The 51,860-nt window shown below is 50.4% G+C and carries 42 protein-coding genes and 3 tRNA genes; 29 read left to right on the top strand and 16 right to left on the bottom strand.

All coding sequences use genetic code 11. The features are described 5' to 3' along the window. Positions 1 to 179 precede the first annotated feature (179 nt). From AACU19_RS11715 to recD, 8 genes are all read left to right on the top strand, one after another. On the top strand, positions 180 to 650 hold the full coding sequence (locus AACU19_RS11715; RefSeq protein ID WP_105278897.1) for a prepilin peptidase-dependent protein: 471 nt from the start codon (positions 180 to 182) through the stop codon (positions 648 to 650). Beyond that, on the top strand, positions 641 to 1,204 hold the full coding sequence (locus AACU19_RS11710; protein ID WP_105278896.1) for a prepilin peptidase-dependent protein: 564 nt from the start codon (positions 641 to 643) through the stop codon (positions 1,202 to 1,204). Before AACU19_RS11715 ends, AACU19_RS11710 begins: the two co-directional genes overlap by 10 nt. After that, entirely contained in the window at positions 1,201 to 1,608 is a 408-nt protein-coding gene (locus tag AACU19_RS11705; RefSeq protein WP_105278895.1) for a DUF2509 family protein, read from the top strand. The genes AACU19_RS11710 and AACU19_RS11705 overlap by 4 nt, the downstream gene beginning before the upstream one ends. Then, positions 1,593 to 1,916 carry a prepilin-type N-terminal cleavage/methylation domain-containing protein gene (locus AACU19_RS11700; protein WP_105278894.1) on the top strand — a complete coding sequence of 108 codons (324 nt, stop codon included), beginning with the start codon at positions 1,593 to 1,595 and terminating at the stop codon, positions 1,914 to 1,916. Before AACU19_RS11705 ends, AACU19_RS11700 begins: the two co-directional genes overlap by 16 nt. Positions 1,917 to 1,928: 12 nt before the next feature. Beyond that, complete coding sequence (gene recC / locus AACU19_RS11695; RefSeq protein WP_105278893.1) at positions 1,929 to 5,297, top strand: exodeoxyribonuclease V subunit gamma; 3,369 nt, start codon at positions 1,929 to 1,931, stop codon at positions 5,295 to 5,297. Positions 5,298 to 5,472: 175 nt separating this feature from the next. Next, positions 5,473 to 8,361: a pitrilysin gene (gene ptrA / locus AACU19_RS11690; RefSeq protein ID WP_105278892.1), complete on the top strand. Its 2,889-nt coding sequence runs from the start codon at positions 5,473 to 5,475 to the stop codon at positions 8,359 to 8,361. Then, positions 8,354 to 11,896 carry an exodeoxyribonuclease V subunit beta gene (gene recB, locus AACU19_RS11685; RefSeq protein WP_105278891.1) on the top strand — a complete coding sequence of 1,181 codons (3,543 nt, stop codon included), beginning with the start codon at positions 8,354 to 8,356 and terminating at the stop codon, positions 11,894 to 11,896. The genes ptrA and recB overlap by 8 nt, the downstream gene beginning before the upstream one ends. Beyond that, positions 11,896 to 13,722, top strand: coding sequence for an exodeoxyribonuclease V subunit alpha (recD, locus tag AACU19_RS11680; RefSeq protein ID WP_000775992.1), 1,827 nt, complete (start codon positions 11,896 to 11,898; stop codon positions 13,720 to 13,722). The genes recB and recD overlap by 1 nt, the downstream gene beginning before the upstream one ends. 237 nt (positions 13,723 to 13,959) lie before the next feature. Here the strand turns inward: recD and argA are convergent, their stop codons facing one another. Beyond that, complete coding sequence (argA, locus tag AACU19_RS11675) at positions 13,960 to 15,291, bottom strand: amino-acid N-acetyltransferase (protein ID WP_000237940.1); 1,332 nt, start codon at positions 15,289 to 15,291, stop codon at positions 13,960 to 13,962. Between the two features lie 230 nt (positions 15,292 to 15,521). Here argA and amiC point away from each other — a divergent pair, with 230 nt between their 5' ends. From amiC to AACU19_RS11645, 6 genes are all read left to right on the top strand, one after another. Further along, positions 15,522 to 16,775, top strand: coding sequence for an N-acetylmuramoyl-L-alanine amidase AmiC (gene amiC / locus AACU19_RS11670; RefSeq protein ID WP_000016907.1), 1,254 nt, complete (start codon positions 15,522 to 15,524; stop codon positions 16,773 to 16,775). 257 nt (positions 16,776 to 17,032) lie between these two features. Next, positions 17,033 to 17,857 (top strand): PRD domain-containing protein, encoded by an 825-nt coding sequence (locus AACU19_RS11665; RefSeq protein ID WP_105278898.1) that lies wholly within the window; start codon positions 17,033 to 17,035, stop codon positions 17,855 to 17,857. A gap of 31 nt (positions 17,858 to 17,888) precedes the next feature. Continuing rightward, positions 17,889 to 19,469: a PTS transporter subunit EIIC gene (locus tag AACU19_RS11660; RefSeq protein WP_000810571.1), complete on the top strand. Its 1,581-nt coding sequence runs from the start codon at positions 17,889 to 17,891 to the stop codon at positions 19,467 to 19,469. Further along, positions 19,469 to 20,644, top strand: a complete 1,176-nt coding sequence (locus tag AACU19_RS11655) for a MalY/PatB family protein (protein WP_105278890.1) — start codon at positions 19,469 to 19,471, stop codon at positions 20,642 to 20,644. The genes AACU19_RS11660 and AACU19_RS11655 overlap by 1 nt, the downstream gene beginning before the upstream one ends. Before the next feature lie 2 nt (positions 20,645 to 20,646). Next, entirely contained in the window at positions 20,647 to 21,243 is a 597-nt protein-coding gene (locus tag AACU19_RS11650) for a KpsF/GutQ family sugar-phosphate isomerase (protein ID WP_105278889.1), read from the top strand. 70 nt (positions 21,244 to 21,313) lie between these two features. Next, the gene (locus tag AACU19_RS11645; protein ID WP_105278888.1) at positions 21,314 to 22,261 is read left to right on the top strand and encodes a phosphoglycerate dehydrogenase; all 948 of its coding nucleotides are present in this window, start codon (positions 21,314 to 21,316) and stop codon (positions 22,259 to 22,261) included. 78 nt (positions 22,262 to 22,339) lie between these two features. Here the strand turns inward: AACU19_RS11645 and AACU19_RS11640 are convergent. The 3 genes from AACU19_RS11640 to AACU19_RS11630 form a co-directional block, all read right to left on the bottom strand. Beyond that, a tRNA-Met gene (locus AACU19_RS11640) sits at positions 22,340 to 22,416 on the bottom strand. 33 nt (positions 22,417 to 22,449) lie between these two features. Next, positions 22,450 to 22,526, bottom strand: a tRNA-Met gene (locus tag AACU19_RS11635). Between the two features lie 33 nt (positions 22,527 to 22,559). Continuing rightward, positions 22,560 to 22,636: transfer RNA gene (locus AACU19_RS11630), tRNA-Met, on the bottom strand. 208 nt (positions 22,637 to 22,844) lie between these two features. Here AACU19_RS11630 and mltA point away from each other — a divergent pair. Both mltA and tcdA read left to right on the top strand, forming a co-directional pair. After that, positions 22,845 to 23,942 carry a murein transglycosylase A gene (gene mltA / locus AACU19_RS11625; RefSeq protein ID WP_105278887.1) on the top strand — a complete coding sequence of 366 codons (1,098 nt, stop codon included), beginning with the start codon at positions 22,845 to 22,847 and terminating at the stop codon, positions 23,940 to 23,942. A 76-nt stretch (positions 23,943 to 24,018) separates the two neighbouring features. Then, positions 24,019 to 24,825: a tRNA cyclic N6-threonylcarbamoyladenosine(37) synthase TcdA gene (gene tcdA, locus AACU19_RS11620; RefSeq protein WP_000117724.1), complete on the top strand. Its 807-nt coding sequence runs from the start codon at positions 24,019 to 24,021 to the stop codon at positions 24,823 to 24,825. Between the two features lie 50 nt (positions 24,826 to 24,875). Here the strand turns inward: tcdA and csdE are convergent, their stop codons facing one another. Next, entirely contained in the window at positions 24,876 to 25,319 is a 444-nt protein-coding gene (gene csdE / locus AACU19_RS11615; protein ID WP_105271798.1) for a cysteine desulfurase sulfur acceptor subunit CsdE, read from the bottom strand. Further along, a complete protein-coding gene (gene csdA, locus AACU19_RS11610) occupies positions 25,319 to 26,524 on the bottom strand; it encodes a cysteine desulfurase CsdA (protein ID WP_105278886.1) in 1,206 nt (401 codons plus the stop codon). The genes csdE and csdA overlap by 1 nt, the downstream gene beginning before the upstream one ends. A gap of 191 nt (positions 26,525 to 26,715) precedes the next feature. On the opposite strand from csdA, the gene AACU19_RS11605 reads away from it, so the two are divergent. The 4 genes from AACU19_RS11605 to rlmM all read left to right on the top strand — a co-directional run bounded on the left by AACU19_RS11605 (position 26,716) and on the right by rlmM (position 29,718). Beyond that, complete coding sequence (locus tag AACU19_RS11605; protein ID WP_000750398.1) at positions 26,716 to 26,943, top strand: YgdI/YgdR family lipoprotein; 228 nt, start codon at positions 26,716 to 26,718, stop codon at positions 26,941 to 26,943. A 350-nt stretch (positions 26,944 to 27,293) separates the two neighbouring features. Continuing rightward, positions 27,294 to 28,211, top strand: coding sequence for a glycine cleavage system transcriptional regulator GcvA (gene gcvA, locus AACU19_RS11600; protein ID WP_000044394.1), 918 nt, complete (start codon positions 27,294 to 27,296; stop codon positions 28,209 to 28,211). 18 nt (positions 28,212 to 28,229) lie between these two features. Continuing rightward, positions 28,230 to 28,625 (top strand): DUF423 domain-containing protein, encoded by a 396-nt coding sequence (locus AACU19_RS11595; protein WP_000203905.1) that lies wholly within the window; start codon positions 28,230 to 28,232, stop codon positions 28,623 to 28,625. Then, positions 28,618 to 29,718 (top strand): 23S rRNA (cytidine(2498)-2'-O)-methyltransferase RlmM, encoded by a 1,101-nt coding sequence (gene rlmM / locus AACU19_RS11590; protein WP_001045520.1) that lies wholly within the window; start codon positions 28,618 to 28,620, stop codon positions 29,716 to 29,718. The genes AACU19_RS11595 and rlmM overlap by 8 nt, the downstream gene beginning before the upstream one ends. Before the next feature lie 43 nt (positions 29,719 to 29,761). On the opposite strand, the gene fucR is transcribed toward rlmM, so the two are convergent. The 5 genes from fucR to fucP all read right to left on the bottom strand — a co-directional run bounded on the left by fucR (position 29,762) and on the right by fucP (position 35,626). After that, positions 29,762 to 30,493: an L-fucose operon activator gene (fucR, locus tag AACU19_RS11585; protein WP_001308912.1), complete on the bottom strand. Its 732-nt coding sequence runs from the start codon at positions 30,491 to 30,493 to the stop codon at positions 29,762 to 29,764. Positions 30,494 to 30,550: 57 nt separating this feature from the next. Then, positions 30,551 to 30,973 carry an L-fucose mutarotase gene (fucU, locus tag AACU19_RS11580; RefSeq protein WP_000920840.1) on the bottom strand — a complete coding sequence of 141 codons (423 nt, stop codon included), beginning with the start codon at positions 30,971 to 30,973 and terminating at the stop codon, positions 30,551 to 30,553. Position 30,974: 1 nt separating this feature from the next. After that, complete coding sequence (gene fucK / locus AACU19_RS11575; protein ID WP_105278885.1) at positions 30,975 to 32,393, bottom strand: L-fuculokinase; 1,419 nt, start codon at positions 32,391 to 32,393, stop codon at positions 30,975 to 30,977. Positions 32,394 to 32,501: 108 nt separating this feature from the next. After that, complete coding sequence (fucI, locus tag AACU19_RS11570; protein WP_000724148.1) at positions 32,502 to 34,277, bottom strand: L-fucose isomerase; 1,776 nt, start codon at positions 34,275 to 34,277, stop codon at positions 32,502 to 32,504. A gap of 32 nt (positions 34,278 to 34,309) precedes the next feature. Next, positions 34,310 to 35,626, bottom strand: a complete 1,317-nt coding sequence (gene fucP, locus AACU19_RS11565; protein ID WP_000528603.1) for an L-fucose:H+ symporter permease — start codon at positions 35,624 to 35,626, stop codon at positions 34,310 to 34,312. A gap of 546 nt (positions 35,627 to 36,172) precedes the next feature. On the opposite strand from fucP, the gene fucA reads away from it, so the two are divergent. Beyond that, positions 36,173 to 36,820: an L-fuculose-phosphate aldolase gene (gene fucA, locus AACU19_RS11560; RefSeq protein ID WP_000440775.1), complete on the top strand. Its 648-nt coding sequence runs from the start codon at positions 36,173 to 36,175 to the stop codon at positions 36,818 to 36,820. A 27-nt stretch (positions 36,821 to 36,847) separates the two neighbouring features. Then, on the top strand, positions 36,848 to 37,996 hold the full coding sequence (gene fucO / locus AACU19_RS11555; RefSeq protein WP_039021093.1) for a lactaldehyde reductase: 1,149 nt from the start codon (positions 36,848 to 36,850) through the stop codon (positions 37,994 to 37,996). Between the two features lie 54 nt (positions 37,997 to 38,050). On the opposite strand, the gene xni is transcribed toward fucO, so the two are convergent. From xni to queF, 5 genes are all read right to left on the bottom strand, one after another. Next, complete coding sequence (gene xni / locus AACU19_RS11550) at positions 38,051 to 38,806, bottom strand: flap endonuclease Xni (protein WP_039021094.1); 756 nt, start codon at positions 38,804 to 38,806, stop codon at positions 38,051 to 38,053. Positions 38,807 to 38,917: 111 nt separating this feature from the next. Next, a complete protein-coding gene (gene sdaB / locus AACU19_RS11545; protein ID WP_000626401.1) occupies positions 38,918 to 40,285 on the bottom strand; it encodes an L-serine ammonia-lyase II in 1,368 nt (455 codons plus the stop codon). A 57-nt stretch (positions 40,286 to 40,342) separates the two neighbouring features. Further along, the gene (gene sdaC, locus AACU19_RS11540; protein ID WP_000450486.1) at positions 40,343 to 41,632 is read right to left on the bottom strand and encodes an HAAAP family serine/threonine permease SdaC; all 1,290 of its coding nucleotides are present in this window, start codon (positions 41,630 to 41,632) and stop codon (positions 40,343 to 40,345) included. Positions 41,633 to 42,187: 555 nt separating this feature from the next. Continuing rightward, a complete protein-coding gene (gene ppnN, locus AACU19_RS11535) occupies positions 42,188 to 43,552 on the bottom strand; it encodes a nucleotide 5'-monophosphate nucleosidase PpnN (RefSeq protein WP_000627995.1) in 1,365 nt (454 codons plus the stop codon). A 111-nt stretch (positions 43,553 to 43,663) separates the two neighbouring features. Next, positions 43,664 to 44,512 (bottom strand): NADPH-dependent 7-cyano-7-deazaguanine reductase QueF, encoded by an 849-nt coding sequence (gene queF, locus AACU19_RS11530; RefSeq protein WP_039021096.1) that lies wholly within the window; start codon positions 44,510 to 44,512, stop codon positions 43,664 to 43,666. Between the two features lie 67 nt (positions 44,513 to 44,579). On the opposite strand from queF, the gene syd reads away from it, so the two are divergent. The 7 genes from syd (at position 44,580) to gudD (ending at position 51,815) form a co-directional block, all read left to right on the top strand. Next, positions 44,580 to 45,125, top strand: coding sequence for a SecY-interacting protein (gene syd / locus AACU19_RS11525; protein ID WP_000342437.1), 546 nt, complete (start codon positions 44,580 to 44,582; stop codon positions 45,123 to 45,125). Between the two features lie 621 nt (positions 45,126 to 45,746). Continuing rightward, positions 45,747 to 46,076 carry a YqcC family protein gene (locus AACU19_RS11520; protein ID WP_000206991.1) on the top strand — a complete coding sequence of 110 codons (330 nt, stop codon included), beginning with the start codon at positions 45,747 to 45,749 and terminating at the stop codon, positions 46,074 to 46,076. Beyond that, positions 46,076 to 46,858, top strand: coding sequence for a tRNA pseudouridine(65) synthase TruC (gene truC / locus AACU19_RS11515; protein WP_000889771.1), 783 nt, complete (start codon positions 46,076 to 46,078; stop codon positions 46,856 to 46,858). Before AACU19_RS11520 ends, truC begins: the two co-directional genes overlap by 1 nt. Before the next feature lie 17 nt (positions 46,859 to 46,875). Then, positions 46,876 to 47,325 (top strand): flavodoxin, encoded by a 450-nt coding sequence (locus AACU19_RS11510; RefSeq protein ID WP_105278884.1) that lies wholly within the window; start codon positions 46,876 to 46,878, stop codon positions 47,323 to 47,325. Between the two features lie 434 nt (positions 47,326 to 47,759). Further along, the gene (gudP, locus tag AACU19_RS11505) at positions 47,760 to 49,112 is read left to right on the top strand and encodes a galactarate/glucarate/glycerate transporter GudP (protein WP_000097090.1); all 1,353 of its coding nucleotides are present in this window, start codon (positions 47,760 to 47,762) and stop codon (positions 49,110 to 49,112) included. Position 49,113: 1 nt separating this feature from the next. Then, entirely contained in the window at positions 49,114 to 50,454 is a 1,341-nt protein-coding gene (locus AACU19_RS11500; protein WP_000235392.1) for an enolase C-terminal domain-like protein, read from the top strand. Positions 50,455 to 50,474: 20 nt separating this feature from the next. Then, positions 50,475 to 51,815, top strand: a complete 1,341-nt coding sequence (gene gudD, locus AACU19_RS11495) for a glucarate dehydratase (RefSeq protein ID WP_105278883.1) — start codon at positions 50,475 to 50,477, stop codon at positions 51,813 to 51,815. The last annotated feature ends 45 nt before the right edge of the window (positions 51,816 to 51,860 follow it).

Below are 51,860 nucleotides of genomic sequence, written 5' to 3'. Positions count from 1 at the left end.
GGCGCATTTGAAAAACCTCCGGCTATGCCGGAGGATATTTATTTACCCTCCGTTAAATTCTTCGAGACGCCTTCCCGAAATTTTGCAACCTCCTGCAACGGCGTAAATAGTCCGGAAGATGCGCCGAAGAAATAGAAACTGGCCCTCGTCTTTTTTTCTCCTCGCTCCATACTGCCGGCATGAAAACACAACGTGGTTATACGCTGATTGAAACGCTGGTCGCGATGCTGATTCTGGTCATGCTAAGCGCAAGTGGACTCTATGGCTGGCAATACTGGCAGCAGTCGCAACGGTTATGGCAAACCGCCAGCCAGGCGCGGGACTATTTGCTCTATTTACGTGAAGATGCCAACTGGCATAACCGCGACCACAGTATCAGTGTCATCAGGGAGGGGACGTTATGGTGCCTTGCGAGTTCCGCTGCTGGGGCGAATACCTGTCATGGCAGTTCACCGTTGGTCTTTGTGCCTCGCTGGCCCGAAGTCGAAATGAGCGACCTGACACCTTCGCTCACTTTCTTTGGCCTGCGCAATACCGCTTGGGCCGGACATATTCGCTTCAAAAACTCAACGGGAGAGTGGTGGCTGGTGGTTTCGCCGTGGGGAAGACTCCGGCTTTGTCAGCAAGGAGAAACAGAAGGATGCCTGTAAAAGAGCAAGGTTTTTCTTTGCTGGAAGTGTTGATTGCTATGGCGATCAGTAGCGTATTGTTGCTGGGGGCTGCACGCTTTCTGCCCGCGTTACAGCATGAAAGTTTAACGAGCACCCGTAAGCTGGCGCTGGAAGATGAAATCTGGCTGCGGGTCTTTACTGTCGCGAAGCATCTCCAGAGGGCGGGTTATTGTCATGGCAACTGTACTGGCGAAGGGCTGGAAATTGTCGGACAGGGTGACTGTATCATTGTGCAGTGGGATGCGAACAGTAACGGTATCTGGGATCGCGATCCGGTAAAAGAGTCTGACCAGATTGCATTTCGTGTGAAGGAGCATGTGCTGGAAACGCTACGCGGTGCGACATCTTGTGAAGGTAAGGGCTGGGATAAAGTGACCAACCCAGATGCCGTCGTTATCGACACTTTTCAGGTTACCCGACAGGATAACAGCGGTTTCGCGCCGGTGCTGACGGTTAATATGCACGCTGCCAGCAAGGCTGATCCACAAACCGTGGTGGATGCCAGCTATAGCGTGACAGGATTCAACCTGTGAACCGCGAAAAGGGTGTTTCGTCACTGGCTCTGGTCCTTATGCTGCTGGTTTTGGGTAGCTTGCTATTGCAAGGAATGAGTCAGCAGGATCGCAGTTTTGCCTCTCGCGTGAGCATGGAAAGTCAGTCATTGCGCCGCCAGGCCATCGTTCAGTCGACGCTAGAGTGGGGAAAAATGCACGCCTGGCAGACGCAGCCCGCAGTTCAGTGCTTACTGTACGCTGCCACCGGTGCCCGGGTTTGTCTGCGTTTAATGGCAGATAATGAAGCCTTATTGATTGCCGGTTATGAAGGCGTTTCGTTGTGGCGAACAGGCGAAGTCATCGATGGAAACATTGTTTTTTCGCCACGCGGCTGGAGCGATTTTTGTCCGCTGAAAGAGAGGGCGTTATGTCAGCTTCCCTGAAGAATCAACAAGGCTTTAGCCTGCCGGAGGTAATGTTGGCGATGGTGTTGATGGTGATGATTGTCACTGCGTTATCGGGTTTCCAGCGAACATTAATGAACAGTCTTGCCAGCAGAAACCAGTACCAACAGCTCTGGCGGCATGGCTGGCAGCAAACGCAACTGCGTGCGATTTCGCCACCTGCCCACTGGCAGGTCAACCGAATGCAGACATCGCAGGCGGGATGTGTCAGCATCAGCGTTACGCTAGTTTCACCCGAGGGCAGAGAAGGCGAGATGACCCGCCTGCATTGCCCGAATCGTCAGTAGTCAGGAGCCGCTATGTTAAGGGTCTACCATTCCAATCGTCTGGACGTGCTGGAAGCGTTGATGGAGTTTATTGTCGAACGCGAACGGCTGGACGATCCTTTCGAACCAGAGATGATTCTGGTGCAAAGTACCGGTATGGCGCAGTGGCTGCAAATGACCCTGTCGCAAAAGTTTGGTATTGCGGCAAACATTGATTTTCCGCTGCCAGCGAGCTTTATCTGGGATATGTTCGTCCGGGTGTTACCGGAGATCCCCAAAGAGAGCGCCTTTAACAAACAGAGCATGAGCTGGAAACTGATGACTCTGCTGCCGCAATTGTTGGAGCGCGAAGACTTTACCCTGTTGCGGCATTATCTGACTGACGATAGCGACAAGCGAAAACTGTTCCAGCTTTCTTCAAAAGCGGCGGACCTGTTTGACCAGTATCTGGTCTATCGTCCGGACTGGCTGGCACAGTGGGAAATAGGACATTTGGTTGAAGGGCTGGGAGAAGCACAGGCCTGGCAAGCGCCGTTGTGGAAGGCGTTGGTGGAATATACCCATCAACTCGGGCAACCGCGCTGGCACCGCGCCAATCTCTATCAGCGCTTTATCGAAACGCTGGAGTCCGCGACGACCTGCCCGCCGGGGCTACCTTCGCGCGTCTTTATATGCGGTATTTCCGCGTTACCGCCTGTTTATCTCCAGGCGCTACAGGCGCTGGGTAAACATATTGAAATCCATCTCCTGTTTACCAACCCTTGCCGTTATTACTGGGGCGACATTAAAGATCCTGCTTATCTGGCGAAACTACTGACTCGTCAGCGCCGACACAGTTTTGAAGATCGCGAATTACCGCTATTTCGCGACAGCGAAAATGCCGGACAGCTCTTTAACAGCGATGGTGAACAGGATGTCGGCAACCCGCTGTTGGCCTCATGGGGCAAGTTGGGGCGCGACTACATTTATCTCCTTTCTGACCTGGAGGGCAGCCAGGAGCTGGACGCCTTTGTCGATGTGACGCCAGATAACCTGCTGCATAACATTCAGTCTGACATTCTGGAACTTGAAAACTGCGCTGTTGCGGGTGTGAATATCGAAGAGTTTTCCCGTAGCGATAACAAACGCCTGCTTGATCCACTGGATAACAGTATCACCTTCCACGTTTGCCATAGCCCGCAGCGCGAAGTTGAAGTTTTACACGATCGCCTGCTGGCAATGCTGGAGGAAGACCCGACACTGACTCCGCGCGACATCATCGTGATGGTGGCCGACATCGACAGCTACAGTCCGTTTATTCAGGCAGTGTTTGGTAGCGCACCTGCGGATCGTTACCTGCCATACGCCATTTCCGATCGTCGGGCGCGGCAGTCGCATCCGGTACTTGAAGCGTTTATCAGCCTGTTATCGTTGCCAGACAGCCGATTTGTGTCGGAAGACGTGCTGGCATTACTGGATGTGCCGGTGCTGGCGGCGCGGTTTGACATCACCGAAGAAGGGCTGCGTTATTTACGTCAGTGGGTCAACGAGTCCGGAATTCGTTGGGGGATAGATGACGATAACGTTCGCGAGCTGGAACTCCCCGCCACCGGTCAACACACCTGGCGGTTTGGCCTGACGCGCATGTTGCTGGGCTACGCGATGGAAAGCGCGCAGGGCGAGTGGCAATCGGTTCTACCTTATGATGAATCGAGCGGCTTAATTGCAGAACTGGTGGGGCATCTGGCTTCACTGCTAATGCAGCTAAACATCTGGCGTCGCGGGCTGGCGCAGGAGCGTCCGCTGGAAGAGTGGTTGCCGGTTTGTCGCGATATGCTCAACGCCTTCTTCCTGCCGGATGCGGAAACCGAAGCGGCGATGACGCTGATCGAACAACAATGGCAGGCGATTATCGCCGAAGGTTTAGGTGCGCAGTATGGCGACGCGATGCCGTTGTCACTATTGCGTGATGAACTGGCACAACGTCTGGATCAGGAACGTATCAGCCAGCGTTTTCTCGCCGGGCCGGTTAACATTTGTACTCTGATGCCAATGCGTTCCATCCCATTCAGAGTGGTGTGCCTGCTGGGAATGAACGACGGCGTTTACCCACGCCAGCTTGCGCCATTGGGCTTTGACCTGATGAGTCAGAAACCGAAGCGTGGCGACCGTAGCCGTCGCGATGACGACCGCTATCTGTTCCTGGAAGCGTTAATTTCCGCGCAGCAAAAACTCTATATCAGCTATATCGGGCGTTCCATTCAGGATAACAGTGAACGTTTCCCGTCGGTACTGGTGCAGGAACTGATCGACTACATCGGGCAAAGCCATTATCTACCGGGCGATGAAGCGCTCAACTGTGATGAAAGCGAGGCAAGGGTAAAAGCGCATCTTACTTGCCTCCATACCCGAATGCCGTTTGATCCGCAAAACTACCAGCCAGGCGAACGACAAAGTTATGCTCGTGAATGGCTACCTGCGGCCAGCCAGGCTGGTAAAGCACATTCTGAATTTGTTCAGCCGCTGCCGTTTACCTTACCGGAAACCGTGCCGCTGGAAACGCTACAACGATTCTGGGCACATCCGGTGCGGGCATTTTTCCAGATGCGTTTGCAGGTGAACTTCCGTACCGAAGACAGCGAAATCCCCGACACCGAGCCATTTATTCTTGAAGGGCTTAGTCGTTATCAAATCAACCAGCAGTTATTGAATGCTCTGGTCGAGCAAGATGATGCCGATCGCTTGTTCCGTCGCTTCCGGGCGGCAGGGGATTTACCGTATGGCGCTTTTGGTGAAATTTTCTGGGAAACACAGTGTCAGGAGATGCAGCAGCTTGCCGACAGAGTCATTGCCTGTCGCCAACCGGGGCAAAGTATGGAAATTGATCTCGCCTGCAACGGTGTGCAAATAACGGGTTGGTTGCCGCAGGTGCAGCCGGATGGCCTGTTACGCTGGCGTCCCTCTTTATTAAGTGTGGCGCAGGGAATGCAACTTTGGCTGGAACACCTTGTCTACTGTGCCAGCGGTGGTAATGGTGAAAGTCGCCTTTTTCTACGCAAAGACGGCGAGTGGCGTTTTCCGCCGCTTGCAGCCGAACAGGCTTTACATTACCTCTCAGAACTGATTGAGGGGTATCGTGAAGGGATGTCCACGCCGCTGCTGGTGTTACCTGAAAGTGGCGGCGCGTGGCTAAAAACCTGTTATGACGCGCAAAACGATGCCATGCTGGATGACGATTCCACGTTGCAGAAAGCCCGTACGAAATTCCTTCAGGCTTACGAAGGCAACATGATGGTGCGTGGAGAAGGTGATGATATCTGGTATCAACGGCTCTGGCGACAATTAACACCAGAGACAATGGAAGCCATCGTTGAACAGTCGCAACGTTTCCTGTTACCGCTGTTTCGCTTTAATCAGTCATGAGTGCTGTATAAAAATTGCGCAATTCATCTGCTTACTTTATGATGCGCACCAGTCACGGACTGATGGTTATATAGACATAGGCTGACTCGTGCAGCACAAGATTAAATTCTGCCGGATAATTTTCGTTAACGTATTGAATCTGGTTAGAAAATAAAGTTGATAATGAGGTCCGTGAATGCCCCGCAGCACCTGGTTCAAAGCATTATTGTTGTTTGTTGCCCTTTGGGCACCCTTAAGTCAGGCAGAAACGGGATGGCAGCCGATTCAGGAAACCATCCGTAAAAGTGATAAAGATAACCGCCAGTATCAGGCTATACGTCTGGATAACGGTATGGTGGTTTTGCTGGTTTCTGACCCGCAGGCGGTTAAATCGCTCTCGGCGCTGGTGGTGCCCGTTGGGTCGCTGGAAGATCCCAAGGCGTACCAAGGGCTGGCACATTACCTTGAACATATGAGTCTGATGGGTTCGAAAAAGTACCCGCAGGCTGACAGCCTGGCTGAATACCTCAAAATGCACGGCGGTAGCCACAATGCCAGCACGGCACCGTATCGCACGGCTTTCTATCTGGAAGTTGAGAACGACGCCTTACCCGGTGCTGTAGACCGCCTGGCCGATGCTATTGCAGAACCTTTGCTCGACAAGAGATATGCCGAACGTGAGCGTAATGCGGTGAACGCTGAATTAACCATGGCGCGTACGCGTGACGGTATGCGCATGGCACAGGTCAGCGCAGAAACCATTAACCCGGCACACCCAGGTTCAAAGTTTTCTGGTGGTAACCTCGAAACTTTAAGCGACAAACCCGGCAATCCGGTACAGCAGGCGCTGAAAGATTTCCACGAGAAATATTACTCTGCCAATCTGATGAAGGCGGTTATTTACAGCAATAAACCGTTGTCGGAGTTGGCAAAAATGGCGGCGGACACTTTTGGTCGCGTGCCGAACAAAGAGAGCAAAAAACCGGAAATCACCGTGCCGGTAGTCACCGACGCGCAAAAGGGCATTATCATTCATTACGTCCCGGCGCTGCCGCGTAAAGTTCTGCGCGTTGAGTTTCGCATCGATAACAATTCAGCGAAGTTCCGTAGTAAAACGGATGAATTGATTACCTATCTGATTGGTAATCGCAGCCCAGGTACACTTTCTGACTGGCTGCAAAAGCAGGGATTAGTTGAGGGCATTAGCGCCAATTCCGATCCTATCGTCAACGGCAACAGCGGCGTATTAGCGATCTCTGCGTCTTTAACCGATAAAGGTCTGGCGAATCGCGATCAGGTTGTGGCGGCCATTTTTAGCTACCTCAATCTGTTACGCGAAAAAGGGATTGATAAACAATACTTCGATGAACTGGCGAATGTACTGGATATCGACTTCCGTTATCCGTCGATCACTCGCGATATGGATTATGTTGAATGGCTGGCGGATACCATGATTCGCGTTCCTGTTGAGCATACGCTGGACGCGGTAAATATTGCCGATCAGTACGACGCTAAAGCGGTAAAAGAACGTCTGGCGATGATGACGCCGCAGAATGCGCGTATCTGGTATATCAGCCCGAAAGAGCCGCATAACAAAACGGCTTATTTTGTCGATGCTCCGTATCAGGTCGATAAAATCAGCCCACAAACTTTCGCTGACTGGCAGAAAAAAGCCGCCAATATTGCGCTCTCCTTACCGGAGCTTAACCCTTATATTCCTGACGATTTCTCGCTGATGAAGTCAGAAAAGAAATACGACCATCCAGAGTTGATTGTGGATGAGGCGAATCTGCGTGTGGTGTATGCGCCGAGCCGGTATTTTGCCAGCGAGCCTAAAGCCGATGTCAGCCTGATTTTGCGTAACCCGAAAGCCATGGACAGCGCCCGCAATCAGGTGATGTTTGCGCTCAATGATTATCTTGCCGGACTGGCGCTTGATCAGTTAAGCAACCAGGCGTCGGTTGGTGGCATAAGTTTTTCCACCAATGCTAACAACGGCCTTATGGTTAATGCCAATGGTTACACCCAGCGCCTGCCGCAGCTGTTCCAGGCTCTGCTGGAGGGCTACTTTAGCTATACCGCTACGGAAGATCAGCTTGAGCAGGCGAAGTCCTGGTATAAACAGATGATGGATTCCGCAGAAAAGGGCAAAGCGTTCGAGCAGGCGATTATGCCCGCGCAGATGCTCTCGCAAGTGCCGTACTTCTCGCGAGATGAACGGCGCAAAATTTTGCCTTCAATCACTTTGAAAGAGGTGCTGGCCTATCGCGACGCCTTAAAATCAGGGGCTCGACCAGAGTTTATGGTTATTGGCAACATGACCGAAGCCCAGGCAACAACGCTGGCACGCGATGTGCAAAAACAGTTGGGCGCTGATGGTTCGGAGTGGTGTCGTAACAAAGATGTCGTGGTCGATAAAAAACAATCCGTCATCTTTGAAAAAGCCGGTAACAGCACCGACTCCGCACTGGCAGCGGTATTTGTACCGACTGGCTACGATGAATACACCAGCTCAGCCTATAGCTCTCTGCTGGGGCAGATCGTACAGCCGTGGTTCTACAATCAGTTGCGTACCGAAGAACAGTTGGGCTATGCCGTGTTTGCGTTTCCAATGAGCGTGGGACGTCAGTGGGGCATGGGCTTCCTGTTGCAAAGCAATGATAAACAGCCTTCATTCTTGTGGGAGCGTTACAAGGCGTTTTTCCCAACCGCAGAGGCAAAATTGCGGACGATGAAGCCAGAAGAGTTTGCGCAAATCCAGCAGGCGGTAATAACCCAGATGCTGCAGGCACCGCAAACGCTCGGCGAAGAAGCATCGAAGTTAAGTAAAGATTTCGATCGCGGCAATATGCGCTTCGATTCGCGTGATAAAATCGTGGCCCAGATAAAACTGCTGACGCCGCAAAAACTTGCTGATTTCTTCCATCAGGCGGTGGTCGAGCCGCAAGGCATGGCTATTCTGTCGCAGATTTCCGGCAGCCAGAACGGGAAAGCCGAATATGTGCATCCTGAAGGTTGGAAAGTGTGGGAGAACGTCAGCGCGTTGCAGCAAACAATGCCCCTGATGAGTGAAAAGAATGAGTGATGTCGCCGAGACACTAGATCCTTTGCGCTTGCCCTTACAGGGCGAGCGCCTGATTGAAGCCTCTGCCGGCACAGGCAAAACCTTTACGATTGCGGCGCTCTATTTGCGCCTGTTACTTGGACTAGGCGGTTCTGCCGCCTTTCCCCGCCCGCTGACCGTTGAAGAACTGCTGGTGGTGACCTTTACCGAGGCTGCCACGGCAGAATTGCGCGGTCGTATTCGTAGCAATATCCACGAGTTGCGCATCGCCTGTCTGCGTGAAACCACCGACAATCCACTGTACGAACGCCTGCTGGAAGAGATCGACGATAAAGCGCAAGCCGCGCAGTGGTTGTTGTTAGCCGAACGGCAGATGGATGAAGCGGCAGTCTTTACTATTCACGGTTTTTGCCAGCGCATGCTCAACTTGAATGCCTTTGAATCCGGCATGCTGTTTGAGCAGCAGCTGATTGAAGATGAGTCTCTGCTACGCTACCAGGCCTGCGCCGATTTCTGGCGTCGCCACTGCTACCCGCTGCCGCGTGAAATTGCCCAGGTGGTCTTTGAAACCTGGAAAGGGCCGCAGGCGTTGCTGCGCGATATTAATCGTTATCTGCAAGGCGAAGCACCGGTTATCAAAGCACCGCCGCCCGATGATGAAACGCTGGCTTCCCGCCACGCGCAAATTGTGGCGCGTATTGATACGGTAAAACAGCAGTGGCGCGACGCAGTGGGTGAACTGGATGCGCTGATCGAATCTTCTGGTATTGATCGACGCAAGTTTAACCGTAGCAATCAGGCTAAATGGATCGAGAAGATCAGTGCCTGGGCAGAAGAAGAGACCAACAGTTATCAGTTACCGGAGTCGCTGGAAAAATTCTCTCAGCGTTTCTTAGAAGATCGCACGAAAGCCGGGGGGGAAACCCCGCGACATCCACTGTTTGAGGCGATCGATCAACTGCTTGCAGAACCATTGTCGATTCGTGATCTGGTGATCACCCGCGCATTGGCTGAGATCCGCGAAACAGTAACGCGAGAAAAACGCCGCCGTGGCGAATTGGGTTTTGATGACATGTTAAGTCGGCTCGATTCCGCGCTGCGTAGCGAAAGCGGCGAGGTGTTGGCAGCGGCGATCCGTACGCGATTCCCGGTGGCAATGATTGATGAATTTCAGGATACCGACCCCCAGCAGTACCGAATTTTTCGCCGTATCTGGCACTATCAGCCGGAAACCGCTTTGTTGCTGATTGGCGACCCGAAACAGGCCATATATGCATTCCGGGGTGCGGATATCTTCACTTATATGAAGGCGCGTAGCGAAGTTCACGCCCACTACACCTTAGATACCAACTGGCGCTCCGCACCAGGAATGGTGAACAGCGTGAATAAGCTTTTCAGTCAGACTGATGACGCGTTCATGTTTCGCGAAATACCGTTTATTCCAGTGAAATCAGCCGGGAAAAATCAGGCGTTACGTTTTGTGTTTAAAGGTGAAACGCAGCCTGCGATGAAAATGTGGCTGATGGAAGGCGAAAGCTGCGGCGTTGGCGACTATCAAAGTACCATGGCGCAGGTATGTGCTGCGCAAATCCGCGACTGGCTACAAGCCGGACAGCGGGGCGAAGCGTTGCTGATGAACGGCGACGACGCGCGTCCGGTGCGTGCTTCGGACATCAGTGTGCTGGTGCGCAGCCGCCAGGAGGCCGCTCAGGTGCGCGATGCCTTAACGCTGCTGGAAATCCCTTCCGTTTACCTTTCGAACCGCGACAGTGTTTTTGAAACTCTGGAAGCGCAGGAGATGCTTTGGCTGTTGCAGGCGGTGATGACACCACAACGTGAGAACACCCTGCGCAGTGCGCTGGCAACGTCAATGATGGGGCTGAATGCGCTGGATATTGAAACGCTGAATAATGACGAACATGCGTGGGATGCGGTAGTCGAAGAGTTCGATGGTTATCGGCAAATCTGGCGCAAACGTGGCGTTATGCCGATGCTGCGGGCGCTGATGTCGGCGCGTAACATTGCAGAAAACTTGCTGGCAACAGCAGGCGGTGAGCGGCGTCTTACCGATATCTTGCATATCAGCGAATTGCTACAAGAAGCCGGAACGCAGCTGGAAAGTGAACATGCGCTGGTACGCTGGTTATCGCAACATATCCTCGAGCCAGACAGTAATGCCTCCAGCCAACAAATGCGTCTCGAAAGTGATAAACATCTGGTGCAGATTGTCACGATCCACAAATCGAAAGGGCTGGAATATCCATTGGTCTGGCTGCCGTTTATCACCAATTTCCGCGTCCAGGATCAGGCGTTTTATCACGATCGCCACTCGTTTGAGGCTGTTCTGGATCTTAATGCTGCGCCAGAAAGCGTCGACCTCGCGGAGGCCGAACGTCTGGCGGAAGATCTGCGTTTGCTTTACGTGGCGCTGACGCGTTCGGTTTGGCATTGCAGTCTCGGCGTCGCACCGCTGGTGCGCCGTCGTGGCGATAAAAAAGGTGACACCGACGTCCACCAAAGTGCGCTCGGGCGTTTGCTGCAAAAAGGGGAACCGCAAGATGCGGCAGGGCTTCGCACCTGTATTGAAGCGTTGTGCGATGAGGATATTGCCTGGCAAACGGCACAAACGGGTGATAACCAGCCCTGGCAGTTTAATGATGTTTTTACAGCAGAACTGAATGCGAGGACGCTACAACGATTGCCCGGCGATAACTGGCGTGTCACCAGCTACTCCGGTTTGCAGCAGCGTGATCACGGTATCGCTCAGGATCTGATGCCACGGCTGGATGTTGATGCCGCAGGCGTGGTCAGCGTCGTTGAAGAACCGACGTTAACACCGCATCAGTTCCCGCGCGGTGCGTCACCAGGGACATTCTTGCACAGTTTGTTTGAAGACCTCGATTTTACCCAGCCGGTTGACCCGAACTGGGTACAGGAAAAACTGGAACTCGGCGGCTTTGAATCGCAGTGGGAACCAGTGTTGACCGAGTGGATCACGGCTGTCCTCCAGGCACCTCTCAATGAAACGGGTGTTAGCCTGAATCAGCTTTCCGACCGCGATAAACAGGTGGAGATGGAGTTTTACCTGCCGATTAGTGAACCGCTCATCGCCAGCCAGCTTGATGCACTAATTCGCCAGTTTGATCCGCTATCCGCTGGCTGCCCGCCGCTGGAGTTCATGCAGGTACGCGGCATGTTAAAAGGCTTTATCGACCTGGTATTCCGCCATGAAGGGCGTTATTACCTGCTCGACTATAAATCCAACTGGCTGGGTGAAGACAGTTCGGCTTATACCCAACAGGCTATGGCAGCGGCGATGCAGGCACACCGCTATGATCTGCAATATCAGCTTTATACCCTGGCGCTGCATCGTTATCTGCGCCATCGCATTGCTGATTACGACTATGATCGTCACTTTGGCGGCGTTATCTATCTTTTCCTGCGTGGCGTTGATAAAGAACATCCGCAACAAGGGATTTACACAACCCGACCCAACGCCGGGTTGATTGACCTGATGGATGAGATGTTTGCCGGTATGACCCTGGAGGAGGCGTAATGAAATTGCAAAAGCAATTACTGGAAGCTGTGGAGCACAAACAGCTACGCCCGCTGGATGTGCAATTTGCCCTGACCGTGGCGGGAGATGAACATCCTGCCGTCACCCTCGCGGCAGCCCTGTTAAGCCACGACGCCGGGGAAGGGCATGTCTGTTTACCGCTCTCACGACTGGAAAATAACGAGGAGTCACATCCGCTGTTAGCAACCTGCGTCAGCGAAATTGGTGAGTTACAAAATTGGGAAGAATGCTTGCTGGCTTCACAAGCGGTCAGCCGGGGAGATGAACCAACGCCGATGATCCTCTGTGGTGATCGTCTTTATTTGAATCGCATGTGGTGTAACGAGCGCACAGTGGCACGCTTTTTCAACGAAGTGAATCATGCCATTGAGGTTGATGAAGCTCTACTGGCGCAAACCCTGGACAAACTTTTTCCAGTAAGCGATGAAATTAACTGGCAAAAAGTGGCGGCGGCAGTGGCGCTGACGCGGCGGATCTCGGTGATTTCCGGCGGCCCTGGCACCGGTAAAACGACCACCGTAGCGAAGTTGCTGGCAGCGTTAATTCAAATGGCAGACGGCGAACGCTGCCGTATCCGTCTGGCTGCACCAACGGGTAAAGCTGCCGCGCGCTTAACCGAATCTCTCGGCAAGGCTTTGCGCCAGTTACCGCTGACCGATGAACAAAAGAAACGCATTCCGGAAGATGCCAGCACTTTGCACCGATTGCTGGGTGCGCAGCCGGGTAGCCAGCGTTTACGTCATCATGCCGGTAACCCGCTGCATCTTGATGTGCTGGTGGTAGATGAAGCGTCAATGATCGATCTGCCTATGATGTCGAGACTGATCGACGCCTTGCCCGATCATGCCAGAGTGATCTTTCTCGGCGATCGTGATCAACTGGCCTCGGTTGAGGCTGGGGCTGTGCTGGGCGATATCTGCGCTTATGCCAACGCGGGCTTTACCGCCGAGCGTGCCGGGCAGTTGAGCCGCCTGACGGGAACTCACGTTCCGTCAGGAACTGGCACAGAAGCGGCATCTTTGCGCGACAGTCTCTGCCTGCTGCAAAAAAGCTATCGTTTCGGCAGCGATTCTGGCATTGGTCAGTTAGCTGCGGCGATCAACCGTGGTGATAAAACGGCAGTGAAAACCGTTTTTCAGCAGGATTTTACTGATATCGAAAAACGGCTTTTACAGAGCGGCGAAGACTATATTGCGATGCTTGAGGAGGCTCTTGCGGGTTACGGGCGTTATCTGGATCTGCTGCAAGCGCGTGCCGAGCCGGATTTAATCATTCAGGCGTTCAATGAATACCAGCTTTTGTGCGCCCTGCGGGAAGGACCGTTTGGCGTGGCTGGATTGAATGAGCGAATTGAGCAGTTTATGCAACAGAAGCGCAAAATTCATCGTCATCCGCACTCACGCTGGTACGAAGGCCGGCCGGTAATGATTGCCCGCAATGACAGCGCGCTTGGGTTGTTTAATGGTGATATCGGCATTGCGCTGGATCGTGGGCAGGGGACGCGCGTCTGGTTTGCGATGCCGGATGGCAATATTAAGTCTGTGCAACCGAGCCGCCTGCCAGAACACGAAACCACGTGGGCGATGACGGTACATAAATCTCAGGGATCGGAGTTTGACCATGCGGCGTTGATTTTACCGAGCCAACGCACGCCAGTTGTAACGCGAGAGCTGGTTTACACTGCGGTGACCCGCGCGCGTCGCCGTCTGTCGTTGTATGCCGATGAGCGCATATTAAGTGCGGCAATCGCCACTCGTACTGAGCGGCGCAGTGGTCTGGCGGCGTTGTTTAGTTCGCGGGAATAAACGTGATTGCCTGATGCGACGCATGCGCGTCCTGTCATGCCTCCGGGCATTGCGCATATGCGCATCTGGCGATTTCCGTCGCTTACCCTAAATCCGCCATCAACACCTTTGATTTGATGTAGGTCGGATAAGGCGTTCACGCCGCATCCGACGATGAGCGTCAATACCTGATGCGATGCTAGCGTGTTTATCATGCCTCCAGGCATTGCGCATGTCGCATCTGGCGATTTCCACCACTTACCCCAAATCCGCCATCAACACTTTGGATTTACGCTGGTAGTTGTACAACTGCTTTTTGCTCTCGGGCAGTAAATCAATATCCACCGGGGTAAATCCACGTTCCTGGAACCAGTGAATACTGCGCGTGGTCAGTACAAACAATTTGCTTAATCCGCTTTGCTTCGCCTGAGCGGCAATGCGCTCCAGCAAAACCTCGCCCCTTGATGAGCTGCGGTAATCCGGGTGAACGGCCACACAGGCCATTTCCCCAATCTTCTCTTCCGGGAACGGATAGAGTGCTGCGCAGGCAATAGTCGTGTTATCGCGCTGAATAATAGTGAATTTGTCGATTTCCATCTCCAGTTGCTCGCGAGAACGGCGTACCAGAATACCTTGCTGCTCCAGTGGGCGAATCAACTCCAGAATGCCGCCAATATCGTTGATGGTTGCGCGACGAATTTGCTCGGCGCTTTCCATCACAATCTGCGTACCGATACCGTCACGTGAGAACAACTCTTGCAACAGCGCGCCATCTTCCTGGTAACTAATTAAATGACAGCGACGTACGCCGCTGCGGCAGGCTTTCACCGCACCACGCAAAAAGCGCACCGTACCGGAGTTGTAATCGCCTTTCTCTTCCTGAGCTTCTACCCGCGCTTGTGCTTCGTTAGGGAAAAGCTCGGAGACAATATCGCCGTCGTCATTAGTGACGCCCTGTGAAGAGCAAAAACCAATCATCTTTTCAGCTTTCAGTTTGATGGCCAGTTGAGTGGCGATCTCTTCCGAGGTCAGATTAAAGCTCTCGCCAGTGACTGAAACCGCGACCGGCCCCAGCAGCACTATCGCACCGCTGTCCAGTTGACGATGAATCGCATCTTCGTCAATCCGCCGGATACGCCCGCTATGGCAGTAATCCACACCGTCATCCACGCCCAGCGGCTGGGCAATAATAAAATTGCCACTGACGACGTTGATATGCGCGCCCTGCAGCGGCGTGTTATTGAGACTCATCGACAGGCGAGCAGTAATGTCCAGTTGCAATGTTCCCGCAGCCTGCTTCACCAGTTCTAGTGTTTTGGCGTCGGTCACGCGTATATTTTTGTGATATAGCGGTTCGTGGTGATGCGCTGCCAGATTCGCATCGATCTGCGGGCGCGCTCCATAGACCACGACCAGACGGATGCCGAGGCTGTGCAGCAACCCGATATCATTAACGATACTGGAGAAATTCTCATGCTCAATGGCTTCACCGCCGAGCATGATGACAAACGTTTTTCCCCGGTGGGTATTGATATAAGGAACCGAATGGCGGAATCCCTCGACCAACTCGGTTTTACGTTCCTTCACCACGGCACACCTCTTTGCATGATTATTCGTAATTATTGTATTTTTATTCTGTTTTTTCACTGGGTGCAAGTGCAAATTTTACGCATGAGCAACTTTTTTATCAGTAATGCCGTGAATATAAAAAGAATGTTTACCGTTTATTAGATGACAGATTATGCGTCTTTCGCTAAAGTTTCCGGTCAAATTAGTCGTTTATTTGTTACACAGCTTAGGTTTTTTTGCTCGGGAGATGCATGTCGGGATCCAACACAGCAATCAGCCGTCGTCGTTTACTGCAAGGCGCGGGTGCCATGTGGCTATTGAGCGTAAGTCAGGTCAGTCTGGCTGCGGTCAGCCAGGTCGTGGCGGTGCGCGTCTGGCCTGCGTCCAGCTACACCCGTGTGACGGTAGAATCTAATCGTCAGCTGAAATATAAGCAGTTCGCGTTGAGTAACCCTGAACGCGTGGTGGTGGATATCGAAGATGTAAACCTGAACTCAGTGCTCAAGGGGATGGCGGCACAAATTCGTGCTGATGACCCGTTCATCAAGTCGGCGCGCGTCGGGCAGTTTGACCCGCAAACCGTGCGGATGGTTTTTGAGTTAAAGCAAAACGTAAAACCGCAGCTGTTTGCCCTTGCTCCGGTCGCCGGGTTTAAAGAGCGTCTGGTGATGGATCTCTATCCTGCCAATGCTCAGGACATGCAGGACCCGCTGCTGGCGCTGCTGGAGGATTACAATAAAGGCGATCTCGAAAAGCAGGTGCCGCCTGCGCAGAGTGGCCCGCAGCCAGGCAAAGCAGGGCGCGATCGTCCGATTGTCATTATGCTTGACCCTGGCCATGGCGGCGAAGACTCCGGTGCGGTGGGGAAATACAAAACGCGTGAAAAAGACGTGGTATTGCAAATTGCCCGCCGTTTGCGCTCTCTGATTGAGAAAGAGGGCAATATGAAAGTTTACATGACCCGTAATGAAGACATCTTCATTCCGTTGCAAGTGCGCGTAGCAAAAGCACAGAAACAGCGTGCTGACTTGTTTGTCTCTATTCATGCCGATGCCTTTACCAGTCGCCAGCCGAGCGGTTCCTCTGTGTTTGCGCTCTCTACCAAAGGTGCAACCAGTACCGCGGCAAAATATCTGGCGCAAACTCAGAACGCCTCGGACTTGATTGGTGGCGTGAGTAAGAGCGGCGACCGTTATGTCGACCATACTATGTTCGATATGGTGCAGTCGCTGACCATTGCCGACAGTCTGAAGTTTGGTAAAGCTGTGTTGAATAAGCTCGGTAAAATCAACAAGCTGCATAAAAATCAGGTTGAACAAGCCGGGTTTGCCGTGCTGAAAGCGCCTGATATACCCTCCATTTTGGTCGAAACGGCGTTTATCAGTAACGTTGAGGAAGAACGTAAACTGAAAACGGCAACCTTCCAGCAGGAAGTTGCGGAATCAATCCTCGCAGGGATAAAAGCGTATTTTGCCGATGGGGCGACGCTGGCGAGAAGGGGATAATGTTTTTATTTATTCAATGAATTTATATTTCGTTGAATAGATAATATTTACCTGAATATTAGACGTTGGTTTTGTGACTGATGTCGAATATTTGAATGTCGGCTTGAAAAATAAGCCGGCCATCTCTTTAATTAAGCACAATTCCGTGTAATGTATATGCATTAGTTAATCATCTTGTAACTGTTAAATCAGGCAAGGCAATGTTTGAAGTAATTATTACTTCTGACGTGCCTTGCCTTTTTTTTTGGAGCTATGGAATGATCATCGAAAAAGTCATGAACAATAATTGTGTACAGGCATCGATGAATGGACAGGAGGTTATCATTTCTGGGCCTGGCGTCGGTTACAACAAAAAATATGGAATGTCGGTCCCTGAGCATCCGGCTAACCGGATTTTTTATGTCAGAAATGAACAAAAAAATAAACTCTACAAATTGATTGAGCATGTGGATATTGAGTATGTTTTTGTTGCCGAAAAAATAGTGCAATATGCGGAGAACAATCTCGAAAAAAATCTCAATCCATCGCTACTATTGATTCTTGCTGATCATATTTCGAATGCAATATCCCGAGTCGCTTCAGGCATACAAATTAATAATGTTTTCCTTGATGAAATCAAAGCGTTGTACAAAGCAGAGTATGCGATAAGTCGCGATGCATTAACTATCATTAATGAGCAATTCAGCGTTAAACTTCCTGATGATGAGATTGGTTTTATAGCATTGCATATTTTAAATAATTATGAAAATTCAGTTGATTATGAATCAGTACGGATTATTGAGTTGTCGCAAATAATCACGGGGCTTATTGAAGTTGTTTATAACAGAAAGGTGGACAGAAGTTCATTTAATTATTCCAGGTTCATGATACACCTTAAATATTTTTCAAGTCGTGTATTATGCAATGAAAAAATAAAACAGAAAGATATTGGTGATCTCTATGAACAGTTTCTTGAGAAAGATATTCTGTTACAGCGCGCAATTCATGAAATTGAAAGGTATTTGTACACCACTTTTAAATATGAATTGATTTTGGAAGAAAAACTATATCTCTCTATTCGCACCAAAGTATTAATGGACTAATTATATATAACATTTATATGAGATAACCCGCATGAAACAAAAGAAAGCCTGGAGTTTTTTTCAGAGCCTGGGAAAGGCATTTATGTATCCCATCGCTCTGCTAAGTGTATGTGGCATGATGTTAGGGCTAGGAAGTGGTTTAGCCAGCGATGATATGGCAAAATTAATTCCACTACTGGCTATTCCCGTAATTAAAACCATTCTTGATTTTATTGTTAGCCTTGGTTTGTTTGCCTTTGTCAATTTACCTGTATTGTTTGCGATAGCTATACCTCTGGGGTTATTAAAAGAGAAAGAGGATAAAGCCTATGGCGCTTTTTCTGGCTTAATTGGTTTCATGGCGATGCATCTGGGAACGAACTTTTATCTTAAACAACATGACTTATTGGTCGCTGCTGATCAAATGTCGACACATGGGCAAACCATTATTCTGGGAATCCAGTCCTACAATACCAGTGTGTTGGGTGGGATTATAGCAGGATTATTAGTCGCCAGTATGTATAAAAAGATCGTTAACTTACGTATTCCTGAATCATTAGGATTTTATAGTGGCCCACGCCTGGTGCCTATTATTACACTGATTGTGATGAGCGGATTTGGTCTGATCATCCCTTTTATCTGGCCACCATTTTTCAATCTTTTCATGCTCATTGGCCACTGGATTTCAACTTCCGGTCCTGTTGGCTATTTTTTCTATGCAGTCGCCGAACGCGTGACGATACCTTTTGGTTTAAATCACCTGGTGACGTCAGTTTTCCGCTTTACCCCCATCGGCGGATCGGCAGTGATCGGCGGCGAAGAGTATTATGGCACCCTGAACATGTTTATGGCGTACGTCAAAGAGAATGCGGTCATTCCGCTGGATTTGGCGGGGAAAATGGAACAGGGCAAACTGATGATTCAGTATGGTCTGGCTGGTGCCGCGCTGGCGATGTATCGCACTGCTCATGCTCAAAACAGAAAAGCTATCAAAGCATTGCTTATTTCCGGGGTGCTTACAGTCATTATTGGCGGCGTCAGCGAACCGATTGAGTTTCTGTTCTTATTTGTCAGTCCACTGCTGTTTGTCTTCCATGCTTTTATGAATGGATTCGCCAACATGGTCTTGCCATATATGGGCGTGAAGATGGGATTTACTGGCGATCTGATTCAATTTATTAGCTTTGGCGTATTGCGTGGCACAAGAACAGGTTGGCCAATAGCGGTGTGTGTCGAAGTGGCCTATTTCTTTATTTATTACTTTGTGTTCCGTTGGACTATTCTCAAATTTAACCTGATGACGGTAGGCCGTGAAGAGTCCAGTCCTGTCACGCTGAATGCTCATGAGGATACGGCTATAGCGGATATCCCAACGCTTGATAAATCAGAGCTGCAAGCAGCGGAGCAGATGGTTAAGGCACTTGGTGGTAAAGAGAATATTAAATCCCTGGATAATTGCGTAACTCGTTTACGTTTAACAATCGCAGATATGGGATTGATTGACGAGGCAGCAATAAAAAGAGCTGGCGGAATTGCGGTTGTTAAACTTGATCAAAATACCCTACAAGTCATTATCGGTACTAAAGTCATCGCCTTGCGTCGGGATATGGATAACTACATGGGGATATGCTGATGGATGTTTTTAATACTCCTATTTCCCGCAAAGGAACATATTGTACCCAATGGGACTTTTGCGAGGACAGATTTGGTGTAAAAGATGTATTACCATTCTCTATTTCAGATATGGATCTTCCGATACCGGAAGCTATCATCAGGGCATTAAAAAAACGTCTGGAACACCCGATTTTAGGGTACAGCCGTTGGCAGCATGATGACTATCTGAATGCGATAGTCAATTGGTATCATCAACAATATAAAACTGAAATCAAACCAGAATGGATCACCTATAGCCCAAGCGTGATGTACTCCATTGCTAAAGCAATAGAGTTATTGACATCGCATGGTGATAATATTCTCGTTTTTACACCTGTCTATAATGCATTTTTTGATATAATTAAACATAGCGAGAGAAATATTCTGACAGCCTCTTTGATTATAAAAAATGAGGGGGGCTACGCTATCAATTGGCAAGATTTTGATCTTAAGATTCAAAGCGCAAAGATGGTGTTATTATGTAATCCTCATAACCCGACAGGAACCGTCTGGTCGGAAGAAGATCTGCATAAAATCGCTGCAAGCTGTGCAAGACATAATGTCTGGTTATGTTCAGATGAAATTCACAGTGATTTTGTTTTTAATCGTAGCTTTACATCTGCGCTTAAAATAAAAAAAGAAAAAGTAGTGGTGTTTAATTCGATATCGAAGACATTTAATGTTCCTGCGCTAACAGGATCGTATATGATTTCAACTGACGATAATTTTAATCATAAGTTCAGAACGATATCAAGATATCGCGATTTTGTAAACTCCCCATCCGTACTGAATATAATTGCAACTATTATTGCCTATAACGAATGTGAGGGATGGTTAACGTCATTAAAGGCACATATTGCCTCTAACATTCAATTCACCCAGCAGTATCTGAACGAAAATACTCCAGAATTGATCGTAAGGCCTGCTGATGGTTGCTATTTTTCGTGGATAAATTGCTCTGCTATTGGTTATCCCTTTGATGAATTCTACAGTCGATTAATTCATGAAGGCAAAGTGGGCATTATGGCGGGGAATGTCTATGGAACGGAGGGGGAGGGCTACCTTCGTCTGAACCAGGCCTGCGGTCGAGAAAAATTATATATGGGGCTTACGCGTCTTGCGAGTGTAATTAAAAATATTAATCAAGGAAAATAAAAATGGACAGCACGGATCTTATCCATCTCATTAAACATTTTATGCGTAACGAACATAAAGCAGTTGAAGAAGTTATTGATTCCCCCCTTTCGGAGGTCGCAAATTTAATTAAAGTATTACAGTCTTGTCAGGGGAAAGTTGTTTTTATTGGTGTCGGTAAGTCCGGTATTATTGCCCGAAAACTCGCCGCAACATTTGCCAGCACTGGAACTCCCTCGTTTTTTGTTCACGGTACTGAAGCCATACACGGCGATCTTGGGATGGTGGCGAAAGATGATGTTGTTATTCTTATTTCAAACAGTGGTGAGACGACAGAAATCCTGGCAACACTACCTAGTCTGAAAAAAATGGGTAATTATTTGATCTCCTTTACCCGCAGTCATCGCTCATCGCTTGCGATAAGTTGTGATTTATCCGTTGAAATTCCCGTAAAAAGTGAGGCGGATAATTTAGGTTTAGCGCCGTCATGCTCATCAACAGTCGTTCTGGTTGTTGGTGATGCGGTGGCGCTTGCGCTCTCCGAATTGAAAAAGTTTACTCGTGCTGATTTCGGCTTATATCATCCAGGAGGTGCGCTCGGTATTAAAGCAAACTCATAATTTTAGAATATAAAACAGTAACCGGTCACGCCATCTTTTGGGGGGGCGTTCATTGATGTGAGTGTCAGCTATGAAAAACGTTCTGGTCACCGTTCCCAGCTTTTCAGCGCGTTGTGTTTCTGCCAGCAAGCTGCTAAGAGAAAATCATTTTAACCTTATTATCAAGAATAATGTGGAGCATCTGGTTAAATCAGAATCCGCAGTATTACGAGAATCTATTTGCGCAGTCATTGCCGGAAAAGATTGTTATCAAGCGGATACGTTATCGCGACTACCAGGAGTGAAAATAATATCGAGATTCGGGACAGGGATTGATAATGTTGATCTTCATACGGCTCGACAATCAGGTATTGTGGTCAATAATGCTGTTGGGATTAATTCAAATGCAGTCGCGGAATTTATCATTGGTCTTATTTTTGCGAGCATGAGAAATATCCCCGGTAGCTATCATGCGATGCAAAATGGTTATTGGGGCGAGTCGCATGGCTGCGAGTTACAAGGTAAACGTATTGGCCTGCTTGGCTACGGCAATATTGGCAAAACACTGGCGAAAAGGTTATCTGGTTTTGATGTTGAGCTTTTAGCTTTTGACAAACAACCCGATTTCCAGGCCGCAGGCAAAGATGGAGTTCAGTTCGTATCAATTGAAGATATCTTTATGCAGTCTCATGTCATCATCGTTCTTTTGCCATTTTCTCCGGAGCTGGAGAACTTCATTAGTCATAAATATTTGTCGATGATGCGCAATGGTGCTCTTATCATCAACGCCGCAAGGGGAAAGTTGCTGGATGAGAGTGCTTTACTTCAGGTAATTGAAGAACGAAATGTTTTTGCAGCACTGGATGTGTTTAGCTCTGAACCGCTAGCGCAATTTAGCCCATTGCTACATGCCAGGAATATCATTACAACGCCGCATATTGCGGCCGCCACCGTTGAGTCATACCAGCAAACCGGGATATACGTTGCCAGGTCGATAATAGATTTCTTTGCAGGAAGGGAGATAAAAAACGTGCTGTGAGTTCAGCTAAGGAAGATTTCAGGTACAAAAAAACCGCAATCTGTGAAACACATTGCGGTTTATCAGCATCATAAGTGTTGGTTGCGGGGGCCGGATTTGAACCGACGACCTTCGGGTTATGAGCCCGACGAGCTACCAGGCTGCTCCACCCCGCGTCACCGTACTGCTTTACTTCATCAAATTTTGATTGGTTGCGGGGGCCGGATTTGAACCGACGACCTTCGGGTTATGAGCCCGACGAGCTACCAGGCTGCTCCACCCCGCGTCACCGTACTGCTTTACTTCATCAAATTTTAATTGGTTGCGGGGGCCGGATTTGAACCGACGACCTTCGGGTTATGAGCCCGACGAGCTACCAGGCTGCTCCACCCCGCGTCCGTGGATGCGCACTATACTCCGCTCGCGTTTTCATGCAACCTTTTTTTTACCCAGATCACGGATTTGGTATGATTTTGAGCAAAAACAAATCACTAAAGCCTGTTTTTTGTGCAAAATTTGCGTCAGGGAGAGGCTGCTCATTTCATTAAACGCGGCGGTTTGTTATCTTCATTGCGCCTTATTTTTTAAACTGAAGAAGAGAACAATGAAAGGACGTTGGGTAAAGTACCTTCTTATGGGCACGGTTGTGGCAATGCTTGCCGCCTGCTCTTCCAAACCAACCGATCGCGGACAGCAATATAAAGACGGGAAATTTACCCAGCCTTTCTCTCTGGTAAACCAGCCAGATGCCGTTGGCGCGCCAATTAACGCCGGTGATTTTGCCGAGCAAATTAACCATATCCGTACTTCGTCACCGCGTCTGTATGGCAACCAGAGTAATGTTTATAATGCGGTGCAGGAGTGGCTACGCGCAGGCGGTGATACCCGCAATATGCGTCAGTTCGGCATTGACGCCTGGCAGATGGAAGGTGCCGACAACTATGGCAACGTGCAGTTTACGGGCTATTACACGCCTGTCATTCAGGCGCGCCATACCCGTCAGGGCGAGTTCCAGTATCCTATTTACCGTATGCCGCCAAAACGTGGTCGTCTGCCGTCTCGTGCGGAGATCTACGCGGGAGCATTGAGCGATAAATACATCCTCGCTTACAGCAACTCTCTGATGGATAACTTCATTATGGATGTGCAGGGTAGCGGGTATATCGATTTTGGTGATGGCAGTCCGCTTAACTTCTTCAGCTATGCCGGAAAGAATGGTCATGCCTATCGCAGTATTGGTAAGGTGCTGATTGACCGTGGCGAAGTGAAAAAAGAAGATATGTCGATGCAGGCGATTCGTCACTGGGGTGAAACACACAGTGAAGCCGAGGTTCGCGAGCTGCTGGAACAGAACCCGTCTTTCGTCTTCTTTAAACCGCAATCTTTTGCTCCGGTGAAAGGGGCAAGTGGGGTGCCGCTGGTTGGTCGCGCTTCAGTTGCGTCCGATCGTTCCATTATCCCACCTGGTACAACCTTACTGGCAGAAGTGCCGCTGCTGGATAATAACGGCAAATTTAACGGTCAGTACGAACTACGGCTGATGGTGGCGCTGGATGTCGGTGGTGCAATCAAAGGCCAACACTTCGATATTTATCAAGGTATCGGGCCGGAAGCCGGACACCGCGCAGGTTGGTACAACCACTATGGACGTGTTTGGGTGCTGAAAACCGCCCCGGGCGCAGGTAACGTCTTTAGCGGCTGATGTGTTATTCTGTATACCGTTTTGACGGATACGACAGGGTGAGGGATAACCTCGCCCTTTTTAATTCTGAGGTGCTATGTCTGTGGTAATTAGTGATGCATGGCGTCAGCGTTTTGGTGGCACTGCGCGTCTGTATGGTGAAAAAGCGTTGCAACTGTTTGCTGATGCGCATATTTGTGTGGTCGGTATCGGTGGCGTTGGTTCCTGGGCGGCGGAAGCGTTGGCGCGTACGGGGATTGGCGCAATCACGCTTATCGATATGGATGATGTGTGCGTCACCAATACCAATCGGCAAATTCACGCGCTGCGAGATAACGTCGGGCTGGCCAAAGCGGAAGTCATGGCCGAACGTATTCGCCAGATTAACCCGGAGTGCCGTGTAACGGTGGTGGATGACTTCGTGACGCCGGATAACGTAGCGCAATATATGAGTGCCGGTTATTCGTACGTGATTGATGCCATTGATAGTGTGCGACCCAAAGCGGCGCTGATTGCTTATTGTCGGCGCAACAAAATCCCTCTGGTCACGACTGGTGGTGCTGGTGGGCAGATTGATCCGACGCAGATTCAGGTTACCGATCTGGCTAAAACGATTCAGGACCCGCTGGCGGCGAAGTTGCGCGAGCGCCTGAAAAGCGATTTTGGCGTAGTGAAAAACAGCAAAGGTAAGCTCGGCGTGGATTGCGTGTTCTCTACCGAAGCGCTGGTGTACCCGCAGTCAGACGGTACGGTTTGTGCAATGAAAGCCACGGCAGAAGGGCCGAAGCGGATGGATTGTGCATCTGGATTTGGTGCGGCGACGATGGTGACCGCCACCTTTGGTTTTGTTGCGGTTTCTCATGCGCTGAAGAAGATGATGGCGAAAGCGGCGCGTCAGGGGTAAACAATCAGGTCGGATGCGACGTGAACGTCTTATCCGACCTGGTTTTGTGCTTAACCCTGCTTCGCCGCCGCGATAATCGCCTCACTTAACGCATTCAACCCCTGGCTGCGTGAGGCGCTAAGCTGCCCACGCAATCCCAGCTCATCAAACAATGCCAGCGGCGACTGTGCCTGCAATTCGGCGGCGGTTTTCCCCTCAACGGCAGTCAACAACACTGCCAGTAGGCCGCGCACAATGCGTCCTTCGCTGTCGCCAAAGAAATGCATCGTGCCGTTTTCAGCCACGGTATACCCCAGCCAGACGCGGTTTTCGCATCCGGCGATCTCTTTAGCCTGCGCTTTTAACTCGTCTGGCAAAGCTGGAAGCTGTTTCCCCAACATAATTAGCTGACGATATTTGTCTTCCCATTGAGTCAACGGCGCGAAAGTTTCGTGTAACGTCTTTACGGTAACGGTTGTGCCGAACGGATGTCCGGCGTATTGCGGGTTCGTCATTAATCCACCAATAATTCCAGCGCACGGTCAACGGCATTCACCAGCGCATCTACATCACTCTTTGTATTATATGGCGCAAAAGAGGCGCGCAGTGTGCCGGTTACGCCTAATTCTGCCAATAGCGGCTGAGCGCAATGCTGCCCGGCCCGCAGGGCAATGCCGTACTCCGCCAGCAGCGTCACCATATCGCTGTGATGAACGCCAGCAAAATCAAAGGCTAGCAGGCTGGAATCCTGGCTGCGGAATGAACGAAAGCCTGGACGTTTCGTCAGCGCATCTTCCGCCAGCGTTGCTAAGCTACGGCTCCAGCTTTCGGCCTGGTTGATATCGTAATCTGCCAGCCATTCCAGCGCCGCGCTTAATCCTATGACACCAGCGACATTTGGCGTTCCTGCTTCCAGTTTCCACGGCGCAGATTGAGTGATGAAGCCGTCAAAACTCACTTCGTGAACCATTTTGCCGCCGCCCAGCCAGGGCGACATTGCTTCCAGCAGTTCTGGTTTGCCGTAAAGTACGCCTATCCCTGTCGGGCCATACAGTTTGTGACCAGAGAAAGCGTAAAAATCAATATCCAGTTGCTGAACATCTGCGGGGAAATGCACCGCACCCTGAGCACCATCAACCATCACCACCATCCCGGCTGAATGAGCAAAGGTAATCGCTCGTGCCAGATCCGGGCAACCGCCAGTGACGTTAGACATCTGGCCCAACGCCAGAATCCGACTATGGGGAGTAATCAGTTCAGGCAACAAATCGATATCTGGCAACCGCTGCGCATTAAGCGGCAATTTCACCACTTTGGCTCCGGTTTGTTGGGCGACCATCAGCCAGGGGACGAGGTTGGCGTGATGCTCTGCCACACTGACAATAATTTCATCGCCCGGTTGCAGACGCGGACGGGCATAGCATTGCGCCACCATGTTGATGGATTCAGTGGTGCCGCGCGTCCAGACGATAGTTTTGTCATCTGGTGCATTCAGTAATTGCGCCACTTTTTCCCGTGCAGCTTCGTAACGCACGGTCAGGCGTTGGGCCTCGGCAAACTGGCTACGATGGACGTTTCCGGCGCTCAGGCTGTAAAACTGTCGGGTTGCTTCAACCACGGCTTCAGGTTTAAGCGCGGTCGCGGCACTGTCGAGATAGACGCCCGCATCCTGTAGCGCGGGAAACTGGGCGCGAAACTGCGCGGGATTAAAAACGTTCATGGTACTCCTCGGCTTGATGCACCGATCGTGACGCAAAATTCACTTTGATACAAGGAGAGTGCTAACCATCAGAATTATCTGGATATCCTGGCGAAGCCGCGTAAGTAACATATGCTAAATAGTGTTAGGCGTTAATTTTAGCCTGTTAATCAATACTATTAAGATTTATTAATCGCTTTAAGGAGAAGATGATGAAAAAGACTGCCGCAATTATTTCTGCCTGTATGCTGACTTTTGCCCTGAGCGCCTGTTCCGGTTCGAACTATGTGATGCACACCAATGACGGACGTACCATCGTCTCTGACGGCAAACCACAGACTGATAACGATACTGGTATGATTTCGTATAAAGACGCTAATGGCAACAAACAGCAGATCAACCGTACCGACGTGAAAGAGATGGTCGAACTGGATCAATAATTCGCGTTCGCAAGGTAAAAAAAAGCACCGCAATAAGGCGGTGCTACATTAATCACTATGGACAGACAGGGTAAATGTACAGGAAGTGAAAAAAGGTAGCTTTGCTACCATGGTCTGAATCGCAGACCAATTGCAAACACAACAACACAACATCACAACCGTAAGCCAAAAGTTCACCAGAACACGCATTCCGATAAAACTTTTCGTTCCGGCTCAGGAAGTGCCGCCACTATAGGTATTTGCTGGTAGAAGCTCAACGGACAATTTATAATGGCTCAGATTAAAAAAACTAATAGGTTACACAGTGTGATCTAATTGTTAAATTCATTTAACATCAAAGTTTAAAAGCCATGTCTAAACGATTACCACCGCTAAATGCCTTACGAGTTTTTGATGCCGCAGCACGCCATTTAAGTTTCACTCGCGCAGCAGAAGAGCTTTTTGTGACTCAGGCCGCAGTAAGTCATCAAATCAAGTCTCTTGAGGATTTTCTGGGGCTAAAACTGTTCCGCCGCCGTAATCGTTCACTCCTGCTGACCGAGGAAGGGCAAAGCTATTTCCTCGATATCAAAGAGATATTTTCGCAATTAACCGAAGCGACACGTAAACTCCAGGCCCGTAGCGCCAAGGGGGCGTTGACGGTCAGTTTACTCCCCAGTTTCGCCATTCATTGGTTGGTTCCACGACTTTCCAGCTTTAATTCAGCTTATCCGGGAATTGACGTTCGCATCCAGGCGGTTGATCGTCAGGAAGATAAGTTGGCGGATGATGTTGACGTGGCGATATTCTATGGTCGGGGCAACTGGCCGGGGCTACGGGTGGAAAAACTTTACGCCGAATATTTATTGCCGGTGTGTTCGCCGCTACTGCTGACAGGCGATAAACCCTTGAAGACCCCTGAAGACTTGGCTAAACATACGTTATTACATGATGCGTCTCGCCGTGACTGGCAGACATATACCCGACAGTTGGGGTTAAATCATATCAACGTTCAGCAAGGACCAATATTTAGTCATAGCGCCATGGTGCTGCAAGCGGCTATCCACGGGCAGGGAGTGGCGCTGGCAAATAACGTGATGGCGCAATCTGAAATCGAGGCCGGACGTCTTGTTTGCCCGTTTAATGATGTTCTGGTCAGTAAAAATGCTTTTTATCTGGTTTGTCATGACAGTCAGGCAGAACTGGGTAAAATAGCCGCCTTTCGTCAATGGATCCTGGCGAAAGCCGCTGCTGAACAAGAAAAATTCCGCTTTCGTTATGAACAATAATTTACGTAGGGTACGACCATGACCAGCCGTTTTATGCTGATTTTCGCCGCCATTAGCGGCTTCATTTTTGTGGCGCTGGGCGCTTTTGGCGCGCATGTGTTAAGTAAAACCATGGGGGCCGTTGAGATGGGCTGGATCCAGACCGGCCTCGAATACCAGGCGTTCCATACGCTGGCGATCTTAGGTCTGGCGGTGGCAATGCAGCGTCGCATCAGTATCTGGTTTTACTGGAGTAGCGTTTTCCTCGCGTTAGGCACGGTGCTGTTCAGCGGCAGCCTTTATTGCCTGGCGTTGTCGCATTTGCGTTTGTGGGCATTTGTCACACCGGTTGGCGGCGTGAGCTTCCTCGCGGGCTGGGCGCTAATGTTAGTCGGAGCTATCCGTTTAAAGCGCAAGGGCGTAAGTCATGAATAAGGTTGTATTGCTGTGCCGTCCGGGCTTTGAAAAAGAGTGCGCCGCAGAAATTACCGATAAAGCCGGCCAGCGGGAAATTTTCGGTTTTGCCCGCGTGAAAGAGAATGCGGGTTATGTCATTTATGAATGTTATCAACCTGATGATGGCGATAAGTTAATCCGTGAGCTGCCGTTCAGTTCATTAATTTTTGCCCGCCAGTGGTTTGTGGTGGGGGAACTCCTGCAGCATTTGCCGCCAGAAGATCGTATTACCCCCATTGTCGGCATGTTACAGGGCGTAGTAGAGAAGGGCGGTGAACTGCGTGTTGAAGTTGCCGATACCAACGAAAGCAAAGAGTTGCTGAAATTCTGCCGTAAATTCACCGTGCCGCTACGCGCTGCCTTGCGCGATGCCGGGGTGCTGGCGAACTATGAAACGCCGAAGCGTCCGGTTGTGCATGTATTCTTTATTGCACCAGGTTGCTGCTATACCGGTTACTCATACAGCAACAATAATTCGCCGTTCTATATGGGCATTCCGCGCCTGAAATTTCCGGCAGATGCGCCGAGTCGTTCCACGCTCAAACTGGAAGAGGCATTTCATGTGTTTATTCCGGCGGATGAGTGGGATGAACGTCTGGCGAACGGGATGTGGGCGGTGGATTTAGGTGCTTGCCCAGGCGGCTGGACCTACCAACTGGTGAAGCGCAACATGTGGGTTTATTCCGTCGACAACGGCCCGATGGCGCAAAGTCTGATGGATACCGGACAGGTGACGTGGCTGCGGGAAGACGGTTTCAAATTCCGTCCGACACGCAGCAATATCTCCTGGATGGTATGCGATATGGTTGAAAAACCGGCGAAAGTTGCGGCATTGATGGCGCAGTGGCTGGTTAATGGCTGGTGCCGTGAAACCATTTTCAACCTCAAACTGCCGATGAAAAAACGCTACGAAGAAGTGTCACACAATCTGGCGTATATTCAGGCACAGCTTGATGAACATGGCATAAATGCTCAGATTCAGGCGCGGCAGTTGTATCACGATCGCGAAGAAGTGACGGTGCACGTCCGCCGTATCTGGGCTGCGGTGGGTGGTCGTCGCGACGAGCGATAACAGGCAAGGCCGGGGCGTCGTCTCCGGCCTGCTACCCTTTCCGTCAGGCTGTTACCAAAGAAGCCGCAACCTGGCGCTCATCAGAAATAATGTGCGTGACCTCATCCAGATGCCCGATGCGGGCTTCCCCTGAACGATTAAATTTACTTTTATCAATCAATAACAACGATTGCGCGGCACGTTTTAATAGCATCGATTTGTAATCAGCGTTGATGGCATTGGAGTCCCACAGTGCACCGCTGCTATCGATCCCTTCACAAGAAAAAATAAACAGATCGATTTCCAGCGATTTAAGTTGGGAAATCAGCGAGGGATTGACGTAACAGCCATATTTGCGCTCAAGTGTGCCGCCGGAACTGATCAGTTGAATGCGTTCACGTTTACCGAGTTCATGGCAAATCGGATGGCTATTGGTGAAGACCTGGATGTTGATGTCAGGCAACTGGCGTGCCAGATACCAGCAGGTTGAACTGGCGTCTAAGGCTATCACCATCCCTTCTTCAATCCACGCGAGCGCCTCGCGCGCGATATCTGCTTTATGCGCATAATGGCTTTTCAGCCGGATGTGAAAGGGATCGCCACTGTCTTGATTTTGACGGTGGATATATTTAGCGCGCCCATGATTGCGCAGAATTTTACCCTGCGTCTGTAATTCATTGAGATCGCGACGAATGGTTTCTTTACTGACCTTTAGCTGTTCAGAGAGAGCTTCCGTGGTCAGGCTGGTATGGTTCAGCAGCAGGTCGACTATCGCTTGCTGGCGTGCCGCTTTCATATTTTTCACCCCATCATTCGATAACCGCCCGCGTCATGCGGGCGTACCGGTATGAGATTACGGTGTTACCCCTTTTTTTAAAAGAATATTCCCGTACTTCGCTCGTTCGCCTGTGATAACGATCGCAAAGGCTTTTTGCGCCCGCTCATAAAACGCAAAACGATTGATGCGGATGATGTCAGGACAGGGGGCTTGTAGTGAAAGTGCATTACGATAACGTCGTTCTACTTCAGGATCGAGAGTGTCACCTTCTACCGCCGCCATCATCACTAGCGGCGGTGCATAACTGTCCAGTTCAAATAACGGGATTATCGCCTGGAGCAAGTCGCTCACCAACAGGCCATCAGCGCGGATCACCTGCGGTCCCATCGAATGGGCGGGAAAGTGAGCATCGGAAAAAATAATTTCATCTCCATGTCCCATCTCTGCCAGCACTTTCAATAGTTCGGGAGAAATTAACGGCGAAATTGTTTTCAGCATTTCACACTTCCTCTATAAATTCAGGTTCAGTTTGCGGGTAGAAATAACGGTACTGATAATGAATCTGCGCGCGAGCTTCTTCCGGGCTGTTAAATTCCCCTACGCCATACCAACCGAACAGCGCAGCTCCTGCGACGGTCGTTTCGGCGTCGTCGAGAACTTTTACCGGAATATCAAGCATATTGGCTTTAATCTGATTCCACAATGTGTTGCGACTTCCTCCACCTACTAACAATAATTCAGAGGCTTTAAAGTGCCCGATTTTTTCCAGCATCTGTAGATTGCGCTGTAATTGCGCGGTTAACCCTTCCAGCGCCGCGCGATAGAAATGCCCCCGCGTGGTATTAAGCGTCACTCCTTGCCAGCCAGCGTTCTGACACGACAATAAATCACACTGCATTTTCACGCCATCCGCGCCAGGCGCGATCAGACGAGCCTCTTCAATCAACATTTGCCAGGGAGTTTCAGCCGTCCAGAACAGTTTTCTCACCCATTCCAGCACGCCGGATGCCAGCCATTGCATACCGGGGTTATACAATCCTGCCTGGCTATCCAGTTCGCAGGTGGAACCGGCGTACTGACTTAGCAGTGAAGTATCAACCTGCGTACTGCGGACCATTAAAATTTCCCAGGTACCGGAAGAGAGCACGGGTTCATTTTGTTCGGCACCAGCACCAAAAAGGGCGAACTGGGTATCATGACCTGCAGAAATTACCGGTATGCCAACGGGTAAGCCGAGCATTGCTGCGGCGCTGTTCTGTAGCGTACCTATCTGTTCACCCGCTTCCACCAGACGAGGGAAGAGACGGCGTGGAATACCGGTGGCTTGTAAAATTTGCGGACTGAAATCGCGTTGCTGGATATCCAGCATCTGGCTGGTTCCGGCCATGGTGATATCAGTAGTGAATTCGCCGGTTAAACGGTGGTTAATCAGCGACGAAATAAAGAGCCAGGCGTGCGCGCGTTCCAGCAGTTGTGGATGATTTTCTTTCAACCACACCAACTTATATAACGTATTGAAACTAAAGGCTCCGACGCCAGAAATAGCCTGCAACTGCTGTGCGGAGATCAACCGTTCAATATTGTCCATTACCGCTGCTGTTCGCGGACATTTCCAGCTAATGATCGGATAGAGCAAATCGCCTTGCTTATCTACCAGAGCGCCATCCACACCAAAGGTGGTGACGGCGATACCGCGGATGTGGCATTCAGTCAGTTCACTATTGATTTGCCGACAGCAATCAGCAAAGCGTTGCAAAATGGCGTCTAAAGACCACTGGTGCCAGGTGTTGTTTTCCACCGCGATATCGCTGGCATTAGGCGTTGAGGCGCGGGCAACAATTTTTCCCTGCCGATTAACCGCGATGGCCCTGACATTGGTTGCGCCACAGTCGAGTACCAGGATAACTTCTTGTTTCATAATCGCTCCTGCAATATAGCCGGATAACATTGCTTATCCGGCTAACCACTCTTGCTTGTTCAGGCCCGGAAGCCGGAGCGACCGGGCATCACATCAGGGAGTAATGTATTAACGCTTGTACAACGGGCCGTAGTTCTGGCAAGCGCGGTAATCCTGGCCTTCAATATCCATGCCGTGCGCGGCCCAGGCAGAAGGACGATACACTTTGGTCTCTTCAACGTTGTGCATACATACCGGGATACGCAGCATGGAGGCGAGAGTGATAAAGTCAGCGCCAACGTGGCCGATGGTCAGAACCCCGTGGTTAGCGCCCCAGTTCGCCATTACCGAGTACACATCCGTAAACGGCCCTTTACCGGTGAGGCGCGGTGCAAACCAGGTGGTTGGCCAGGTTGAGTTGGTGCGTTTGTTGAGGATGTCATGCACATCCTTCGGTAACTCAACGCTCCAGCCTTCCGCGATTTGCAGTACCGGGCCCAAGCCTTTGATGATGTTGACACGGGTCATGGTGAACGGGACACCGCCTTCAGTAAGGAAGCGGGAAGAGTAACCACCGCCACGGAAATATTCGTGGATAGCCGGGCACCATTCGGTCGCGGCGAGGCAAGCGTCAGCCTCTTGCTGAGAGATTTCCCAGTGCGGCTTCATCGTCGGTTTACCTTCGCTGTCGCGTTGTTTACAGGATCCGTCCAGCGCAGCAGAACCGGAGTTGATCAAGTGGATGATGCCGTGTTCTGCCAGTCCGTCCAGTTTATGCCCCGTTACACGCTCAATTGCTTCTGGTGACCAGTAGGTACGCACATCGGCAAATACCTGAGCGGTGCCGGTGAGCTGGTGGCCCATTAGCATTGCCACGCCGTTAAGACTGTCGTTTTCGGTCGCCACGACAAAGGGTTCGCGTACGCCATTCCAGTCAAATGAACTGTTGAGGATCGCTTCGGCGGTGTCGCCATTTGGATATTGATCGGTCCAGTGACGTTGCCCCTGGAAGCCCGCAGCGATGGCGTTGTAACCAAGAGATTCTTCCACGCGACCAATATCGGCCAGTTTGCTGTTGCCTTGCATCATGTCGCGGATACACATCGCCATCAGTAAACTTTCGCGTAGAACTGCGCGGCTTTGCTCGGCATTGCGTTGATACTGTTTGTTATTTTCATCTTCGCCATAGCGGAAGTTTTTATCAGCCCAGGCCAGCGCCATTTCCAGTTCTGCTTCGTCGTAAATCTTCTGATCAATACGGCGACGCAGTTCGGTCATATCCACCGCCTGGACTTTCATTCCCAGCCAGGATTCAAAGAAGTTGTGGTCAACGATGGAACCGGCGATCCCCATCGAAACGCCGCCCAGCGACAGATAGCTTTTACCTTTCATACTGGCGACTGCCAAACCGGCGCGGGCAAAGCGCAGCAGTTTTTCTTCAACGTCGGCAGGAATCGATGTGTCATCGGCATCCTGAACGTCATGACCGTAAATGGAGAATGCCGGGATACCTTTCTGACTGTGAGCTGCCAGAGCTGCGGCGAGGTAAACAGCGCCTGGGCGTTCAGTGCCGTTAAAGCCCCAAATGGCTTTCGGGCGGGTAGGGTCCATGTCAATGGTTTCACTGCCATAGCACCAGCAAGGCGTTACCGTAATGGTGAGGCCTACATTCTGGCTGCTGAATTTTTCTTCGCAAGCAGCAGCTTCAGCCATACCCGCGATACAGGTATCGGAAATGACACACTCGACGGCAGCTCCGCAAGCATGGCGCAGTTTCTCGGTCAGCAGTGCGGCCGTGGCTTTCGCCATATTCATTGTTTGTTCTTCAAGCGACTCACGAACACCCATGCGACGACCGTCAATAACCGGGCGGATACCAATTTTCGGTAAGCTGATTTTTTTCATTACAGATTCCTCACTTTATTCGGAAAATATGTTCAGTTAGTTGCCGTTTGAGAACGGAAACGGGCAAAGATAAAGATGACCGCGAAGCAGAGTGCGGGGATCAGTTCGGCTGTGGGGATGTTGCCCGCCGCGTCACTGACAAAACCCATGACCGGAGTGACAATACCGCCGCCAATAATGGTCATAACGATGAAGGACGAGCCGTATTTGGTGTCCTGGCCGAGATTCTTAATGCCCAGCGAGAAGATTGTTGGGTACTGAATCGACATAAAGGCGCTGCATAAAGTCAGGGCTATTAAGCCCACATGACCGCCAGCGAAGGCTGAGATCAGGCACAGTGCCATAGCGATTAATGCGTAGGCGGCCAGGACTTTGTGTGGTGCGAAGCGACTGATGAGCCAGGTACCGGTGAAACGACCAATAAAGAAGCACACCATAGTTCCGGTTAAATAGTTAGCGGCAAAGCCTGCAGTCATACCTGGAATTTCTTCTACAGCGTAGCGAATCAAATAGCTCCAGCAGGCCGTTTGCGCGCCGACGTAGCAGAATTGCGCTAATACTGCCCAGCGCCAGTGGCGAATACGCGCCAGGCGAGAAAGCGATGCGGAGAACGATCCTTGTTTGGCGTCACTGTGATTATCACTCTGCAATGCCGGGAATTTCGTCAGCATGATCAGCAGGGCGACCAGTAACACGATAGCCACGATGATCATATAAGGTGTCTGTACCGATAATACCAGGCTGTGTTTATACGCACTCAATTGCTCTGGAGACATTTTATCGAGAACGTCTTGCGATTGATGTGGCACGTTAGACAAAATAAGACTTTGCCCAAAGACAACCGCGATAATTGCGCCAAACGAGTTAAATGTTTGCGCAAGATTTAAGCGGAAGTGACCACTGCTTTCCGGCCCTAATACCGTAACAAAAGGGTTTGCGGCAGTTTCCAGACAACCTAATCCGGCTGCAATAATAAATAGGCCAACTAAAAATAAGGTGTAGTTCATTATTTCTGCGGCGGGCCAGAATAATGCAGCGCCCAAGGCATATAAAAATAATCCGGTAATAATCCCTGCTTTATAACTGAGTTTTTTCATCAATATCCCGGCAGGGATTGGGATAATGAAATAACCAAAGTAAAAGGCCGATTGGATCAGACCTGCCTGAAAGTTTGTCAGCGTAAAAGCCTGCTGAAATTGAGGCAATAAAATGTCGTTAAGGTTATTGGCTACCGCCCAAAGAAAAAACAGTGAGCACAGCAGCGCGAATGGAATAATGTAACTTCTGCTTTGCCCTGCATCTTTATCTACCGCACGGTAACTCTGCGTTTGTATTGATGTGTTTCCCATAGCATCCTCTTAGGTTCAGAAGCTTAAGCACGTAATCGGTTATGTTTTCAAAAGTGCAAAACCAGCGAGTTCGGGCTTCATATCAGTGAATATTTGCCTGTCTGAAATGAACTCATGGATTCATTTTCAAATAAAAAACGCTCTGTAATATGACGGCGGTCACACTTATTAGCTGGAAGGTGACTTTATGTGACTACCATCACTTTAATAATCGAAATTTCATGCCCGTTTCAGAAAATAAATCATAAAAAACACAAACCCGATGACCGTATTAATTGTTTGTGCCGAAAACGGGCATTTCTGGCGAGGGGAAATGGAAAAATGACCGTTTTGATAAATATTTTTAAGAGCGGTCATTTTTAACGGGGTTATAAAAAGAGAACTTGCAGTTATTTACTGTGATTAGTTGAGCCAGGTCACAAAATATAAGCTTGTGAATTTCTTTCCGGTTAATCAGGAAGAAGATGGTGGGTAATTAAACGGCTAATTCAATAGTGTGAAAGGAACAACATTATTGCCCTGTTTTGAATCAGAGAGAGGTAGCTAATGGAACGAAATAAACTTGCTCGTCAGATTATTGACACTTGCCTGGAAATGACCCGCCTGGGACTGAATCAGGGAACAGCGGGTAACGTCAGTGTACGTTATCAGGATGGGATGCTGATTACGCCTACAGGCATTCCGTATGAAAAACTGACGGAGTCGCATATTGTCTTTATTGATGGCAACGGTAAACATGAGGAAGGAAAGCTCCCCTCAAGCGAATGGCGTTTCCATATGGCGGCCTATCAAAGCAGACCGGATGCCAACGCGGTTGTTCACAATCATGCCGTTCATTGCACGGCAGTTTCCATTCTTAACCGACCGATCCCCGCTATTCACTACATGATTGCGGCGGCTGGTGGTAATTCTATTCCTTGCGCGCCTTATGCGACCTTTGGAACTCGGGAACTTTCTGAACATGTTGCGCTGGCTCTCAAAAACCGTAAGGCAACTTTGTTACAACATCATGGGCTTATCGCTTGTGAGGTGAATCTGGAGAAAGCGTTATGGCTGGCGCATGAGGTTGAAGTGCTGGCGCAGCTTTACCTGACGACCCTGGCGATTACGGACCCGGTGCCAGTGCTGAGCGATGAAGAGATTGCCGTAGTGCTGGAGAAATTCAAAACCTACGGGTTACGGATTGAAGAGTAATTTCGTAAAGCAACAAGGAGAAGGATGATGGCTAACAGAATGATTCTGAACGAAACGGCATGGTTTGGTCGGGGGGCTGTTGGAGCTTTAACCGATGAGGTGAAACGCCGTGGTTATCAGAAGGCGCTGATCGTCACCGATAAAACGCTGGTGCAATGCGGCGTGGTGGCGAAAGTGACCGATAAGATGGATGCTGCAGGGCTGGCATGGGCGATTTACGACGGCGTAGTGCCCAACCCAACAATTACTGTCGTCAAAGAAGGGCTCGGTGTATTCCAGAATAGCGGCGCGGATTACCTGATCGCTATTGGTGGTGGTTCTCCACAGGATACTTGTAAAGCGATTGGCATTATCAGCAACAACCCGGAGTTTGCCGATGTGCGTAGCCTGGAAGGGCTTTCCCCGACCAATAAACCTAGTGTACCGATTCTGGCAATCCCCACCACAGCAGGCACTGCGGCAGAAGTGACCATTAACTACGTGATCACTGACGAAGAAAAACGGCGCAAGTTTGTTTGCGTTGATCCGCATGATATCCCGCAGGTGGCGTTTATTGACGCTGACATGATGGATGGTATGCCGCCTGCGCTGAAAGCCGCGACGGGTGTCGATGCGCTCACTCATGCTATTGAGGGGTATATTACTCGTGGTGCGTGGGCGCTAACCGATGCGCTGCACATTAAAGCGATTGAAATTATTGCTGGGGCGCTACGAGGATCGGTTGCTGGTGATAAGGATGCCGGAGAAGAAATGGCGCTCGGGCAGTATGTTGCGGGTATGGGCTTCTCGAATGTTGGGTTAGGGCTGGTGCATGGTATGGCGCATCCGCTGGGCGCGTTTTACAACACTCCACACGGTGTTGCGAACGCCATCCTGTTACCGCATGTCATGCGTTATAACGCCGAATTTACTGGTGAGAAGTACCGCGATATCGCGCGCGTTATGGGCGTAAAAGTGGAAGGTTTGAGCCTGGAAGAGGCACGTAATGCCGCTGTTGAAGCGGTATTTGCTCTCAACCGTGATGTCGGTATTCCGCCACATTTGCGTGATGTTGGTGTACGCAAGGAAGACATTCCGGCACTGGCGCAGGCGGCACTGGATGATGTTTGTACCGGTGGCAACCCGCGTGAAGCAACGCTTGAGGATATTGTAGAGCTTTACCATACCGCCTGGTAATTGCGCTGATGTGACGATGCCGGATGCGACGTTTGCGCCGTATCCGGCACGCCGTTACCGTACCAACCGCAATTGCTGTAAATTGCCGTCGATATGCAAATCAGTCTGTAAGCGGGCAATATCGCGGCACAGAAATGCCATCTCTTTATGCATTTCTAATTTTTTGCGCCACTTTTCGGCAACCGCGTCCAGATTTTCATATATCCCTTCCAGGTTTTGATATTCGACCAGCAGCTGCGTAGCGCTTTTTGGCCCGATCCCCGCAACGCCCGGCACTTTTGAACTGCTGATCCCCGCCAGCCCCCAGTAATCGGGTAACTGCTGCGGTTGAACGCCAAATTCTTTATCAATAAATGGTGCATCCAGCCAACGTTTCTGGAAGTAATCACGAATACGTAATGTAGGTGAAAGTAACTGGCAGTAGCCTTTATCTGTCGAAACAATTGTTGCCTGATGCCCGGCCTGAGTTACTTTGACCGCCAGCGTGGCGGCTAAGTCATCGGCTTCGTTGCCGCTGGCTGACCAGCACGGGACGCCTCGTTGCTCAAAGGCGGCGCGTAATGCAGGCATTTCGTTGTGCAACTCTTCCGGCATTGGTGGTCGACCCGCTTTGTAATCTGGTAAACGCTGATGACGCCAGCCGCTACTGCGGTTTTCATCATCAAAAACGGCGACCGCGTGGGTTGGCTGGCTGTGCATAATGAGCTGATCGAGCGCGTGCTGGCAGGTTTCGACACAAGGCGACCCCTGAACGGCATGAATGCGACGGATAAGATTCAGTGCATCGACAATAAGCAAATGAACAGCCACGATAACCCCCTTAAAGATCAGGCGATAAGGGTAACATTCACTACTGGAAGAGGCTACGGCTGGATGAGAAAACGGGAAGAGGCCTCGCAAATCGAGGCCTCTGGAGAGCGATTAATCGCAGGCAACAATCTTCATCGCCAGGCCACCACGAGAGGTTTCGCGGTACTTGGCATTCATATCTTTACCTGTTTCGTACATGGTTTCGATAACTTTATCGAGGCAGACACGTGGTTCGCTGGTACGGCGTAGCGCCATACGTGCAGCGTTCACCGCTTTTACTGCCGCAATGGCGTTACGCTCAATGCACGGTACCTGAACTTGTCCAGCAACCGGGTCACACGTCAGACCGAGGTTATGCTCCATGGCGATTTCCGCCGCGATGCACACCTGCGCCGGGCTTGCGCCTAACAGTTCTGCCAGACCAGCTGCCGCCATAGAGCACGCCACGCCAACTTCACCCTGGCAACCCACTTCGGCACCAGAAATCGAGGCGTTCATCTTATAAAGAGAACCAATCGCGCTGGCAACCAGCAGGTAACGAGCCAGTGAGTTAGCGTTCACTTCGCGGATAAACTTGTCGTAGTACGCCAGCACTGCCGGGATAATCCCGCACGCACCGTTAGTCGGCGCAGTCACCACGCGACCGCCCGCAGCGTTCTCTTCGTTCACTGCCAGCGCAAACATGTTGATCCAGTCAACAACTGCCATCGGATCAGTAGTGGTTTTATCCTGGCTAACCAGCATCCGGCGCAGTGCCGCAGCGCGGCGTGGAACGCGCAGTTTACCTGGCAAAACGCCTTCGGTGGCAATACCGCGCTCAATACCGCCACGCATTACTTCCCAGACGTTCGCCAGGTGCTGTTCCAGCTCTTCTTTGCTGTGCAGCGCCAGCTCGTTTTTCATCATCAGACCAGAGAGTGACAGCCCGGTCTCCTGACAATGTTTTTGAAGATCGGCAGCGGAACTGTACGGATAAGGAACTTCAACCGGTGCGCTATCCTGCTGACCAAAATGTTCTTCATCAACGATAAAGCCACCGCCGATAGAGTAGTAAGTCTGACTGTAAACGACTTTATCGCCCGCCAGCGCGGTAATGCGCATGCCGTTTTCATGCAGAGAAAGGTTATCGGCATGGAAGTTCATGCACTGATCAACCGGGAACTCCACTTCGTGCTGACCGTTTGCCAACATCAGGCGACCATGAGTATTCACATCCTGAATAAAACCAGGGATGGAATCGATATCCACGGTATCCGGCAGGTTACCCGCCAGACCCATAATTATGGCGATATCTGTGTGGTGGCCTTTACCGGTCAGAGAGAGCGAGCCGTACACGTCAACCACCACGCGGGTCACGTCTTTAAGCAGGTTACGGGCAATCAGATCGTCGGTAAATTGCTTACCCGCTTTCATTGGTCCAACGGTATGAGAACTGGAAGGGCCAATGCCGATTTTGAAAATATCGAATACGCTAATCATAGGAAATACATCGCGTTAAAACGGAGGAAGCGCCGCCCGAAAGCGGCGCGAAAGGACTTAGCTGAACAGAGAGTAGAAGATTGCGGAGATTGCAATCAGACCCATCACGACAACGAATACGTTGCTGATGTGACCGCTGTACTTACGCATTGCCGGTACTTTCTGGATTGCGTACATCGGCATCAGGAACAGGATCATTGCGATGATTGGGCCGCCCAGGGTTTCAATCATACCCAGGATGCTCGGGTTCAGGGTGGCAACAATCCAGGTCGTTACCAGCATGAACAGCGCAGTGATACGGTTCAGCTTGTTGATTTCGATAGACTTACCTTTACCACGCAGAGATTTAATCACCATACCGTTGAAGCCTTCACGTGCACCCAGGTAGTGGCCGAGGAAGGATTTGGTGATAGCGATAATCGCGATAATCGGAGCCATCCACGCGATAACCGGTGCGTTAAAGTGGTTAGCCAGGTAAGACAGAATCGAGATGTTCTGCTCTTTAGCCGCAGCCAGGTCTGCCGGAGTCAGGCTCAGTACGCAGCTGAATACGAAGAACATTACGGTCAGCACCATCATGATGTGTGCGAATGCCAGGATCTTCGAGCATTTCTGTTCTGCCATATCGCCGTACTCTTCACGCTTCGCAACGGCGAAAGAAGAGATGATCGGAGAGTGGTTGAACGAGAACACCATGACCGGAATCGCCAGCCACAGGGTCATCCACAGACCGTTGCCGGTTGCCGATGCAGTGTCCAGAGACAGCGTTTCCAGTGCTGCGCCGTTCCACTGCGGGATCAGGTACAGAGCCAGCAGCATCAGTACACCAACAAACGGGAATACCAGAATACTCATCGCCTTCACGATCATCTGCTCACCGAAGCGAACAATGGTCATCATACCCACAATCAGGATCAGTGACAGAATCGCACGCGGCGGCGGCGTCATACCCAGCTGGTGAGACATGAAGCTTTCAACCGTGTTGGTGATTGCCACACTGTAAACCAGCAGGATCGGGTAGATAGCAAAGAAGTAGAGCAGGGTAATCAGTTTACCTGCACCAATACCAAAGTGTTCTTCTACAACCTCGGTGATGTCTTCGCCCGGGTTTTTACCAGACAGTACGAAGCGAGTCAGGCCGCGGTGAGCAAAAAACGTCATCGGGAACGCAAGGATAGCCATGATGATCAGCGGGATCATACCGCCAACACCGGCGTTGATTGGCAGGAACAGCACGCCCGCGCCGATTGCCGTGCCGTAAAGGCCCAGCATCCACATGGTGTCTGTCTTGCGCCATGCACTACGTGAGTCTTTCGACACAATCGTGCTGGTTTGAGTCGTTTCCATCAATTTCTCCTGGAGGAATGCAAATAATTCAGCTTTTAGCCAGTTCAGCCCGGGAAGGTGCCTGACCGTAAAAATGAAATCTGTCTATCGGCGATGGCTTAATCATTTTCCGCCGTAATAATTTGAGGGCGGAAAGATACACACAAGTTATGTATCTATCAGTGATCTTGATCTCAAATACAATAATCTACTTGGAAGATAGATAATCTCAACGCTTTACTCTGTAAATCAAAAGTAAAAGAGAATTTAAGGGCAATATTTGCCCATTAAACGACATCTGACCTCTTCCGGGGCGCGCAATATATGTAGGTTGAGCTGAAAAAATCAATACTTTTAGTGAATAATGGGGATAATTTATTTTTCATAGCGATAAAATGTGGTTTGTGAAAATAGGGAAACGTTTGCGTTGCAATATAAATTGTATGACATATTAACTGTGATGATATTTATCGCGTGAGGAAGGTAAGAAACATTTATATAACAAATGAAATAAATTGATGGGTATGTGACCAAAAACGAGAAAACCCGGCAACAAACGTCACCGGGGGAGGGAGATTACGTGCAGATTTCGTAGCAAGGGATGTAGGCTGAGCCTGGCAACTTCATACGATGCTGGGCAACAAAACCCTGTAGCAGGTCATCCATACGACGCATAATCTCTTTATCGCCGTTGATTTTGTAAGGACCAAACTCTTCAATGGCGCGAATACCGACTTCTTTTACGTTACCCGCCACAATACCGGAAAACGCACGGCGCAGGTCGGCAGCCAGCACTTCAACGGGTTGATCCGGGTAAAGCTTCAGATTAGCCATATTCTCGTGAGACGGCTCAAACGGCATTTGCAAATCTGGCGCAATGCGCATTGACCAGTTAAAGCTGTAGGCATCGCCTGTGTCGCGGCGATTTTCTTTCACCAGCGGCATCGATTTTTTCATCTGACGAGCGACTTCAGCGGCGTCATCAATGATGATGCGGTAATGGCGGCGCGCGTTTTCTCCCAGCGTATGCACGACAAACTCGTCCAGTACGCGGAAGTAGTCTGCGCTCTCTTTCGGGCCGGTGAGGATCAATGGTAAAACCTGATCTTTGTTGGCCGGGTTCATTAAAATTCCCAGCAAATACAGCAACTCTTCTGCCGTACCCACACCGCCAGGGAAGATAATGATACCGTGAGCGATACGGACAAACGCTTCCAGACGTTTTTCGATATCTGGCATGATGATCAATTCGTTGACCAGCGGGTTAGGCGGTTCAGCGGCGATAATCGACGGCTCTGTCATACCAATAAAACGACTGTCTTTGTAACGCTGCTGTGCGTGTCCGACCGCAGCACCTTTCATCGGCGCTTCCATCGCTCCCGGACCACAGCCGGTGCAGATATTCAGCTCACGCAGGCCCAGCTGATTCCCGACGCGACGGGCATACAAATACTCGTTTTCGTTAATTGAGTGCCCGCCCCAGCAGACCACCATATTTGGCGCTTCACCGACATGCAGTGCGCGAGCGTTACGCAAGATGGAAAAGACCAGGTTAGTGATGTGGACGGAGTTGTCGAGATTCAGGTTGGGAAAACGAACGGTGTTATGGATTTGCCCGTAAACGAAGAGAATGTCACGCAGAACCGCGAACAAGTTGGCCTGCAAAGCGCGGATAATACGCCCATCGACAAAAGCTTCTTCCGGGGGATTAATCAGTTCCAGCTTTACGCCGCGTTCACGGCGCAGGACGTTAATATCGAAATTTTCAAAACGAGACAGCAATTCTTTGCTGTTATCGGTCAAACTACCGGAGTTCAGTACGGCAAGTGAACAGTTGCGAAACAATTGATAGAGGTCGCTGCTGGCGGTGCGTTTAAGCATATCCACTTCCAGCTGCGACAACATATCCATGGAGCCAAGCGGGCTAATATGTGTAATCAAGAAAAACTCCTTATGGGACGAATATCGTCATTCCCTTTGATTACAATAGCCCTGCCTGATGACCTTTCACAACCTTCTGCGTGAATCCAGCACGCAAAATTGAGAAAAAATTTATTGCCGAACCAGTCTTGTGGTCGATGGGACAAAATCGCTGTTACTGCGCCACGGGTTAATGTCCAGACCGCCACGACGGGTATAACGTGCGTAAACGCTCAATTTCTCTGGCTGGCAGAAGCGTAACAGGTCATTAAAGATGCGTTCCACGCACTGTTCGTGGAACTCGTTGTGATGACGGAAAGAAACCAGGTAACGCAGCAGTTTTTCTCTGTCAATTTGGCGTCCACGATACTGAATTTGGATCGAACCCCAATCTGGTTGATGGGTGATCAGGCAGTTTGATTTCAGCAGGTGGCTGACGAGCGTCTCTTCTACTACTTTTTCACCACTGGTGGCATTCTCAAGATAGTCAGTAGTGAATTCATAGTTATCGATAGTGATATCCTGGTCATCAATGCAGGTGCCATTGAAATGACCTATCGGCTGGCCTTCCAGTTCATCAAGACGATATAACGCCACGCTAACCTTACCCTGAGCGCAAGTGCTTAAGTCGCGCTCCAGCGTCTGGCGCACCTCATCCCAGTTATTAAAACGCGTCTGGTTAAAACTGTTGAGATAAAGCTTAAAACTCTTCGACTCAATCAGATTTACGCTGGTGTAATCAAGTTCAACATGACCGACAGCGACCTGCGGCAAACCTTTCGCATTCAGCCAGGAAAGTTCATACAGCGTCCAGATATCCGTACCGTGAAAAGGCAGGTTATCCGCTTTCAGACCCAGCGGGTCGCGATTCAGGCTGCGTGGAACGCTTTGCAGTAGGCTGGCGTCATAGGTATCCCGGTAATCGGTTGATTTTCCAAGAGTCAGGCCCGCAAGTGCCTGATGGTTTGCATAAGAAGACATGTTTCACCGTCATAAACCAGATAAACTAAACGACAAGTGTATCTGGTTTAAGTGAAGAGAGAAATTAGTGGACGATTTGACCGCACAAGCCTTGAAAGATTTTACTGCACGCTACTGCGATGCGTGGCATGAAGAGCATAAAAGCTGGCCGTTAAGTGAGGAACTGTACGGCGTTCCTTCACCGTGCATTATTTCAACCACCGAAGACGCTGTATACTGGCAACCCCAGCCGTTTACCGGTGAACAAAATGTAAACGCGGTTGAACGTGCTTTTGATATTGTGATACAACCCACGGTTCATACTTTTTACACGACCCAGTTTGCCGGGGATATGCACGCGCAGTTTGGCGATATCAAACTGACATTGCTGCAAACCTGGAGTGAAGACGACTTCCGTCGGGTGCAGGAAAATCTGATTGGTCATCTGGTGACTCAGAAAAGGCTAAAACTGCCGCCCACGCTATTTATCGCGACGCTGGAAGAAGAGTTAGAGGTCATCTCGGTGTGTAATCTCTCCGGTGAAGTGTGCAAAGAGACGCTGGGAACACGCAAACGCACGCATTTAGCCTCAAATCTTGCGGAATTCCTTAATCAACTTAAGCCTCTTCTGTAATCCAAATACCCCATCTTGTTGTGAGAGATCTCTTACAGACTCTGTAGGAGATCGCCAGGAAATAAGCGAATACTTAAAAAGATAAGAATCGTTATTTTCATTTAAAATCAATATATTGCTTGTTAATTCTTAACTTTCATATGAAATTTTCCTTAAGGCATTGTCTGTAAGCGCCTTGTAAGACTTCGCGAAAAAGACGATTCTATCTTCGTCGACAGGGAGTCAGACAACGAAGTGAACATCAGGATGATGACACTTCTGCAGGACACACCAGGAGGGTGTTTCAGGGAAAGGCTTCTGGATGAAGCGAAGAGGATGACGCAGGACGCGTTAAAGGACACCTCCAGGATGGAGAATGAGAACCGGTCAGGATGATGCGGTGGGTCAGGAAGGCCAGGGACACTTCAGGATGAAGTATCACATCGGGGTGGTGTGAGCAGGAAGCAATAGTTCAGGATGAACGATTGGCCGCAAGGCCAGAGGAAAAGTTGTCAAGGATGAGCAGGGAGCAACAAAAGTAGCTGGAATGCTGCGAAACGAACCGGGAGCACTGTGAATACAGTGCTCCCTTTTTTTATTCCTGCTATCCTTCGCGGCAGTTTTTCTTATTGAGGTTGCTTTATGACCACTCATGACCGCGTTCGTCTCCAGTTGCAGGCGCTTGAAGCATTACTGCGTGAACATCAGCACTGGCGAAACGATGAACCCCAGCCGCATCAATTTAACAGTACCCAACCGTTCTTTATGGACACCATGGAACCACTGGAGTGGTTGCAGTGGGTGCTGATCCCGCGAATGCACGATTTGTTAGATAATAACCAGCCATTACCGGGCGCTTTTGCTGTTGCACCCTATTATGAAATGGCGCTGGCGACGGACCATCCGCAACGCGCGCTTATTCTGGCTGAGCTGGAAAAACTGGATGCTCTTTTTGCGGATGATGCGAGCTGATGCTGGAAATAATCTACCAGGATGAATGGCTGGTTGCGGTAAATAAACCCTCCGGCTGGCTGGTTCACCGCAGCTGGCTGGATCGCGACGAGAAAGTGGTGGTTATGCAAACCGTGCGTGACCAGATTGGTCAGCATGTATTTACCGCGCATCGGCTGGATCGACCGACGTCCGGCGTATTGCTGATGGGACTATCCAGCGAGGCCGGACGGCTGCTGGCACAACAGTTTGAACAGCACCAAATCCAGAAACGTTACCATGCGATTGTGCGCGGCTGGCTGATGGAAGAGGCTGTGCTGGATTATCCGCTGGTGGAAGAACTGGACAAAATCGCTGATAAATTCGCCCGCGAAGATAAAGGTCCACAGCCAGCGGTGACACATTATCGCGGTCTGGCGACCGTAGAAATGCCTGTAGCGACCGGACGTTACCCGACTACGCGCTACGGTCTGGTGGAACTGGAGCCGAAAACAGGACGCAAGCATCAGCTCCGTCGCCATCTTGCCCACTTGCGCCATCCGATTATTGGCGACAGCAAACATGGTGATTTACGTCAGAATCGTAGCGGTGCTGAACATTTTGGCCTTCAGCGGTTAATGCTGCATGCCAGTCAGTTGTCATTGACACATCCATTTACTGGCGAGCCGCTGACTATTCACGCGGGCCTGGACGACACCTGGATGCAGGCGTTATCACAATTTGGCTGGCGGGGTCTGCTTCCTGAAAATGAAAGGGTTGAGTTCAGCGCGCCATCGGGTCAGGATGGAGAGATAAGTTCCTAATCCAGGGAGAAAACGGTATGGCGGAAATTGGTATTTTTGTGGGCACCATGTACGGAAATTCACTGTTAGTGGCGGAAGAAGCGGAAGCAATTCTGACCGCGCAGGGCCACAAAGCAACGGTATTTGAAGATCCTGAATTAAGTGACTGGCTGCCCTATCAGGATAAGTTCGTTCTGGTGGTTACGTCCACGACCGGGCAGGGCGACCTTCCTGATAGCATTGTGCCACTTTTTCAGGGAATCAAAGATAGCCTGGGCTTCCAGCCTAATCTGCGTTATGGCGTAATTGCGCTCGGCGACAGTAGCTATGTGAATTTCTGCAACGGCGGCAAACAGTTCGATGCCTTGTTGCAGGAACAGAGCGCTCAGCGAGTTGGCGAAATGCTGTTGATTGACGCCAGTGATAACCCGGAACCGGAAACGGAATCAAATCCGTGGGTCGAACAGTGGGGCACGCTGTTGTCCTGATACGTTCAGCGAGCGGTAAAGGCCATTTTAGCGGTGCTGAATCGAATCTTTTCAGGCAAATGCCAGTAAAAACTGCTTCATAGCGCCGATTTTTACTGGCGTTTGCCTGGAGTCAAGCGATCCATTTCATACTCTTCTTTATTTCTTCGTTTTAACTCTTCCTTTCTTGTTCTTGTTTTCATTTCCGTGAAGTGGATTCCACCGTCCAGGGCTAATGCCAAAATCGGGCCTCATTGAACGCATTAATGTTGTGTTGTTGCACGGTGAGCCGCTATGGCGCGCTTTTTATACTGTTATTGCCAGATATAAACACGCGCCGTATTCGGCGAACGACCTATAAAAACGGCAAAAAACACCCTACGTCACCTCTGATTTCCTGGCGATGTCGCAGTCCAGAGTGAGCGTGGCTAACGCGAATTTTCAGGAGTGCAACAATGAGTTCTTTAAGTCAGGCTGCGAGCAGTGTGGAAAAACGCACGAATGCTCGTTACTGGATAGTGGTGATGTTGTTTATCGTCACATCCTTCAACTACGGCGACCGCGCTACGCTCTCTATCGCCGGTTCGGAAATGGCCAAAGATATCGGCCTTGATCCTGTGGGAATGGGCTATGTGTTCTCTGCTTTCTCATGGGCTTATGTTATCGGGCAGATCCCTGGTGGCTGGTTGCTGGACCGTTTTGGTTCAAAACGCGTCTACTTCTGGTCGATCTTTATCTGGTCGATGTTTACCTTGCTGCAAGGCTTCGTCGATATCTTTAGTGGATTCGGCATTATCGTTGCCCTGTTTACGCTGCGCTTCCTGGTCGGGCTTGCTGAAGCGCCATCTTTCCCCGGTAACAGTCGCATTGTAGCGGCCTGGTTTCCGGCGCAGGAAAGGGGAACTGCAGTGTCTATTTTTAACTCCGCCCAATACTTCGCAACGGTGATCTTCGCGCCGATTATGGGCTGGCTGACTCATGAAGTGGGTTGGTCACACGTCTTCTTCTTTATGGGCGGTCTGGGCATTGTCATCAGCTTTATCTGGTTGAAAGTCATCCATGAGCCAAATCAACATCCGGGCGTAAATCAGAAAGAGCTGGAGTACATCGCCGCGGGTGGCGCGCTGATCAATATGGATCAGCAAAACACCAAAGTTAAAGTGTCGTTCAGCGTGAAGTGGGGGCAGATCAAACAGCTGCTCGGGTCACGGATGATGATCGGCGTTTATATCGGTCAGTACTGTATCAACGCCCTGACTTACTTCTTCATTACCTGGTTTCCGGTTTATCTGGTGCAGGCACGCGGGATGTCGATTCTGAAAGCGGGCTTTGTGGCTTCCGTACCGGCGGTTTGCGGTTTTATCGGCGGCGTGTTGGGGGGGATTATTTCAGACTGGCTGATGCGCCGCACAGGTTCGCTGAACATTGCGCGTAAAACACCGATCGTGATGGGCATGTTGCTATCAATGGTGATGGTGTTCTGTAACTACGTCAACGTTGAGTGGATGATCATCGGCTTTATGGCGCTGGCCTTCTTCGGTAAGGGCATTGGGGCGCTGGGTTGGGCTGTAATGGCAGATACCGCGCCAAAAGAGATCAGCGGTCTTTCCGGTGGCCTGTTCAATATGTTTGGTAACATTTCCGGTATCGTCACGCCAATCGCAATTGGTTATATCGTTGGCACGACTGGCTCCTTTAATGGGGCGCTGATTTATGTTGGTGTTCATGCCCTAATCGCGGTACTGAGCTACCTGGTGCTGGTGGGCGATATCAAGCGTATCGAGTTGAAACCTGTTGCGGGGCAATAAGATGGCGACACAATCCAGTCCTGTTATTACTGATATGAAAGTCATTCCGGTGGCCGGGCATGACAGCATGTTGCTTAATATTGGTGGTGCACATAACGCATATTTCACCCGCAATATTGTGGTACTCACCGATAACGCCGGGCATACCGGTATTGGTGAAGCGCCCGGCGGAGAGGTGATTTATCAGACACTGGTCGATGCTATTCCGATGGTGCTGGGCCAGGAGATCGCACGACTGAATAAAGTGGTTCAGCAGGTGCATAAAGGTAATCAGGCAGCCGATTTTGATACCTTCGGCAAAGGTGCCTGGACTTTTGAATTGCGCGTTAATGCCGTGGCGGCGCTGGAAGCCGCCTTGCTTGACCTGCTAGGTAAGGCGCTGAATGTTCCGGTCTGCGAACTGTTAGGGCCAGGCAAGCAACGCGATGCTATTACCGTCCTCGGTTATCTGTTTTATATCGGTGATCGGACCAAAACCGATCTTCCTTATCTGGAAAATACGCCGGGCAACCATGAGTGGTATCAATTGCGGCATCAGAAAGCGATGAACAGCGAAGCCGTTGTGCGTCTGGCGGAAGCCTCACAGGATCGCTATGGCTTTAAAGATTTCAAACTTAAGGGCGGCGTGTTACCTGGCGAGCAAGAAATCGACACTGTTCGTGCATTGAAGAAACGCTTCCCGGATGCGCGCATTACCGTTGATCCCAACGGTGCATGGCTGCTTGATGAAGCCATTTCTTTGTGCAAAGGGCTAAACGATGTTCTTACCTATGCCGAGGATCCATGTGGCGCAGAACAGGGCTTCTCCGGACGTGAAGTGATGGCGGAGTTTCGGCGGGCGACCGGCTTGCCCGTCGCGACTAATATGATCGCCACCAACTGGCGCGAAATGGGCCATGCGGTGATGCTCAATGCGGTAGATATTCCACTTGCCGATCCGCATTTCTGGACGCTTTCCGGTGCAGTCCGCGTGGCGCAACTTTGCGACGACTGGGGGCTGACCTGGGGCTGCCATTCTAATAACCACTTTGATATCTCTCTGGCGATGTTTACCCATGTGGGCGCGGCGGCACCGGGTAATCCTACCGCTATCGATACCCACTGGATTTGGCAGGAGGGAGATTGTCGCCTGACCAAAAATCCGCTGGAGATTAAAAACGGAAAAATTGCCGTTCCTGATGCGCCCGGTCTGGGCGTGGAACTGGACTGGGAGCAGGTACAAAAGGCGCATGAGGCCTATAAACGTCTGCCTGGCGGTGCGCGTAACGACGCGGGCCCGATGCAGTACCTGATCCCCGGCTGGACCTTTGACCGTAAACGTCCCGTTTTCGGCCGTCATTGATTTTGAAAAAGGACATAGATATGAGTTTTCAATTTACGACGCCTGTTGTTACTGAAATGCAGGTCATCCCGGTGGCGGGCCATGACAGTATGCTGATGAATCTGAGTGGTGCACACGCACCGTTCTTCACGCGTAATATTTTGATTATCAAAGATAATTCTGGTCACACTGGCGTAGGGGAAATTCCCGGCGGCGAGAAAATCCGTAAAACGCTGGAAGATGCAATTCCGCTGGTGGTGGGTAAAACGCTGGGTGAATACAAAAACGTTCTGACGCTGGTGCGTAATACATTTGCCGATCGTGATGCCGGCGGGCGCGGTTTGCAGACATTTGATTTGCGTACCACTATTCATGTAGTTACCGGGATAGAAGCGGCAATGCTGGATCTGTTGGGGCAGCATCTGGGGGTAAACGTGGCATCGCTGCTGGGCGATGGTCAACAGCGTAGCGAAGTCGAAATGCTCGGTTATCTGTTCTTCGTCGGTAATCGCAAAGCCACACCGCTGCCGTATCAAAGCCAGCCGGATGACTCATGCGACTGGTATCGCCTGCGTCATGAAGAAGCGATGACGCCGGATGCGGTGGTGCGCCTGGCGGAAGCGGCATATGAAAAATATGGCTTCAACGATTTCAAACTGAAGGGCGGTGTACTGGCCGGAGAAGAAGAAGCCGAATCTATTGTGGCACTGGCGCAACGCTTCCCGCAGGCGCGTATTACCCTCGATCCTAACGGTGCCTGGTCGCTGAACGAAGCGATTAAAATCGGTAAATACCTGAAAGGTTCGCTGGCTTATGCAGAAGATCCGTGTGGTGCGGAGCAAGGTTTCTCCGGGCGTGAAGTGATGGCAGAGTTCCGTCGCGCGACTGGCCTGCCGACCGCAACCAATATGATCGCCACCGACTGGCGGCAGATGGGCCATACGCTCTCGTTACAATCCGTTGATATCCCGCTGGCGGATCCGCATTTCTGGACGATGCAAGGTTCGGTACGTGTGGCGCAAATGTGCCATGAGTTTGGCCTGACCTGGGGTTCACACTCTAACAACCACTTCGATATTTCCCTGGCGATGTTTACCCACGTTGCCGCTGCTGCGCCGGGTAAAATTACTGCTATTGATACGCACTGGATCTGGCAGGAAGGTAATCAGCGCCTGACCAAAGAACCGTTTGCGATCAAAGGCGGTCTGGTTCAAGTGCCGCAAAAACCAGGATTGGGCGTAGAAATCGATATGGAGCAGGTGATGAAAGCCCACGAGCTGTATCAGAAGCACGGACTTGGTGCGCGTGACGATGCGATGGGAATGCAGTACCTGATCCCAGGCTGGACGTTCGATAACAAGCGTCCGTGCATGGTGCGTTAAGACAGAAAATAAATATCCTCCGGCATAGCCGGAGGTTTTTCAAAT

The sequence above is a fragment of the Escherichia sp. MOD1-EC4550 genome, from assembly GCF_963876935.1.
GTDB lineage: Bacteria > Pseudomonadota > Gammaproteobacteria > Enterobacterales > Enterobacteriaceae > Escherichia > Escherichia coli_F.
This window is presented reverse-complemented; position numbering and strand designations above follow the sequence as displayed.

Excerpts from the sequence above, each read along its gene's own strand:
- AACU19_RS11715 (WP_105278897.1), top strand. The coding sequence starts at position 180 with ATGAAAACACAACGTGGTTATACGCTGATTGAAACGCTGGTCGCGATG.
- AACU19_RS11710 (WP_105278896.1), top strand. The coding sequence starts at position 641 with ATGCCTGTAAAAGAGCAAGGTTTTTCTTTGCTGGAAGTGTTGATTGCT.
- AACU19_RS11700 (WP_105278894.1), top strand. The coding sequence starts at position 1,593 with ATGTCAGCTTCCCTGAAGAATCAACAAGGCTTTAGCCTGCCGGAGGTA.
- recC (WP_105278893.1), top strand. The coding sequence starts at position 1,929 with ATGTTAAGGGTCTACCATTCCAATCGTCTGGACGTGCTGGAAGCGTTG.
- ptrA (WP_105278892.1), top strand. The coding sequence starts at position 5,473 with ATGCCCCGCAGCACCTGGTTCAAAGCATTATTGTTGTTTGTTGCCCTT.
- recB (WP_105278891.1), top strand. The coding sequence starts at position 8,354 with ATGAGTGATGTCGCCGAGACACTAGATCCTTTGCGCTTGCCCTTACAG.
- recD (WP_000775992.1), top strand. The coding sequence starts at position 11,896 with ATGAAATTGCAAAAGCAATTACTGGAAGCTGTGGAGCACAAACAGCTA.
- amiC (WP_000016907.1), top strand. The coding sequence starts at position 15,522 with ATGTCGGGATCCAACACAGCAATCAGCCGTCGTCGTTTACTGCAAGGC.
- AACU19_RS11665 (WP_105278898.1), top strand. The coding sequence starts at position 17,033 with ATGATCATCGAAAAAGTCATGAACAATAATTGTGTACAGGCATCGATG.
- AACU19_RS11660 (WP_000810571.1), top strand. The coding sequence starts at position 17,889 with ATGAAACAAAAGAAAGCCTGGAGTTTTTTTCAGAGCCTGGGAAAGGCA.
- AACU19_RS11655 (WP_105278890.1), top strand. The coding sequence starts at position 19,469 with ATGGATGTTTTTAATACTCCTATTTCCCGCAAAGGAACATATTGTACC.
- AACU19_RS11650 (WP_105278889.1), top strand. The coding sequence starts at position 20,647 with ATGGACAGCACGGATCTTATCCATCTCATTAAACATTTTATGCGTAAC.
- AACU19_RS11645 (WP_105278888.1), top strand. The coding sequence starts at position 21,314 with ATGAAAAACGTTCTGGTCACCGTTCCCAGCTTTTCAGCGCGTTGTGTT.
- mltA (WP_105278887.1), top strand. The coding sequence starts at position 22,845 with ATGAAAGGACGTTGGGTAAAGTACCTTCTTATGGGCACGGTTGTGGCA.
- tcdA (WP_000117724.1), top strand. The coding sequence starts at position 24,019 with ATGTCTGTGGTAATTAGTGATGCATGGCGTCAGCGTTTTGGTGGCACT.
- csdE (WP_105271798.1), bottom strand. The coding sequence starts at position 25,319 with ATGACGAACCCGCAATACGCCGGACATCCGTTCGGCACAACCGTTACC.
- csdA (WP_105278886.1), bottom strand. The coding sequence starts at position 26,524 with ATGAACGTTTTTAATCCCGCGCAGTTTCGCGCCCAGTTTCCCGCGCTA.
- AACU19_RS11605 (WP_000750398.1), top strand. The coding sequence starts at position 26,716 with ATGAAAAAGACTGCCGCAATTATTTCTGCCTGTATGCTGACTTTTGCC.
- gcvA (WP_000044394.1), top strand. The coding sequence starts at position 27,294 with ATGTCTAAACGATTACCACCGCTAAATGCCTTACGAGTTTTTGATGCC.
- AACU19_RS11595 (WP_000203905.1), top strand. The coding sequence starts at position 28,230 with ATGACCAGCCGTTTTATGCTGATTTTCGCCGCCATTAGCGGCTTCATT.
- rlmM (WP_001045520.1), top strand. The coding sequence starts at position 28,618 with ATGAATAAGGTTGTATTGCTGTGCCGTCCGGGCTTTGAAAAAGAGTGC.
- fucR (WP_001308912.1), bottom strand. The coding sequence starts at position 30,493 with ATGAAAGCGGCACGCCAGCAAGCGATAGTCGACCTGCTGCTGAACCAT.
- fucU (WP_000920840.1), bottom strand. The coding sequence starts at position 30,973 with ATGCTGAAAACAATTTCGCCGTTAATTTCTCCCGAACTATTGAAAGTG.
- fucK (WP_105278885.1), bottom strand. The coding sequence starts at position 32,393 with ATGAAACAAGAAGTTATCCTGGTACTCGACTGTGGCGCAACCAATGTC.
- fucI (WP_000724148.1), bottom strand. The coding sequence starts at position 34,277 with ATGAAAAAAATCAGCTTACCGAAAATTGGTATCCGCCCGGTTATTGAC.
- fucP (WP_000528603.1), bottom strand. The coding sequence starts at position 35,626 with ATGGGAAACACATCAATACAAACGCAGAGTTACCGTGCGGTAGATAAA.
- fucA (WP_000440775.1), top strand. The coding sequence starts at position 36,173 with ATGGAACGAAATAAACTTGCTCGTCAGATTATTGACACTTGCCTGGAA.
- fucO (WP_039021093.1), top strand. The coding sequence starts at position 36,848 with ATGGCTAACAGAATGATTCTGAACGAAACGGCATGGTTTGGTCGGGGG.
- sdaB (WP_000626401.1), bottom strand. The coding sequence starts at position 40,285 with ATGATTAGCGTATTCGATATTTTCAAAATCGGCATTGGCCCTTCCAGT.
- sdaC (WP_000450486.1), bottom strand. The coding sequence starts at position 41,632 with ATGGAAACGACTCAAACCAGCACGATTGTGTCGAAAGACTCACGTAGT.
- queF (WP_039021096.1), bottom strand. The coding sequence starts at position 44,512 with ATGTCTTCTTATGCAAACCATCAGGCACTTGCGGGCCTGACTCTTGGA.
- AACU19_RS11520 (WP_000206991.1), top strand. The coding sequence starts at position 45,747 with ATGACCACTCATGACCGCGTTCGTCTCCAGTTGCAGGCGCTTGAAGCA.
- truC (WP_000889771.1), top strand. The coding sequence starts at position 46,076 with ATGCTGGAAATAATCTACCAGGATGAATGGCTGGTTGCGGTAAATAAA.
- AACU19_RS11510 (WP_105278884.1), top strand. The coding sequence starts at position 46,876 with ATGGCGGAAATTGGTATTTTTGTGGGCACCATGTACGGAAATTCACTG.
- gudP (WP_000097090.1), top strand. The coding sequence starts at position 47,760 with ATGAGTTCTTTAAGTCAGGCTGCGAGCAGTGTGGAAAAACGCACGAAT.
- AACU19_RS11500 (WP_000235392.1), top strand. The coding sequence starts at position 49,114 with ATGGCGACACAATCCAGTCCTGTTATTACTGATATGAAAGTCATTCCG.
- gudD (WP_105278883.1), top strand. The coding sequence starts at position 50,475 with ATGAGTTTTCAATTTACGACGCCTGTTGTTACTGAAATGCAGGTCATC.